46 protein-coding genes and 1 other RNA gene (1 of these 47 running past the window's edge) are annotated in these 57,671 nt (G+C 45.4%); 17 read left to right on the top strand and 30 right to left on the bottom strand.

Translation table 11 applies throughout. The annotated features are described in order from the left end of the window. The 10 genes from gltB (ACED42_RS09010) to ACED42_RS08965 all read left to right on the top strand — a co-directional run. Positions 1-2,396: the 3' portion of a glutamate synthase large subunit gene (gltB, locus tag ACED42_RS09010; RefSeq protein ID WP_017098323.1), read on the top strand. Its footprint begins 2,152 nt before the window's first position; the window shows 2,396 of its 4,548 coding nt (coding positions 2,153-4,548); its start codon lies beyond the left edge, outside the window; its stop codon occupies positions 2,394-2,396. After that, positions 2,396-3,865 carry a glutamate synthase subunit beta gene (locus tag ACED42_RS09005; protein ID WP_017098322.1) on the top strand — a complete coding sequence of 490 codons (1,470 nt, stop codon included), beginning with the start codon at positions 2,396-2,398 and terminating at the stop codon, positions 3,863-3,865. The genes gltB (ACED42_RS09010) and ACED42_RS09005 overlap by 1 nt, the downstream gene beginning before the upstream one ends. Positions 3,866-4,311: 446 nt before the next feature. Further along, positions 4,312-8,775 (top strand): glutamate synthase large subunit, encoded by a 4,464-nt coding sequence (gene gltB, locus ACED42_RS09000; RefSeq protein WP_371702226.1) that lies wholly within the window; start codon positions 4,312-4,314, stop codon positions 8,773-8,775. Positions 8,776-8,791: 16 nt separating this feature from the next. Continuing rightward, on the top strand, positions 8,792-10,204 hold the full coding sequence (locus tag ACED42_RS08995) for an FAD-dependent oxidoreductase (RefSeq protein WP_029225425.1): 1,413 nt from the start codon (positions 8,792-8,794) through the stop codon (positions 10,202-10,204). 170 nt (positions 10,205-10,374) lie between these two features. Next, positions 10,375-10,803, top strand: coding sequence for a DUF1499 domain-containing protein (locus ACED42_RS08990; protein WP_017080251.1), 429 nt, complete (start codon positions 10,375-10,377; stop codon positions 10,801-10,803). Positions 10,804-10,930: 127 nt separating this feature from the next. Beyond that, the gene (gene mtnN / locus ACED42_RS08985; RefSeq protein WP_017090520.1) at positions 10,931-11,626 is read left to right on the top strand and encodes a 5'-methylthioadenosine/S-adenosylhomocysteine nucleosidase; all 696 of its coding nucleotides are present in this window, start codon (positions 10,931-10,933) and stop codon (positions 11,624-11,626) included. 10 nt (positions 11,627-11,636) lie between these two features. Beyond that, entirely contained in the window at positions 11,637-12,590 is a 954-nt protein-coding gene (locus tag ACED42_RS08980) for a cobalamin biosynthesis family protein (RefSeq protein WP_371702224.1), read from the top strand. Position 12,591: 1 nt separating this feature from the next. Next, entirely contained in the window at positions 12,592-13,461 is an 870-nt protein-coding gene (gene btuF, locus ACED42_RS08975; RefSeq protein WP_009848397.1) for a vitamin B12 ABC transporter substrate-binding protein BtuF, read from the top strand. A gap of 74 nt (positions 13,462-13,535) precedes the next feature. Continuing rightward, positions 13,536-14,153: a TRIC cation channel family protein gene (locus ACED42_RS08970; RefSeq protein ID WP_009848396.1), complete on the top strand. Its 618-nt coding sequence runs from the start codon at positions 13,536-13,538 to the stop codon at positions 14,151-14,153. 205 nt (positions 14,154-14,358) lie between these two features. Next, entirely contained in the window at positions 14,359-15,204 is an 846-nt protein-coding gene (locus tag ACED42_RS08965) for a LysR family transcriptional regulator (RefSeq protein WP_102257735.1), read from the top strand. On the opposite strand, the gene ACED42_RS08960 is transcribed toward ACED42_RS08965, so the two are convergent. From ACED42_RS08960 to rsmI, 22 genes are all read right to left on the bottom strand, one after another. Beyond that, on the bottom strand, positions 15,155-15,934 hold the full coding sequence (locus ACED42_RS08960; RefSeq protein ID WP_009848394.1) for a TSUP family transporter: 780 nt from the start codon (positions 15,932-15,934) through the stop codon (positions 15,155-15,157). The two genes, ACED42_RS08965 and ACED42_RS08960, sit on opposite strands and share 50 nt — an antisense overlap. Positions 15,935-16,140: 206 nt before the next feature. After that, entirely contained in the window at positions 16,141-19,371 is a 3,231-nt protein-coding gene (gene carB / locus ACED42_RS08955; protein WP_009848393.1) for a carbamoyl-phosphate synthase large subunit, read from the bottom strand. Between the two features lie 16 nt (positions 19,372-19,387). Further along, a complete protein-coding gene (gene carA / locus ACED42_RS08950; protein WP_371702220.1) occupies positions 19,388-20,560 on the bottom strand; it encodes a glutamine-hydrolyzing carbamoyl-phosphate synthase small subunit in 1,173 nt (390 codons plus the stop codon). A gap of 503 nt (positions 20,561-21,063) precedes the next feature. After that, positions 21,064-21,888 carry a 4-hydroxy-tetrahydrodipicolinate reductase gene (gene dapB, locus ACED42_RS08945; RefSeq protein WP_020477212.1) on the bottom strand — a complete coding sequence of 275 codons (825 nt, stop codon included), beginning with the start codon at positions 21,886-21,888 and terminating at the stop codon, positions 21,064-21,066. Between the two features lie 92 nt (positions 21,889-21,980). Continuing rightward, complete coding sequence (mutT, locus tag ACED42_RS08940; protein ID WP_009848390.1) at positions 21,981-22,379, bottom strand: 8-oxo-dGTP diphosphatase MutT; 399 nt, start codon at positions 22,377-22,379, stop codon at positions 21,981-21,983. Between the two features lie 307 nt (positions 22,380-22,686). Beyond that, positions 22,687-25,413 carry a preprotein translocase subunit SecA gene (gene secA / locus ACED42_RS08935; RefSeq protein WP_009848389.1) on the bottom strand — a complete coding sequence of 909 codons (2,727 nt, stop codon included), beginning with the start codon at positions 25,411-25,413 and terminating at the stop codon, positions 22,687-22,689. A 388-nt stretch (positions 25,414-25,801) separates the two neighbouring features. Continuing rightward, positions 25,802-26,719, bottom strand: coding sequence for a UDP-3-O-acyl-N-acetylglucosamine deacetylase (gene lpxC / locus ACED42_RS08930; RefSeq protein WP_009848388.1), 918 nt, complete (start codon positions 26,717-26,719; stop codon positions 25,802-25,804). A gap of 96 nt (positions 26,720-26,815) precedes the next feature. Next, positions 26,816-28,045 (bottom strand): cell division protein FtsZ, encoded by a 1,230-nt coding sequence (ftsZ, locus tag ACED42_RS08925; RefSeq protein WP_012603216.1) that lies wholly within the window; start codon positions 28,043-28,045, stop codon positions 26,816-26,818. 31 nt (positions 28,046-28,076) lie between these two features. Further along, positions 28,077-29,345, bottom strand: coding sequence for a cell division protein FtsA (ftsA, locus tag ACED42_RS08920; RefSeq protein WP_004729844.1), 1,269 nt, complete (start codon positions 29,343-29,345; stop codon positions 28,077-28,079). Then, a complete protein-coding gene (locus tag ACED42_RS08915) occupies positions 29,338-30,117 on the bottom strand; it encodes a cell division protein FtsQ/DivIB (protein ID WP_065680328.1) in 780 nt (259 codons plus the stop codon). The genes ftsA and ACED42_RS08915 overlap by 8 nt, the downstream gene beginning before the upstream one ends. A 191-nt stretch (positions 30,118-30,308) precedes the next feature. Then, positions 30,309-31,769 carry a UDP-N-acetylmuramate--L-alanine ligase gene (gene murC, locus ACED42_RS08910; RefSeq protein ID WP_012603213.1) on the bottom strand — a complete coding sequence of 487 codons (1,461 nt, stop codon included), beginning with the start codon at positions 31,767-31,769 and terminating at the stop codon, positions 30,309-30,311. 13 nt (positions 31,770-31,782) lie between these two features. Beyond that, the gene (gene murG / locus ACED42_RS08905; RefSeq protein WP_102250321.1) at positions 31,783-32,844 is read right to left on the bottom strand and encodes an undecaprenyldiphospho-muramoylpentapeptide beta-N-acetylglucosaminyltransferase; all 1,062 of its coding nucleotides are present in this window, start codon (positions 32,842-32,844) and stop codon (positions 31,783-31,785) included. A 12-nt stretch (positions 32,845-32,856) separates the two neighbouring features. After that, complete coding sequence (ftsW, locus tag ACED42_RS08900) at positions 32,857-34,053, bottom strand: cell division protein FtsW (RefSeq protein WP_009848956.1); 1,197 nt, start codon at positions 34,051-34,053, stop codon at positions 32,857-32,859. Positions 34,054-34,075: 22 nt separating this feature from the next. Next, positions 34,076-35,392 (bottom strand): UDP-N-acetylmuramoyl-L-alanine--D-glutamate ligase, encoded by a 1,317-nt coding sequence (gene murD, locus ACED42_RS08895; RefSeq protein WP_371702218.1) that lies wholly within the window; start codon positions 35,390-35,392, stop codon positions 34,076-34,078. Between the two features lie 58 nt (positions 35,393-35,450). Then, a complete protein-coding gene (mraY, locus tag ACED42_RS08890; protein ID WP_009848954.1) occupies positions 35,451-36,533 on the bottom strand; it encodes a phospho-N-acetylmuramoyl-pentapeptide-transferase in 1,083 nt (360 codons plus the stop codon). After that, the gene (murF, locus tag ACED42_RS08885) at positions 36,530-37,903 is read right to left on the bottom strand and encodes a UDP-N-acetylmuramoyl-tripeptide--D-alanyl-D-alanine ligase (RefSeq protein WP_371702216.1); all 1,374 of its coding nucleotides are present in this window, start codon (positions 37,901-37,903) and stop codon (positions 36,530-36,532) included. The genes mraY and murF overlap by 4 nt, the downstream gene beginning before the upstream one ends. Continuing rightward, the gene (gene murE, locus ACED42_RS08880) at positions 37,903-39,387 is read right to left on the bottom strand and encodes a UDP-N-acetylmuramoyl-L-alanyl-D-glutamate--2,6-diaminopimelate ligase (protein ID WP_371702214.1); all 1,485 of its coding nucleotides are present in this window, start codon (positions 39,385-39,387) and stop codon (positions 37,903-37,905) included. Before murE ends, murF begins: the two co-directional genes overlap by 1 nt. An 18-nt stretch (positions 39,388-39,405) precedes the next feature. Next, positions 39,406-41,163: a penicillin-binding transpeptidase domain-containing protein gene (locus tag ACED42_RS08875; RefSeq protein WP_009848951.1), complete on the bottom strand. Its 1,758-nt coding sequence runs from the start codon at positions 41,161-41,163 to the stop codon at positions 39,406-39,408. Beyond that, positions 41,160-41,477, bottom strand: a complete 318-nt coding sequence (gene ftsL / locus ACED42_RS08870) for a cell division protein FtsL (RefSeq protein WP_009848950.1) — start codon at positions 41,475-41,477, stop codon at positions 41,160-41,162. The genes ACED42_RS08875 and ftsL overlap by 4 nt, the downstream gene beginning before the upstream one ends. Before the next feature lie 3 nt (positions 41,478-41,480). Continuing rightward, positions 41,481-42,431, bottom strand: a complete 951-nt coding sequence (gene rsmH, locus ACED42_RS08865; RefSeq protein WP_009848949.1) for a 16S rRNA (cytosine(1402)-N(4))-methyltransferase RsmH — start codon at positions 42,429-42,431, stop codon at positions 41,481-41,483. Positions 42,432-42,659: 228 nt separating this feature from the next. Further along, positions 42,660-43,099, bottom strand: an RNA gene (gene rnpB, locus ACED42_RS08860) — RNase P RNA component class A. 195 nt (positions 43,100-43,294) lie between these two features. Next, positions 43,295-44,161 carry a 16S rRNA (cytidine(1402)-2'-O)-methyltransferase gene (rsmI, locus tag ACED42_RS08855; protein WP_009848948.1) on the bottom strand — a complete coding sequence of 289 codons (867 nt, stop codon included), beginning with the start codon at positions 44,159-44,161 and terminating at the stop codon, positions 43,295-43,297. Positions 44,162-44,222: 61 nt separating this feature from the next. Here rsmI and ACED42_RS08850 point away from each other — a divergent pair, with 61 nt between their 5' ends. From ACED42_RS08850 to ACED42_RS08835, 4 genes are read left to right on the top strand one after another with little or no spacing between them, the layout of a single operon-like run. Further along, the gene (locus tag ACED42_RS08850; protein WP_371702212.1) at positions 44,223-46,040 is read left to right on the top strand and encodes a penicillin-binding protein activator; all 1,818 of its coding nucleotides are present in this window, start codon (positions 44,223-44,225) and stop codon (positions 46,038-46,040) included. Next, complete coding sequence (locus tag ACED42_RS08845; protein WP_009848946.1) at positions 46,027-46,425, top strand: YraN family protein; 399 nt, start codon at positions 46,027-46,029, stop codon at positions 46,423-46,425. Before ACED42_RS08850 ends, ACED42_RS08845 begins: the two co-directional genes overlap by 14 nt. A 2-nt stretch (positions 46,426-46,427) precedes the next feature. Continuing rightward, positions 46,428-47,018: a phosphoheptose isomerase gene (locus ACED42_RS08840; protein ID WP_004729817.1), complete on the top strand. Its 591-nt coding sequence runs from the start codon at positions 46,428-46,430 to the stop codon at positions 47,016-47,018. Positions 47,019-47,034: 16 nt separating this feature from the next. Further along, positions 47,035-47,640 carry a BON domain-containing protein gene (locus ACED42_RS08835; RefSeq protein ID WP_009848945.1) on the top strand — a complete coding sequence of 202 codons (606 nt, stop codon included), beginning with the start codon at positions 47,035-47,037 and terminating at the stop codon, positions 47,638-47,640. Between the two features lie 165 nt (positions 47,641-47,805). Here the strand turns inward: ACED42_RS08835 and sspB are convergent, their stop codons facing one another. From sspB to zapE, 8 genes are all read right to left on the bottom strand, one after another. Then, entirely contained in the window at positions 47,806-48,300 is a 495-nt protein-coding gene (gene sspB / locus ACED42_RS08830) for a ClpXP protease specificity-enhancing factor (RefSeq protein WP_012603204.1), read from the bottom strand. A 6-nt stretch (positions 48,301-48,306) separates the two neighbouring features. Then, positions 48,307-48,942: a stringent starvation protein SspA gene (sspA, locus tag ACED42_RS08825; protein WP_009848943.1), complete on the bottom strand. Its 636-nt coding sequence runs from the start codon at positions 48,940-48,942 to the stop codon at positions 48,307-48,309. A 97-nt stretch (positions 48,943-49,039) separates the two neighbouring features. Then, complete coding sequence (locus tag ACED42_RS08820) at positions 49,040-49,777, bottom strand: cytochrome c1 (protein WP_009848942.1); 738 nt, start codon at positions 49,775-49,777, stop codon at positions 49,040-49,042. Next, positions 49,774-51,039 carry a cytochrome bc complex cytochrome b subunit gene (locus ACED42_RS08815; protein WP_009848941.1) on the bottom strand — a complete coding sequence of 422 codons (1,266 nt, stop codon included), beginning with the start codon at positions 51,037-51,039 and terminating at the stop codon, positions 49,774-49,776. The genes ACED42_RS08820 and ACED42_RS08815 overlap by 4 nt, the downstream gene beginning before the upstream one ends. Further along, complete coding sequence (gene petA, locus ACED42_RS08810) at positions 51,039-51,629, bottom strand: ubiquinol-cytochrome c reductase iron-sulfur subunit (RefSeq protein WP_010434692.1); 591 nt, start codon at positions 51,627-51,629, stop codon at positions 51,039-51,041. The genes ACED42_RS08815 and petA overlap by 1 nt, the downstream gene beginning before the upstream one ends. Before the next feature lie 330 nt (positions 51,630-51,959). Beyond that, positions 51,960-52,352: a 30S ribosomal protein S9 gene (gene rpsI / locus ACED42_RS08805; protein WP_004740758.1), complete on the bottom strand. Its 393-nt coding sequence runs from the start codon at positions 52,350-52,352 to the stop codon at positions 51,960-51,962. A gap of 13 nt (positions 52,353-52,365) precedes the next feature. Beyond that, entirely contained in the window at positions 52,366-52,794 is a 429-nt protein-coding gene (rplM, locus tag ACED42_RS08800) for a 50S ribosomal protein L13 (protein ID WP_010434689.1), read from the bottom strand. 247 nt (positions 52,795-53,041) lie between these two features. Continuing rightward, positions 53,042-54,145 (bottom strand): cell division protein ZapE, encoded by a 1,104-nt coding sequence (gene zapE, locus ACED42_RS08795; RefSeq protein WP_102250313.1) that lies wholly within the window; start codon positions 54,143-54,145, stop codon positions 53,042-53,044. A gap of 219 nt (positions 54,146-54,364) precedes the next feature. Here zapE and zapG point away from each other — a divergent pair, with 219 nt between their 5' ends. The 3 genes from zapG to degS all read left to right on the top strand — a co-directional run bounded on the left by zapG (position 54,365) and on the right by degS (position 57,525). After that, positions 54,365-54,820, top strand: coding sequence for a Z-ring associated protein ZapG (zapG, locus tag ACED42_RS08790; protein WP_009848969.1), 456 nt, complete (start codon positions 54,365-54,367; stop codon positions 54,818-54,820). 126 nt (positions 54,821-54,946) lie between these two features. Continuing rightward, positions 54,947-56,302 carry a DegQ family serine endoprotease gene (locus tag ACED42_RS08785; protein ID WP_029225534.1) on the top strand — a complete coding sequence of 452 codons (1,356 nt, stop codon included), beginning with the start codon at positions 54,947-54,949 and terminating at the stop codon, positions 56,300-56,302. A gap of 158 nt (positions 56,303-56,460) precedes the next feature. After that, a complete protein-coding gene (gene degS / locus ACED42_RS08780; RefSeq protein ID WP_029225535.1) occupies positions 56,461-57,525 on the top strand; it encodes an outer membrane-stress sensor serine endopeptidase DegS in 1,065 nt (354 codons plus the stop codon). Positions 57,526-57,671 lie beyond the last annotated feature (146 nt).

The following is a 57,671-nucleotide window of genomic DNA, read 5'->3' as shown; positions in this document are numbered from 1 at the left end:
TCGATAACTACCGTAAAGGTGTCAACGGCGGTCTACTGAAGATCTTCTCTAAGATGGGGATCTCTACGCTACAGTCTTACCACGGTGCACAAATCTTTGAAGCACTTGGTGTAAGCAAGTCAGTAGTTGAAAAATACTTCACTGGTACTGTTTCTCGTATCCAAGGTCTAACGATCGATGATATCGCACGAGAGGTGCTAGTTCGTCACCGTGTTGGTTACCCAGCTCGTGAAATCCCAGCTCAGATCCTTGATGTTGGCGGTGTTTACCAGTGGAAACAACGTGGTGAGAAGCACCTATTCAACCCTGAAACGATTTCTCTACTTCAAGAATCGACGCGTAATAAAGATTACGGTCAGTTCAAGAAGTACGCAAAAGCAGTCGATGACCAAGGCGACAACGCAGCAACGCTACGTAGTCAACTGGACTTCATCAAGAATCCTGCTGGCTCTATTCCTCTTGCAGAAGTAGAACCCATCGAGAACATCCTTAAGCGTTTCGCAACCGGCGCAATGAGCTTTGGTTCAATCTCACATGAGGCTCACTCAACACTGGCTGTTGCAATGAACCGCATTGGCGCGAAATCAAACTCAGGTGAAGGTGGTGAAGATCCAGCACGTTTCGAACGCAAAGAAAACGGTGACTGGGAACGTTCAGCAATCAAACAGGTGGCTTCTGGTCGCTTTGGTGTAACGTCTTACTACCTATCTAACGCTGATGAGCTTCAAATCAAGATGGCTCAAGGAGCGAAACCTGGCGAAGGTGGTCAACTACCTGGTGATAAGGTTGATGATTGGATCGGTGCAACACGTCACTCGACTCCGGGCGTAGGTCTTATCTCTCCACCGCCACACCACGATATCTACTCAATCGAAGATTTGGCTCAGCTGATCTACGATCTGAAAAACGCGAACCGTAACGGCCGTGTCAACGTGAAGCTAGTATCAGAAGCTGGCGTAGGTACGATTGCATCGGGTGTAGCAAAAGCGAAAGCTGACGTAGTACTTATCGCAGGTTTTGATGGTGGTACGGGTGCATCTCCGATGTCTTCTATCCGTCACACTGGTCTGCCTTGGGAACTGGGTCTAGCAGAAACGCACCAAACACTACTGAAAAACGGCCTACGTAACCGTATCGTTGTTCAGTCTGATGGTCAGATGAAAACACCACGTGACCTTGCAGTCGCAACGTTACTTGGCGCTGAAGAATGGGGCGTAGCAACAGCTGCTCTAGTTGTTGAAGGCTGTATCATGATGCGTAAGTGTCACAAGAATACATGTCCTGTTGGTATCGCAACACAAAACAAAACTCTTCGTGAGCGTTTCGACGGCCGCGTAGAAGACGTAGTAACGTTCTTCCAATACATGGCTGAAGGTCTACGTGAAGTAATGGCTGAACTGGGCTTCCGTTCTATCGACGAGATGGTTGGTCAATCGCACAAACTTAAAGTTCGTGATGACATCGGTCACTGGAAGTACAAGAACCTAGATCTAACACCAGTACTGCACATTGAGCAGGCTCGTGCAGAAGATGGTATCTACAACCAGACAACACAGAATCATAATCTTGAAGACGTTCTAGACCGTAAGTTGATTCAGGCTGCAATCCCAGCGCTTGAGAAAGGTGAAGCGGTTACCGCTCAGTTCCCTATCATCAACACGGACCGTTCAGCAGGCACGATGCTGTCGAACGAAATCTCGAAGGTTTACAAAGACCAAGGTTTACCACAGCCAATGAACGTTAAGTTCCACGGTAGTGCAGGTCAATCGTTCGGTGCGTTCCTTGCGAAAGGCGTTAAGTTCGAAGTAGAAGGCGACGCGAACGATTACTGGGGTAAAGGTCTGTCTGGCGGTACTTTGGTACTGTACCCAGATGCGAAATCTACTATCGTTGCTGAAGACAACATCGTTGTGGGTAACGTATGTTTCTACGGTGCAACCTCAGGTGAATCTTTCATTCGCGGTATGGCTGGCGAACGTTTCTGTGTTCGTAACTCTGGTGCGAAGGTTGTTGTTGAGGGTGTTGGTGACCACGGTTGTGAATACATGACAGGTGGCGCGGCAATTATCCTTGGCTCAACGGGTCGTAACTTTGCTGCAGGTATGAGTGGCGGTGTCGCTTATGTTTGGGATAAAGCAGGCGACTTCGAAACCAAGCTCAACGCAGAACTTGTAGACCTAGATCCAATTGAACAAGAAGATAAAGATCTTCTACTAGATATGCTAACGAAGCATGTTGAATTCACAGGAAGTGAAGTTGCTCAGTCTTTCCTAGACAACTTTGAAGTAAGTGTCGCATCACTAGTTAAAGTAATGCCACGCGACTACAAAGCAGTTCTTGAGAAGCGTAAAGCTGAAGCACAACAGGCACAAACGGAAGAAGTGGAGGCAGTATAATGGGTAAGCCTACTGGATTTTTAGAACACGGTCGTGAGCTTCCAAAAAAGCTCGACCCGTCAGTTCGAATTGAAGACAACAAAGAGTTCGTACTTAACGAAGAGTTTGGTGAAAAGATCAGTACTCAAGCATCTCGTTGTATGGACTGTGGCGTACCTTTCTGTCACAACGGCTGTCCGATTGGTAACATCATCCCAGAATTCAATGACGCGGTTTATCGTGACAGCTGGGAAGAGGCTTGGAACATTCTAAGCTCTACCAACAACTTCCCTGAGTTTACAGGTCGTGTTTGTCCTGCTCCTTGTGAAAGTGCCTGTGTTCTTGGCATCAACCAAGACCCAATCACTATCTGTAATATCGAGAAAACGATTGTAGAAACTGCGTACCGTGAAGGGTACGCAAAGCCTAAGACACCACGCTCTCGTACAGGTAAAACTGTCGCGGTTATCGGTTCAGGTCCTGCTGGCTTAGCCGCAGCTGAGCAGCTAAACAGCGCTGGTCACTCGGTAACGGTATTTGAACGTGACGAGAAAGTCGGTGGTCTACTTCGCTTCGGTATCCCAGATTTCAAACTGGGTATGGACGTGATTGATCGTAAGATCAACCTAATGGCTGAAGCTGGCGTTGAGTTTAAAGTGAACCAACACATCGGTGTTGATGTTAATGCTCAACAGCTACGCCAAGAATTTGATGTGGTATTGCTAACGGGTGGTTCTACGGTTCCACGTGACTTGCCAATCCCAGGTCGTGAGCTGAAAGGCGTTCACTTTGCCATGGAATTCCTTGGTCAAAACAACCGCCGTGCCAACGACCTAGATCTTAAGACAGAAGAACTTCACGCTAAAGATAAGCACATTGTGGTTATCGGTGGTGGTGATACGGGGTCTGACTGTGTGGGCACATCAAACCGTCATAAAGCAGCAAGCATTACTCAGGTTGAGATCATGCCGATCCCACCAGAGAAACGCCCTGCAAATATGCCTTGGCCTCAATACCCAATGATCATGAAAACGACCACTTCTCACGAAGAGGGTTGTGAACGTCATTGGAACATCCTGACTAAAGAGTTCATCTCTGACGATAACGGTAATGTAACCGGACTTCGTATCGCTGACATCGTTTGGCAAGACGCAAAACCAGGCGAACGTCCAGGTTTTGATGAAGTAGCGAACTCTGAACGTGTTATCCCTTGTGACATGGCATTCCTTGCAATGGGCTTCTTACACCCAGAGCCAACAGGCGTGCTTGCTCAGCTAGACATTAAACTGGACGAGCGTGGTAACGTTGCTTCTGAAGGCTTTGCGACCAACCAGAAAGGCGTTTTCGCTGCTGGTGATATGCGTACTGGTCAATCTCTGGTTGTACGTTGTATTAATGAAGGTCGTGAATGTGCAATTGCCATTGATGACTTCTTAATGGGTAACTCAAACTTAGAAGCGAAAGCAGATTCACTCATGCTTTCCGCATAATATTTCTCGGGCTAGCGTCGATGACGTTAGCCTAGAGGAAAAGCAACACCCTTCCTAACTTTTATGTTTGGCTAGCACTCGATGCTAGCCTTTTTTCTATCTGGCCTTTAACTCTTTCTCAATCACTCCGGCTGTGCATGTTAAATCCCGTTAACATCTAGCTCTTATATCTCATTGATCTTCATCGACTATTTCAGATTATTACGTGGTTAATCGCGTTTACACATGATAATTAACCATGAACTTGACCTTAAACACAATTAGCTATACGTTGTAAAGCTGATGAAAATAAAACCAATCGGTTTTGTTAACACAACCAATAACGTTTTAGCTAGCTAAAAACAAACTATCAGTTTATATAAGAACAAGTTCATAAAAAATAACAAGTACATGAATAGTTAGTCATTTACTGTCTGGATGACAGCGAAGCAAAAGGGAGAATTGCAATGGCTCTATATGATCCTAGTCTTGAAAAAGACAACTGTGGATTTGGTTTAATAGCGCAAATGGAAGGCCAACCGAGTCATAAGTTGGTGCGAACTGCTATTTCAGCCCTCGATCGCATGACACACCGTGGTGGTATCGCCGCGGATGGTAAAACCGGAGATGGCTGTGGCTTATTGCTACAGAAGCCAGACTCTTATCTCAGAATTATTGCTGAAGAGAATAACTTCAAGCTCGGCAAGCAATACGCTGTCGGCATGATTTTCTTCAGCCAAGATCCAATCAAAGCGCAATCGGCGCAAGACATCGTCAATAAAGAACTCGCTCAAGAGACTTTAACCGTAGCGGGCTGGCGTGTCGTGCCGACCAACACCGACGTATTAGGCCCAATCGCCAAAGATTCTGTTCCCAATATTCAACAAGTGTTTATCTCGGCCCCAGCAGGTTGGCGTGAGCGCGATATTGAACGACGCCTTTATATCGCTCGTCGTCGAATTGAAAAGCAGATCACCGAAGACAAAGATTTTTATATTTGTAGCCTGTCGACTCAAGTCATGGTCTACAAAGGCTTGTGTATGCCCGCCGATCTTCCGCGATTTTACCTCGATCTTGCAGACTTACGTATGGAATCTGCAATATGTCTGTTCCACCAGCGTTTCTCAACTAATACTCAGCCGCGTTGGCCACTGGCTCAACCATTCCGCTATTTGGCACACAATGGTGAGATCAATACCATTGAAGGCAACCGTCAATGGGCTAAAGCTCGCGCCTATAAATTCTCTTCACCGCTGCTGCCCGATTTACAAACTGCCGCACCTTTTGTGAATGAGACAGGATCAGACTCCTCAAGCCTAGACAACATGCTCGATCTATTCCTTGCCGGTGGTATGGATGTATTCCGAGCGATGCGTATGCTTGTACCGCCCGCTTGGCAAAACCACCCAGACATGGATCCAGAACTTCGTGCCTTTTACGATTTCAACTCCAAGCACATGGAACCGTGGGATGGCCCTGCGGGTATCGTACTGTCTGACGGCCGTTATGCTGCATGTAACCTCGACAGAAACGGATTACGCCCTGCTCGCTATGTGATCACAAAAGACAACCTAATCACCTTGGCATCCGAAGTCGGTATCTGGAATTATGCGCCAGACGAAGTGGCAGAGAAAGGACGTGTTGGCCCTGGTGAATTACTCGTTATTGATACGCGTCGCGGTAAGCTATGGCAATCGAACGAGATCGACAATGATCTGAAAGGCCGTCACCCATATAAAGAGTGGATGGATAAGAACGTTCACAAATTAACACCGTTTTCCGCACTAGCAGATGACCAAGTCGGTAAGCGTAATTTTGATGATGACACCCTAAAAACCTATCAAAAACAGTTTGCAATGAGCAACGAAGAGTCAGACCAAGTACTGCGTGTACTTGGTGATATGGGACAAGAAGCGGTCGGTTCTATGGGCGACGATACGCCAATGGCAGTGCTGTCTTCTAAAGAGCGCCTAATCACCGACTATTTCCGTCAGAAGTTTGCTCAAGTCACCAACCCACCAATTGACCCTTTGCGTGAAAAACACGTTATGTCTCTGGCAACCAGTATCGGCCAAGAGATGAATGTGTTCTGTGAAACCGATGGGCATGCTTACCGTGTGACATTTGATTCACCCGTTCTGCTTTATTCTGATATGCAGCAACTTCTGCAATTAAATCAAAAGCATTATGGCCATACGATTCTTAGCATGCACTATGACCCAGCAGAAAAAGATCTCGAACAAGCCATCAACGACTTGTGTGATCGTGCGGTTCAAGATGTACGTGACGGAGCCGTTTTGGTTGTGCTTTCAGACAAAGGTTTAGAGAAAGGTAAGCTACCCGTTCCAGCAGCGATGGCTGTCGGTGCAGTACAAACTCGACTCGCAGACACCAACCTACGTTGTGATGCTAACATCGTGGTTGAAACAGCAACTGCACGCGACCCACATCAATTTGCCGTACTGCTTGGCTTCGGCGCAACCGCGGTTTACCCGTATCTCGCTTATGAAGCTCTGGGCAAAATGTTGGACGAGGGTTCATTAGATAAAGACTATCGCACTGCATTGCAAAATTACCAAAACGGCATCAACAAAGGTCTGTATAAGATCATGTCGAAGATGGGTATATCGACAATTGCTTCGTATCGCTGCTCGCAGTTATTTGAGGCGGTCGGCTTACATACCGATGTCGTTGATTTGTGTTTCCGTGGCGTAACGACTCGTATCCAAGGCGCTAGCTTTAGCGACTTCCAACAAGATATCTATAATCTATCTCGTAAAGCATGGACTAAGCGTAAACCACTGGAACATGGTGGCTTACTCAAATATGTACATGGCGGCGAATACCACGCGTACAACCCAGATGTAGTCAGTACCTTGCAAACCGCCGTAAAGACAGGTGAAACCTCAGATTATCAATCTTTTGCGAAGCAAGTTAATGCTCGTCCTGCTGCTATGCTACGCGACTTAATGAGCCTCAAAAAAGCCGATCAACCTCTGCCACTAGAACAAGTCGAGCCAAGTAGCGATCTCTTTAAACGCTTCGACTCGGCAGCCATGTCGATTGGTGCCTTGAGCCCAGAAGCGCACGAAGCACTGGCCATGGCGATGAACCGCTTGGGTGGTTACTCCAACTCTGGTGAAGGTGGTGAAGATCCACGACGCTTTGGTACTGATCGTAACTCCCGTATCAAGCAGATAGCTTCCGGTCGTTTTGGTGTGACGCCACATTACTTAACCAATGCGGATGTTTTACAAATCAAAGTCGCACAAGGTGCGAAGCCAGGAGAAGGCGGTCAGCTACCGGGCCATAAAGTCACGGCAGAAATCGCTAAGCTGAGATACTCAGTTCAAGGCGTGACTCTGATCTCTCCTCCTCCACATCACGATATTTATTCTATCGAGGATCTGGCGCAGCTGATTTTCGACCTTAAGCAAGTTAACCCTAAAGCCTTGGTTTCAGTAAAGTTAGTATCTGAACCGGGTGTAGGCACCATTGCTACGGGTGTAGCGAAAGCTTATGCCGACTTGATTACGATCTCCGGTTACGACGGTGGTACCGCGGCAAGCCCGCTGACTTCAGTGAAATACGCAGGTTGTCCTTGGGAGCTTGGCTTAGCCGAGACTCAACAAGCACTCGTTGCCAACGGACTTCGTCATAAGATCCGTCTGCAAGTCGATGGTGGTTTAAAAACCGGCCTCGACGTCATTAAAGGCGCGATTTTAGGTGCAGAGAGCTTTGGTTTTGGTACCGCACCAATGGTCGCCATGGGTTGTAAGTTCTTAAGAATTTGTCACCTAAACAACTGTGCGACGGGTGTGGCGACTCAAGATGAAACCCTACGTCGTGAATACTTCAAAGGCCTACCAGACATGGTGGTGAACTACTTTACCGGCCTAGCCGATGAAGTTCGCCAGTACCTTGCAGAACTTGGCGTAGAGAAACTTACTGATCTGATTGGTCGTACTGATTTGCTTGAAGCCGTTCAAGGCCTCACGGCGAAACAAAGCAAGCTCGATCTCTCTTCGATATTGGAAGCTCCGGTATCTGCTGAAGGTCATCCACTGTTTTGGACAGAGCCAAACGCACCCTTTGATAAGGCTCAGCTCAACCAACAGATCCTTGATGACGCAATCGATGCGATTGAGAAACGTCAATCCACCAGTCTTTACTACAACGTGATCAACACCGATCGCTCGATTGGCGCTCGTATCTCTGGCGAAATTGCCAAACGTTACGGTAACCAAGGTATGGCGGGTTCACCAATTAAGTTGTATCTCGATGGTACAGCAGGCCAATCCTTTGCGGTTTGGAACGCCGGCGGCGTTGAGCTGTATCTGACGGGTGATGCCAATGACTATGTCGGCAAAGGCATGGCGGGCGGTAAAGTAGTAATCAAGCCTCACCAAGGCACAGCGTTTACTTGTAACGAAGCGACCATCATCGGCAATACTTGTCTGTATGGTGCGACCGGAGGCAAGCTATTTGCCGCAGGTACTGCGGGCGAACGATTTGGCGTGCGTAACTCAGGTACCGTTGCTGTGATTGAAGGTGCGGGTGACAACGCCTGTGAATACATGACTGGCGGTATTGTTGCCATTCTTGGCGCAACCGGAGTGAACTTCGGCGCGGGTATGACGGGTGGTTTTGCTTATGTCATGGATAAGAATGAAGACTTCCAAGGCCGAGTGAACAACGAGTCGGTCGAGGCACTTTCTCTGTCTAATCTATTTATCCACCAAGAACATCTACGCGGCCTGATTGCAGAGCACTTAGAAGAGACTGGCTCAGTACACGCTGAAGCTATTCTGGCGAACTTTGATGAATGGATTCCGAAGTTCTACCTAGTGAAGCCAAAGACGGCGGATCTTAACACCTTGCTCGGTCACCAAAGCCGTAGCTCTGCTGAACTTCGTGTTCAAGCGCAATAATTGGAAGGAGCCAATAATGAGCCAGAATGTATACCAATTTATTGATGTGAATCGCGTAGATCCAGCGAAAAAGCCAATCAAAATACGTAAGATTGAGTTTGTAGAGATCTACGAACCTTTCACTAAGCAACAAGCCAAAGCGCAAGCTGACCGTTGTTTAGACTGTGGTAACCCTTACTGTGAATGGAAATGTCCAGTTCATAACTACATCCCTCAGTGGCTTAAGCTTGCCAATGAAGGGCGCATTATCGAAGCCGCTGAACTGTCTCACCAAACCAACAGCTTACCTGAGGTGTGTGGACGAGTTTGTCCTCAGGATCGACTGTGCGAGGGATCTTGTACCCTCAACGATGATTTCGGCGCAGTAACCATCGGCAACATTGAAAAATACATCAATGACAAAGCGTTTGAGATGGGCTGGAAGCCAGACATGTCTCACGTTGAATGGACCGACAAAAAGGTCGCGATCATCGGCGCAGGCCCAGCAGGTCTTGCAGCAGCTGATATCTTAGTTCGAAACGGTGTGAAGGCCGTGGTATTTGACCGCTACCCTGAGATCGGTGGCCTGCTGACGTTTGGTATCCCATCGTTCAAGCTTGAGAAAGGCATCATGGAAAACCGTCGCCGTATCTTTAGTGGTATGGGGGTCGAATTTAAAATGAATACCGAAGTCGGCAAAGACGTTCAACTACAACAACTTGTCGATGATTATGATGCCGTTTTCTTAGGTGTCGGCACCTATAAAAATATGCGTGCTGGATTAGACAACGAAGAAGCTCCGGGCGTTTATGATGCCCTACCATTTCTTGTTTCCAATACCTACAAGGTCATGGAACTGGATAACCCAACGCCATTCATCGACATGAAAGGCAAGAAAGTAGTCGTGCTTGGTGGTGGTGATACTGCAATGGACTGTGTCCGAACGTCGATTCGTCAACACGCTGCTAATGTTGTTTGTGCTTATCGCCGAGATGAAGCGAACATGCCGGGCTCTCGCCGAGAGGTGAAAAATGCGAAAGAGGAAGGCGTGAAGTTCATGTTCAACCTTCAACCATTAGCACTGGAAACCGATTCATCCGGTCATGTGACTGGCGTTAAAGTGATGAAAACAGCCTTGGGTGAACCAGATGAGGCAGGCCGCCGTCGCCCTGAACCGGTTGAAGGCAGTGAGCATGTTCTTGAGGCTGATGCCGTGATCATGGCATTTGGTTTCCAACCTCATGCAATGGAATGGCTAGAACCATTTGGTGTAGAGCTCGACCAATGGGGTCGCATCAAGGCTCCCGGCAAACAAGAGTTTCAATACCAAACCACCAACAGCAAGATATTCGCTGGTGGCGATGCCGTTCGAGGCTCTGACTTAGTGGTAACCGCTATCGATGAAGGCCGTAAAGCCGCAGAAGGGATCTTGGATTACCTAGAAGTGTGATTGGGTTTCCTTTATTACTCAGTTCGTTACTATAAAAAAGGATCCAATTATGGATCCTTTTTTGAATTAGATTCGTTTATCACAAGCATCACGAAAATACGTAAAACAATTACAAATAAGCCAATACCGATAACTACAATAAGAATTAAAAACAAGCCATAGGAAACACTATGAAAAAAGCCGCTCTCCTTTCTCTATCTCTTTTGACTTTAACCGCTTGTAGCCAAGGAATCACGGACATGAAAGACAGAACTTCATCACCTTGTGGAGACAAACCAAACTGCGTATCAACTCAAGATGACCGTGAACAACATACATTGGCCACGTTTGAGTTATCAGATTCAGCAAACTTAGATGCGATTGAGCAGGTTGCGCTAACCTTACCGGGATCGAAAACCGCTAGTAAAACAGAAGATTACCTGCGTGTTGAATGTACTTCTCGCATCATGCGCTTTGTCGATGACTTAGAACTTAAGATCACTGATGGCAAACTGATCGTGCGTTCAGAGTCTCGTACTGGTCACTCTGATTTTGGCGTAAACCGAAAGCGTGCTGAACAACTTCGCGCTAGCTTAAAAAGCGAAGGCCTGATCAAATAGATAAAAGATTACGCAGATAAATCGCTGCTATTCGGATGAGAAGTGCCTCTGGGCAGTCGCTCGACACTTCTTATCCATGCTACAATTTCGCTCTACTGTTTAAATATTATTTATTAAGAGACTACACATGAAAATCGGCATCATTGGCGCAATGGAGCAAGAAGTTGCGATCCTAAAGGCAGCAATTTCAGACATTACTGAAGTTAATAAAGGCGGTTGTACCTTTTTCTCTGGTCAGATAAATGGTGTTGACGTTGTTTTGCTTCAATCAGGCATTGGTAAAGTAGCCGCTGCAGTGGGTACTTCAATCCTACTAAGCGAATACCAACCAGACGTAGTACTAAACACGGGCTCTGCTGGCGGTTTTGATTCAACACTGAACCTTGGCGATGTGGTTATCTCAACTGAAGTTCGTCACCACGATGCAGATGTTACAGCTTTCGGTTACGAAATCGGCCAAATGGCAGGTCAACCTGCAGCGTTCAAAGCGGACGACAAATTGATGGCTGTTGCTGAACAAGCACTAGCGCAAATGGAAGATAAGCACGCTGTTCGCGGTCTTATCTGTACTGGCGACGCATTTGTTTGCACAGCAGAACGCCAAGAGTTCATCCGCAAGCACTTCCCATCTGTCGTTGCTGTAGAGATGGAAGCATCTGCTATCGCTCAAGCTTGTCACCAATTCCAAGTACCATTCGTGGTTGTTCGTGCAATCTCTGACGTTGCAGACAAAGAATCACCAATGAGCTTCGAAGAGTTCCTGCCACTAGCAGCACAAAGCTCTTCTGAGATGGTTATCAAAATGGTTGCCCTACTAAAGTAAACGACTAGACATGCAAACACTGTTTGATCAGGTATTTGCAAATGGCGTGCTCCTTGTAATGTGGGGAGCACTGCTTTTTCATTTAATTTTACCTATCCCCCATGCCGCACATCCCACGACCTTATGGCATAAGTTTGCTGAACTTTTAGCAACCAAGGTTAATAACAATCAAAATTATTCCCAAAGCTTAATCTCAGGCACTTTAGCTTGGGGGGTAATGGTCTTGCCGGCTCTGGTTATCCTATTGGCGCTGCAGCCACTGGTTTGGCAATCACAACTGTTTGAATTAGCGCTGTTGTTACTCGCTATTGATTGGCGTAACAATGAAAAGTTGGCAAATCAGTTGATCAAAGCACTTGGCCGAGAAGATAAAGCCGCGGCTCGCCAGTTACTGGCTCCGATTGTTAACCGTCAAACTGAATCACTGTCATCACTTGGACTTGGCAAAGCCGCGGCTGAAACTATCATCATGGGTTACGCTCGTAATGTGGTTTGTGTTTTATTCTGGTACGCCATTGGTGGTGGAATCGCCGCGTTAATGTATCGCCTGATTGTTGAGTTAGCGCGTGCATGGTCACCAAGTCGAAAGCGATTTTCTCCATTTGGATCAACGGCAATCAAGATTGTCGCTATCCTAGAATTCATACCAATGCGCTTGTTTGCCTTGATGATTGTATGTGGCGATAAAGCGTCTCACACATTCAAGATGATGCTCGTTCAGAGTCGCTCTTGGCCATTGCCCGGCCCTGCATGGTTGATTACAGCTGTCGGCAACAAGCTTGAGCTGTCACTGGGCGGTCCTGCGATTTACGACAACACCAAAGCTATTCGAGCAAAATTAGGCGGCAGAGTCGCCCCTTCAGTGCTGCACTTGTCTCAAGTTCAAAAACTGCTGTTTGGTCGCATCGCTATCTGGATATTTTTACAAAGCCTAATCTTACTATTTGTTCACCAAGGGATTTAGAGTGAAACCATCAGCACTTGTTACAAGCCTTACTATTTTGTCTTCCAGCTTATGGCTGCCTTTATCATTTGCAGAAGAAGCACTACTGATTTCAGAAAAAGTTCAACCTGCTCAACGTGTGGTTAGCCTTGCTCCTCATGCCACTGAACTCGCATACAGCGCTGGTTTAGGTGATAAGCTTGTTGCGGTGAGTGAGCGAAGTGATTATCCACTACAAGCTGACAAGCTAGAGAAAGTGGCGAATTACCAAGGTATCAAGGTTGAGAAGATCATCGCCCTGCAACCGGATCTCATTCTCGCATGGCCAGCTGGAAACCCGCCCAGAGAACTCGCGAAACTGGAGCAATTTGGTTTTAATATTTATTACTCAAAAACCAAGAGCCTAGATAACATCGCGACCAATATTGAGCAACTTAGCCAATTCGCAAGCGATCCAAGTATTGGCGAAAATAACGCTCAACAATACAGAGAGCAGCTCAACGCGTTGAGACTAAAATACAAAGATGCCGAGCCAGTAAACTACTTCTACCAACTCAGTGAGAAGCCGATCATCACTGTTGCTCAAGGACACTGGCCAAGTGAGGTGTTTGAGTTTTGTGGTGGCCACAATATTTTCGAAGACAGTGCTTCCCCTTACCCGCAAGTTGGCATTGAACAAGTTGTGTTAAGGAAGCCGCAAGTGATCTTCACTTCTCAGCACGCAATTGAGAATGGAACCATGTGGCAAACTTGGGAAGATGAGATCCCGGCAGTTGCTCAAAATCAGATTTGGTCACTTAATTCTGACTGGATTAATCGCCCGACAACAAGAACTTTGAAAGCAATCCAACAAGTGTGCGATTTCTTCGATAGAGCTAGGCAAAATCACTAACTATTTGCAGCGTTTTTTCGTACAATTCGCCACCGACCTGTCCCTACAATTTTAACTATAAGAGCACCAGTATCATGGACTCCATGCTGCTTTATATTATCGATTTATTTGGCACCGCCATCTTTGCCGTCTCAGGCGTATTTGTCGCTGGCCGTCTTAAGATGGATCCCTTTGGCGTAGCCGTTCTAGGCAGTGTAACCGCGATTGGCGGCGGTACTATTCGTGACATGGCACTAGGAGCAACTCCCGTGTTTTGGATCACCGATACCACCTACCTTTGGGTTATCATCACCACCTGTTTGCTGACCATGATTATAGTAAGACGTCCAAAGCGTCTGGCTTGGTGGATATTGCCGGTATGTGATGCGATCGGCTTAGCGGTGTTTGTTGGTATTGGTGTAGAAAAAGCACTGATTTATCAAGACTCGGCATTAGTGGCCATTATCATGGGTGTTATCACAGGCTGTGGTGGCGGTATTATCCGTGACGTGCTTGCACGCGAAGTGCCAATGATTCTAAGAAGTGAAGTCTATGCGACCGCTTGTATCATTGGTGGTACTTTCCATACCATGGCGCTCAACATGGGACACGACTCAGAAACCGCCTTTTTGGCCGGCGTCTTCACGACACTATTGATTAGGCTTGGCGCTATTCGTTGGCACTTATCACTGCCAACCTTTGCTATCAAATAAGCTATCGTTACAAAGTGAAAGGCTCCGCAAAGGAGTCTTTTTTAATCCAGCTCGTTCTGCAATCCATTCTAATGCTCTCGTGACACTTTGCGTTCACAATTTAAAATACCTAACTGAGTTCAAACCTTTAGTTTCAAATCTAGAGAATGAATGTTGTTTGAGGTAAGTTGAAACAATCATTCCCAACTTTCATGAATATCACTCAATGTTACTCGAAGGAATCGAAACTCTATTGGTGCTGAGTAAAGCAAAAACCATGAGCCGCACAGGCAGTTTGCTTTATATCAGCCAATCAGCGGTCAGCAAACGGATTGCGAATTTAGAAAAGAAGCTAGGTAAAAAGCTCATCGAGCCGAGTGGCCGACAGATAAAACTGACGCCGGATGCGATTGCATTAATCGAGAGCATAGGCCCTACATTCAATGAACTTAGAGGGCTTATTTATGAACAGCAAGAGTTGGAAGATACCACTCTCATTACTTTAGATAGCTCTAAGTCTCTGATAGCGGGTTATTTAGGTGAGATGATGGGCCAATTTATCCAGCAAGATAAATACATCACCATCACCACTAACCATACACCAAGAATTATCGAGCGAGTGCAGTCTGGTAAGGCGACCTTGGGGTTGTGTGCTGGCTTACTGCCGCCGCATCATGGATTGATGACCTTCCATCTATTTGATGAGCCGTTTTACATAGTGAGTAAGTCGCCGCTAACGGAGCTTCCTCCATTGGTGATTACCAACGATATGACCAACCCTGCCAACTCTTATCAGCTCTCAGTGTTAGAAAAGTTTGGTATTAAACCCTTGATGGAGATGGATGCCTATACCGCAGCAGCCCAGCTAGCGCTAGGAGGAACGGGGCCGGCTTTGATCCCGCTTTCTATCGTAAAAACACTCAACATTAAGCCTCAATACCTGTTTAGCTTTCCCGAATTGCAAGGATTGATTAGACCGATTCATATCTGTGTGAGACCAAACAGCTATCAATCTCCGCGAGTTAAAATACTGATAGAATCCATTGTTGATGCTGTTCCCAAAGCAGTTTAGACGCCATTAACATCGACATCACGATCACAAGAGGGCGAATCCATTTCTGCCCTTTTGTTACCACTACTTTAGCGCCAAGTTGAGCGCCCATAAAACCACCAACTGCCATCACTAATCCTAATTCCCAAATTGGCAAGCCAGCTAAAATAAAGAAGATCAATGCGGCTATATTCGATGTGAAGTTAAGTATCTTGGTGCGTGCCGTTGCATCCACTAAAGAGAAGTGACCGATAGCGACAAAACATACCGTGAAAATTGAACCTGTTCCTGGGCCAAAAAAGCCATCGTAGAAGCCAACTCCGCCACCAATACACAAAGCAAACATCGCCTCAGAGATCTTCTGCTTTCCTTCAGACGCTCTAGTTTGGGGTGCTAACAGGAAATAGAGAGAGATAGCGATAAGCAGCAGCGGTATCACGCTAGTCAGTAAACTCGCATCAATGTGCTGGACTAACTCGGCACCAATTGCAGAGCCAATAAAAGTACAAAAGATCGCGAGGCGCATCTCTTTAATACTAACGATGCCGTTGCGCACGAAATACCAACTGGCAGAAAAACTACCAAATGAGCTTTGAAGTTTATTGGTTGCCAGTGCTTGCGTTGGTGGCACTCCGGCCGCTAGCAATGCAGGTAGAGTCAACAATCCACCGCCGCCAGCCATTGCATCAATAAAGCCTGCCGCCGTTGCAACAACAAACAAGATAGCCAATATTTCTAGAGTGATTTCCATATACCCAACGCCTTAAATTCTCGTATAGCGACAAGTTACCACTCACGGCAGATGAGCAATAACGAAACACAAGATTGTAACCTATTCCAAATATTCATCATTTAGCCATCACCAGATTTTCACCAGATAACAGACATAAAAAAGCCCACTCCGAAGAGTGGGCTTTGAGCATTTATATCCGCTTAACAGCGATACGCGTTAGTCTATTAAGCTAGAGAAGCTTTAACTTGTGCGTGTAGCTCTTGAACTGAAGTTACTGACGTTTTTGCGTCTGCAGTGTGCGCCATACAAGTCGCGAATGCTGCGTTTAGCGTAGTCGTGTAGTTCACTTTCTCAGCCAATGCGCCACGACGAAGAACTTTAGAATCTTCAATCGCTTGACGGCCAGCCGCAGTGTTCACGATGTACGTGTACTCGTTGTTCTTGATACGGTCAAGAATGTGAGGACGACCTTCGTGTACCTTGTTTACTAGACGTGGGTTAATGCCCGCTTCGCCAAGGATAACAGCTGTACCGTGAGTTGCGTCTAGCTGGTAACCAAGCTTAGATAGCTTAGATGCTAGGTCAACAACACGCTCTTTGTCGCCTTCGCGAACAGAAAGCAATGCACGACCACCTTCAGGGTAGATGTGACCACAACCCAATTCAGCTTTAGAGTATGCTTCAGCAAACGTTGCGCCAACACCCATAACTTCACCAGTAGAGCGCATTTCTGGGCCTAACAGTGGATCAACACCAGGGAATTTGTTGAACGGAAGAACAACCTCTTTCACTGAGTAGTAAGGTGGGATGATTTCTTTCGTAAAGCCTTGAGACTCTAACGATTGACCTGCCATCACACGAGCTGCAATCTTAGCGACTGCTGCGCCTGTTGCTTTCGATACGAACGGCACTGTACGTGCTGCACGAGGGTTAACCTCGATTAGGTACACTTGGTTGTTCTTAACAGCAAACTGCGTATTCATTAGACCACGAACACCCAACTCGAACGCTAGCTTTTCAACTTGCTCACGCATTACGTCTTGGATTTCTTGGCTTAACGTGTAAGCCGGAAGAGAACATGCTGAGTCACCTGAGTGAACACCCGCTTGCTCGATATGCTCCATGATACCCGCAATAACAACACGCTCACCGTCACAAATCGCATCAACGTCCACTTCAACAGCATCGTCTAGGAAGCTATCAAGTAGTACTGGAGATTCGTTTGAAACGCTAACTGCTTCGTTGAAGTAGCGGCGTAAGTCTTGCTCGTCGTATACGATTTCCATCGCTCGACCACCAAGAACATAAGAAGGACGAACAACCAGTGGGAAGCCGATTTCGCGAGATTTCTCTACCGCTTGCTCCATTGTTGTTACTGTCGCGTTTTCTGGTTGTAGAAGACCAAGACGGTCAACAGCAACTTGGAAACGCTCACGGTCTTCTGCACGGTCGATTGCGTCTGGGCTAGTACCAATGATTGGTACGCCAGCAGCTTCAAGCTCACGAGCCAGTTTCAGTGGTGTTTGACCACCGTACTGAACGATAACGCCTTTTGGCTTCTCAACACGAACGATTGCTAGTACGTCTTCCAGAGTTACTGGTTCAAAGTACAGACGGTCAGACGTATCATAGTCTGTCGAAACTGTCTCAGGGTTACAGTTAACCATGATTGTTTCGTAGCCATCTTCACGTAGTGCTAGAGATGCATGTACACAACAGTAATCGAATTCAATACCTTGGCCGATACGGTTTGGACCGCCGCCTAAGATCATGATTTTCTCTTTGTCTGTTGGGTTCGACTCACATTCATCATCGTAAGATGAGTACATGTAAGCCGTATCAGAAGAGAACTCAGCCGCACAAGTATCTACACGCTTGTAGACTGGGTGAATATCGTATTGGTCACGTAGACGACGGATTTCGCTTTCTGCTACACCTAGAATCTTAGATAGGCGAGCATCAGCAAAACCTTTACGCTTAAGCTTCATTAGCTCGTCTTTATTCAGACCAGCAAAGCCTTTCGCTTTGAGTTCTTGCTCTAGTTTTACGATGTCTTCGATTTGAACTAGGAACCAACGGTCAATTTGCGTTAGGTTGAATACACCATCAACTGACATACCAGCACGGAAAGCATCTGCGATGTACCAAATACGGTCAGAACCAGCTTCTTTAAGCTCATGGCGAATCGTCGTTAGTGCGTCAGGTGCATCTAGGTCGACCATTTCGTCAAAACCAGTTGCGCCAACTTCTAGACCGCGAAGTGCTTTCTGTAGAGATTCTTGTTGGTTACGGCCGATAGCCATAACTTCACCAACCGACTTCATTTGAGTCGTTAGACGGTCGTTAGCACCTGCAAACTTCTCGAAGTTAAAACGAGGAATCTTAGTTACTACGTAATCGATTGTTGGTTCGAATGATGCTGGCGTTGCGCCACCAGTGATGTCATTCATTAGCTCGTCTAGCGTAAAGCCAACAGCCAGTTTCGCTGCAATCTTAGCGATTGGGAAACCTGTTGCTTTAGAAGCAAGTGCAGAAGAACGAGATACACGTGGGTTCATCTCGATAATAACCATACGGCCATCTTTCGGGTTAATACCAAACTGTACGTTTGAGCCACCCGTTTCAACACCAATCTCACGCAGTACCGCTAGAGAAGCGTTACGCATTAGTTGGTATTCTTTGTCTGTTAGCGTTTGAGCAGGAGCCACGGTGATCGAGTCACCAGTGTGAATACCCATTGGGTCAAAGTTTTCAATCGCACATACGATGATGCAGTTGTCGTTCTTGTCGCGAACCACTTCCATCTCATACTCTTTCCAACCGATAAGTGACTCATCGATTAGAAGTTCGTTGGTTGGAGAAAGATCCAGACCACGACGACAAATTTCTTCAAATTCTTCTTTGTTATAAGCGATACCACCGCCTGTACCACCCATCGTAAACGATGGACGAATGATACAAGGGAAACCAACCATTTCTTGAACTTTGTAAGCTTCTTCCATCGTTTTCGCTGTATCAGCCGTTGGACACTCAAGACCAATAGCTTTCATTGCTTTATCAAAACGAGAGCGGTCTTCAGCTTTATCGATAGCGTCAGCAGTTGCGCCAATCATCTCTACGCCGAACTCTTCAAGTACGCCGTATTTTTCTAAATCTAACGCACAGTTAAGTGCAGTTTGGCCGCCCATTGTCGGTAGAACTGCATCAGGCTTCTCTTTAGCGATGATGTTACGAACCACTTCCCATTGGATAGGTTCGATGTAAGTCGCATCAGCCATGTCTGGGTCAGTCATGATTGTCGCTGGGTTCGAGTTTACAAGAATAACTCGGTAACCTTCTTCGCGAAGTGCTTTACAAGCTTGAGCACCAGAGTAATCAAACTCACATGCTTGACCGATAACAATCGGACCAGCACCTAGAATTAGAACACTTTTAATGTCAGTACGTTTTGGCATTATCTACTACTCCGGATTACGCTTTGTCTTGTTTGTTTGCAACAGACTGGTTAATTAATTCAATGAAGTGGTCGAATAGCGGCGCCGCATCTTCTGGACCTGGACTTGCTTCTGGGTGACCTTGGAAGCTAAATGCTGGTTTGTCTGTACGGTGGATACCTTGTAGAGAACCATCAAATAGAGACTTATGAGTCGCTCGTAATGTCTCTGGAAGCGTATCTTCGTCAGCAGCAAAGCCGTGGTTTTGTGAAGTAATCATCACAACATCACGTTCTAAATCTTTAACCGGGTGGTTTGCACCGTGGTGACCAAACTTCATTTTCACTGTCTTAGCGCCTGACGCAAGAGCAAGAATCTGGTGACCTAGACAGATACCAAAGATTGGTAAACCTTTTTCTAGGAACACTTTTGTTGCTTCAATTGCGTAAGTACATGGTTCTGGGTCACCAGGGCCATTTGAAAGGAAAACACCGTCTGGGTTCAGAGCAAGTACTTCTTCAGCAGAAGTTTCAGCAGGAACAACCGTTAGGCGGCAGCCGCGGTCAACAAGCATTCGTAAGATGTTTCGTTTTGCACCGAAGTCATAAGCAACAACGTGGTATGGCAATTCAGAGTCTGCTTTCGCTTCAGGAAGTCCACCCGTAAGCGTCCACGAACCTTGTTTCCATTGATACGCTTCTTTTGTTGTAACTTCTTTCGCAAGGTCCATACCTTTCAGGCCAGGGAATTCTTTTGCTTTAGCTAGAGCCAAAGCTTCGTCTAAATTTCCATCATTTACTGAAGAGCCAGCTACGATACAACCGTTCTGTGCGCCTTTTTCACGAAGAATACGCGTCAGCTTACGAGTATCGATATCAGCGATACCAACAACGTTTTGCGACTTAAGGTAATCAGAAAGAGATTGTTCATTACGGAAGTTAGAAGCGATTAGAGGGAGATCGCGAATCACAAGGCCTTGAGCGTGGATTGAAGAAGATTCTTCGTCTTCGGAATTGGTTCCGGTATTGCCAATGTGAGGGTAAGTAAGGGTAACGATTTGTTGAGAATAGGAAGGATCAGTGAGGATTTCTTGGTACCCCGTCATCGAGGTATTAAAAACGACTTCACCAACTGCAGAACCTACAGCGCCAATGGCTTCACCGTGAAATACTGTCCCATCTTCTAGGACGAGTAGTGCTGACTTCTTCAAGACAACCTCCAGAAATAAAAATGCATTAAAATTGATTTAATTTGCAAATCTACCTTCCTGCAACACCAAAAACTGCGTGTTTATGGAAATTAGACAAATTGGCGGTATTTTAGTGATCTGCGTGATACGTGTCAACATTTAACGCAAAAGAAATTAAACATTTGTAATAACTAATTCAATTTCTCCCATCAAAGCTTCAAAAGTTCAACTTTCATACTCAATTAATAGGAATATTACGATTTTCTAATTTTCGCCCGTCATTTTCACCCACCATTAGGTGGCAAAAATATCACCAACAAAACGCAATCGATAAATACAATGAGTAAACACGTAGATTTAAAGCTTTAAATCAAAAATAAGAGTCAAGCGGTGATAAACAACAACTAAATACAGTTCTAATCAGGAAAATCGGAGAATAAGAAGAAAGTGACCAAGAGGAGTTTAAGTAGAAAAAAGGGGTAAATAAAGAAAGCGCCGGCAATTGCCAGCGCATAAATATCTATTTACAGATCGTTTAAACCAAGGACGTCTGTCATGGTATAAAAGCCTGCTGGCTTATCATTTAGCCAAACAGCTGCCTTGATTGCGCCATTAGCAAAGGTCATTCTATCCGTGGCTTTATGGGTAATTTCAACGCGCTCACCAATATCAGCAAACATTGCGGTATGCTCGCCAATGATGTCACCGGCACGGATTGTCGCAAAACCAATCTCATCTTTTGTACGCTCGCCCGTAATGCCTTCGCGTGACCATACAGCGACATCGTTTAGCTCATTGCCCATCGCACCAGCGATCGCTTCACCCATGCCGATCGCAGTACCTGACGGCGCATCGACTTTATGACGGTGGTGAGCCTCTACGATTTCAACATCACAGTAATCGCCCATCACTTTAGCGGCCTTCTCTAACAGCTTAAAAACCAAGTTCACGCCAACGCTATAGTTCGGTGCCATTACGATAGCCATTTCTTTTGAAGCCGCATCGATAACCTGCTTTTCTTCTTCAGAGAAACCCGTAGTGCCGATGATCAGTTTTTTACCGTGACGTTTACAAAGTTCAATATTCGCTAATGTGCTTACAGGTGCGGTAAAGTCGACGATCACGTCAAACTGTTCAATCGCTTTCGAAAGGTCATCAACTAGAGCCACATCAAAACGACCTTCACCGCATAACTCGCCGACGTCAACACCGACCAAAGATGATTCTGGACGTTCTGAACCAGCACCAACGCTTGCTTCTGAATTATGGTGAGCGGCTTTCACCAAGTTACGACCCATACGGCCAGCTGCTCCTGCAATTGCAATTCTTACCACTGCGAATATCTCCATTGTTTTGGTTACCGTTGCCACTTATCTCTTGCAGCAACGTTCAATCGATTAATCTCTTTAAACTAACAACAATCTCAAACTCAGGCTAGCAATTACGAAAACTCTTTTATTACTCGCTCTAAAATTGGCACGTTTGCTTCGGGGAAGGCGTATTGACTCAATGATTCAAGATCGACCCATTCACCTTGTTGACCTTCTTTACCATAAGGCTGTTGCTCGAATTCGGTCACAAGGATGAAATCAAACTTAAGTGACTTATCCGTATAGTCAAACTCAAGGTGTTCAAACAAAGTCTGTTCTGTCACCTTAATACCAATCTCTTCATCAAGCTCACGAGTCATTGCTTGTTCGATGGTTTCGCCCGCTTCAACCTTGCCACCTGGAAATTCCCAAAAACCGCCTTTGTGTTTATCGTCTGGGCGCTTAGTGATAAATACCTGTGACTTATCTTGATTGAAGATGATGCCCGCTACAATGTGGATTCTTTTCATATGATGGTGTTCCTTCTATGTTCCTAGCGTCATTCCCTACAATGAGGAACGAATTAGATAGGGAATCTGCTCTTTTGTTAGTTCGAAAGATCCCCGATTCGCTCGTCCCTCACTCTCGATGATGACGCTATCGAAACCTTATTATTTTCACATACAAAAAGAGCCGCCTAAGCGACTCTTTTTATCAATAAGTTTGTGTGAAGCTAAGCTGTGACGTGGTGAGTGCAAGGAGGAGGCACGGAGCTTACGTTAGTAAGTGAGTACCTCCGACACTACAATCATCCGTTACAGCAACGATTCACCAGACTTAGTCTATTTTACCGTGACACTGTTTGTACTTCTTACCACTTCCACATGGACATGGTTCGTTACGACCCACTTTACGCTCATCGCGTACTACCGTTTGTGGAGATGCCGCATCCGCTTCATCGTCAGCTAGCTGGTTTTCAGCCGTTGCATGTTGTGCTTGTGCACGACGCGCCGCTTGTTCAGCTTGAGCTTGACGTTGAGCTTCCATCTTTTCAACTTCTTCTTGTTGCTGAACACGAACTTTAGAAAGGATGGTCACAACGTCTGTTTTCAGTACATCTAGTAGGCCTTCAAACAGTTCAAACGACTCGCGCTTATACTCTTGTTTCGGGTTCTTCTGAGCATAACCACGTAAGTGGATACCTTGACGAAGGTGATCCATCGCAGCCAAGTGCTCTTTCCAAAGGCCGTCTAGCGTTTGTAGCATCACAGACTTCTCGAAGTTACGCAGTACTTGAGCACCAACCACTTCTTCTTTCTGTTTGTAAGAATCAACCGCCATACCAAGAATGCGCTCACGCAATGCTTCTTCATAAAGCTTGTCGTCTTCGTCTAACCAACCTTGAATGTCAAAGTCTAGATCGAAGTCATTCTTCAGACGATCTTGCAGACCCGCAATATCCCACATATCTTCAAGAGACTGAGGAGCGATGTATTCATCAATAACTGACGCCAGTACATCTTCACGGTTGTGTTCGATCATTTCACTGATGTCATCTGAACTCATCAGTTCATCACGTAGCTCATAAACAACCTTACGTTGGTCATTGGCTACATCATCGTACTCAAGAAGCTGCTTACGGATGTCGAAGTTACGACCTTCCACTTTACGTTGTGCTTTTTCAATTGAGCGAGACAGCATCTTAGATTCAATCGCTTCGCCTTCGTCCATACCACTTTGGATAAGACCAGCCATACGATCAGACGTAAATATACGTAGTAGAGAATCTTCCATTGATAGGTAGAAACGAGAAGAACCCGCATCACCTTGACGACCAGAACGACCACGTAGCTGGTTATCGATACGGCGAGATTCATGACGCTCAGTACCAATGATGTGCAGACCACCTGACTCAAGTACTTTATCGTGAATGATTCTCCAATCAGCTTTGATCTTCTCGATCTGCTCTTTGGTTGGGTTCTCTATCTTCTCAAGTTGTGCCTGCCAGCTACCACCTAGCACGATATCGGTACCACGACCGGCCATGTTAGTTGCGATAGTTACCGCACCAGGCATACCAGCTTGTGCAACGATCTCAGCTTCCATTTCATGAAACTTAGCATTTAGAACGTTGTGCTTAATTTTTGATTTTTTCAATGCGTTAGACAGCAGTTCAGATTTCTCGATAGAAACTGTACCAACCAGTGATGGCTGACCAGCCGCTACACGGTCTTTGATGTCTTCAATGATCGCATTGAACTTGTCTTCTTCAGTACGATAAACCACATCTGGCATATCGTTACGAACCATAGGCTTGTTGGTTGGGATAACCACCGTTTCTAGGCCGTAGATAGACTGGAATTCGAACGCTTCTGTATCAGCAGTACCTGTCATACCTGACAGTTTTTCATACAGACGGAAGAAATTCTGGAATGTGATCGATGCTAGCGTTTGGTTTTCATTTTGAATCTTCACACCTTCTTTAGCTTCAACAGCTTGGTGTAAACCTTCAGACCAACGACGACCTGGCATAGTACGACCAGTATGTTCATCAACGATAACCACTTCGCCTTCTTCAGTAACGATGTAGTCGACGTTTTTCTCAAACAATACGTGTGCACGAAGCGCAGCATTCACATGGTGCAATAGGCTGATATTGGTTGGAGAGTAAAGTGTGTCACCCTCTTCCATCAAGCCGTTTTTGACCATTAGTTCTTCTACAAATTCTTGACCGTTTTCAGTCAGGTGAACCTGTTTTGATTTTTCGTCCATGGTGTAGTGACCTTCACCACGGTACTCTTCTGAATCTTCTTTATCTTGACGCTCTAGAGAAGGAATTAGAGTGTTAATGCGCGTATAAAGGTCAGAACTATCTTCAGCTGGGCCAGAGATAATTAACGGAGTACGAGCTTCATCAATTAAGATTGAGTCAACCTCATCGACTACAGCGAAGAAGCGCTCACGTTGAACTCGGTCTTCAGCACGAAAAGCCATGTTGTCACGAAGGTAATCAAAACCAAACTCGTTGTTTGTTCCGTATAGGATGTCAGCTTGGTACGCTTCTTTTTTCTCTGGCGGAGCCATGTTTGCCACATTCACGCCAACAGTCATGCCAAGGAATTCAAATAATGGACGGTTTGTTTCCGCATCACGCTTCGCTAGGTAATCGTTCACCGTTATTACGTGCACACCTTTGCTTGGTAGCGCGTTTAGATAAGCTGGTAGGGTTGCGGTAAGTGTCTTACCTTCACCAGTACGCATCTCTGCAATTTGGCCAGCATTTAGAACCATGCCACCAATCATTTGCACGTCAAAATGACGCATGCCGTAAACACGCTTCGACGCTTCACGTACCGTAGCGAATGCTTCAGGTAGAAGTTGATCTAACGATTCACCTTTATCTAAGCGCTCGCGAAACTCAACCGTTTTTGCTTTTAGCTCATCGTCTGAAAGAGCTTCAAACGTTGGTTCGAAGTTATTAATTTCTTTTACAATTTTTCTAAGGCGGCGCAGTGTTCTGTCATTGCGACTGCCAATTACCTTTGTCAGCAGCTTAGTAATCATGTGCTTGGAATCTCTTCGTTCTCAGATCGTCCGCGATCTATTTTAAATGCCGTCAGTCTCTACTAGCTATAAACTAGTCTTTAGTTACTAACCAAGGATACTGAGATAAATCTAGTATCTTTGATATTGTACTTGAGAGTAGAGTTTTCAAGGCTTTCGTTAAAATTAATGCCCTCTAGTGTAAGTAATTTTCACACCAACGACCATTTATAACCCCATTTGTTTGATGTGCTTGGTACTTTTCTTTCTAATTGTTGATGGATTAGCCAGACTGTAGCCAAATACTAGACAACTTTTAAATACTGACGACACTGTATCTGGAAAATAGATACAAAAAAACCAGGTCAATGACCTGGTTTTCAAAATCTTATATTGTCGTAAACAACAATTACGCTAGAACCATTCCTGGTTCGGCAAACGCAACAGGAGAACCAACTTCTTCTTCGAATGTTGCCCATTCCCAAGCTTCTGCATCAGCAAGTACTGCGCGTAGTAGTTGATTATTTAGGCCGTGACCTGATTTGTATGCACGGAACTCACCGATAATAGCGTGTCCACACATGTAAAGGTCACCAATCGCATCTAGCACTTTATGCGTTACGAACTCGTTTTCGAAACGTAGACCTTCTTCATTAAGAATTCGGTATTCGTCTAGTACTATTGCGCAATCAAAGCTACCACCCAAACACAAGTTTTGTGATTGTAGATATTCAATATCACGCATGAAGCCGAAGGTACGAGCACGAGAAATTTCTTTCACAAAGCCTTGTGAAGAAAAATCAAACAACAGGTGCTGTTCATCAGATTCAATTGCTGGATGGTTGAATTCGATTTCGAAGTCCATACGGAAGCCGTTAAATGGCACAAACTCTGCCCACTTATCGCCATCTTCAAAACGGATTGGCTTTTTGATTCGAATAAAACGTTTCGCTGCATTCAGTGTTTCTACACCCGCTTGCTGTAGCAAGTATACGAATGGGCTTGCGCTACCATCCATAATTGGGATCTCTGGTGCATCGACTTCAACAATAATGTTGTCGATACCCATACCCGCTAGAGCTGCGTTAAGGTGTTCCACTGTAGAGATACGTACGCCTTCGTCATTAACAAGAGCAGTACATAACATAGTGTCACGAACTGACGCTGGATCAGCTGGGAAATCTACAGGTGGATTTACATCTGTACGACGATAAACAATACCTGTATTTGCAGCTGCCGGGCGAAGAGTAAGTGTGACTTTACGACCAGAGTGGAGACCCACACCAGTTGTTTTCACAATTTCTTTCAGAGTACGTTGTCTGATCATCTGCTTGCCTCGTTATCAGTGCTACAAATCACGGTCAGTATTTACCGACCGCGAATTTTACCATTAATTCGACGATAGTCAAACTTTGGGTATTTGTTAATCAGCCTGACGTCGTAAGAATGCCGGAATATCTAAGTATCCACTCTCTTTCTCAGCTTTAGGTGCTGCACTTTGGCTAGCGCCTGTACCTGAAGAAACAGGTGACGTTGTTGGCTGCGGCTTAACTTGAGGTTTTACCTCAGTTTTTTCTTGCAATGGTTGTGCCACTTTATCTTCCACTTTTGGTGCAGTTTGAGCCGCGACCTGTGGTTGAGGAGTTGGTGCAACCTTAGCTTTACCACCAGCAACTAATGTAATGTCTGGTTTTTTCTCTGTGCCGATACCTGTTGCTACAACAGTTACACGGATTTCATCCGTCATATCAGGGTCTAGAGAAGTACCAATCACAACTGTTGCGTTATCAGATGCGAATGCCTTAACTGTATTACCTACTGTTTCGAATTCATCTAAGCGCATATCTAGGCCTGCTGTGATGTTCACAAGAACGCCACGAGCACCAGCTAGGTCGATGTCTTCTAGTAGTGGGCTAGAAATTGCCGTTTCAGCAGCTTCTTCAGCACGGTCTTCGCCTTTTGCGATACCGCTACCCATCATTGCATGACCCATCTCTGACATTACGGTGCGAACATCCGCGAAATCGACGTTAATCATACCTGGGCGAGTAATTAGCTCAGCGATACCTTGTACAGCATTTTTAAGTACATCATTTGCACTTGCGAAAGCTTCTAGCAGAGTGACGCCGCGGCCAAGTACCTTAAGTAGCTTTTCATTTGGAATCGTAATTAAAGAATCCACATGCTTAGACAGCTCTTCGATACCTTGCTCAGCAAACGCTAAACGCTTTTTGCCTTCGAAGCTAAATGGCTTAGTTACAACAGCAACCGTTAGCACACCCAGCTCTTTCGCAACTTCAGCAATAACTGGAGCAGCACCTGTACCCGTACCACCGCCCATACCAGCTGCGATAAATACCATATCGGCGCCAGTTAGAACTTCTTTAATTCTTTCTCGATCTTCGAGAGCTGCATCACGGCCTACTTGTGGGTTTGCACCAGCGCCCAAACCTTTAGTGATATCACCACCAATTTGGATCACGCTGCTAACGCTTGTTTTACGAAGTGCTTGTGCATCAGTGTTAACACTGATGAATTCTACACCTTCGATTGATTCACGTACCATGTGCTCAACAGCGTTACCGCCACCGCCACCAACTCCAACGACTTTAATTACTGCATCGTCAGACATTTCCATCATCGGTTCAAACATGTGTTATCTCCGTTTTTTCCTGCAACTCAGGTTAAAACTCTTTTTGTATCCAATTACGCAATTTACCAAATAAACCAGACATAGAAGGTGCTGAACGCTTAGGTTCGCTGTAATCACCTTCATCGCTGATCTGACAATCTCTTGCGTAATGAAGTAAACCAACCGCCGTAGAATGATACGGCTCTTTAACATAGTCGGTTAAACCACTAACTTCTAACGGCTTACCAACTCGAACTTGATTGCGGAAAACACGTTCCGCACACTCTACCAATCCGTCAATTTGTGCCGCTCCACCAGTGAGAACGACGCCAGCTGCAAGGTGGTGTTTAATACCTTCATCTCGTAGCTGTAATTGAACCGTATCAATAGTTTGGTTAACGAGCCCCATAAGTTCAGTGTAACGTGGTTCAATCACTTCCGACAAAGTTTGTCTTTGCAAACTTCTCGATGGACGGCCACCTACACTAGGGACGTTAACAGAATCATCCTTGCTTACGAGTTCACTCAGAGCGCAACCATGGTTTACTTTTATCTCTTCAGCATCGCTCACTGGCGTGCCAAAAGCGAAGGCAATATCACTGGTTACTGCATTTCCTGCGTAGGAAAAGACTTCTGTGTGTCGCAGTGCGCCGCCAGTCCAAATGGAAATATCCATCGTACCAGCACCAATATCAACAACACAGACTCCAAGCTCTCTCTCGTCGTCAGTAATTACCGCATTACTTGAGGCAAGTCCTGAAAACACGATTTGTTCTACAGTGAGACCACATCGTTCAACAGCTTTAATAATGTTTCTCGCCATGTCGCTATGGCAAGAAATTAGGTGAACACTGACTTCCATTCGAACACCAGATAAACCAAGAGGGTTCTTAATCCCTTCTTGATAATCAATGGTAAATTCTTGTGGGATCACGTGCAGAATTCTCTGCTCATCACCTATTTTAATTGATTTCGCGGTATGGATCGCTCGATCCATATCGTCTTGAGACACTTCTTCATCAGAGATAGTGCCCATGCCTTTTTCAATTCGGCTTGCGATATGTTTACCCGATAGCGAGATAAATACATTGCTGATTTGGCATTCCGCCATCAACTCTGCTTGATCAATAGCTCGCTGAACCGACTTAACTACCGACTCTAGGTCGTTTACACCACCTTTATCCATACCTCTGGATGGGCTTTGCCCAGAACCAATGATATTGATTTGACCATCAGGCAATATTTCACCAACTAGAGCTGATATGGTCGCAGTGCCTATATCAAGACCAACGATTATGTTGTCATCTGCGGTCTTAGTCATCTGTACTCTCTTCTAACTCTTGCTCTGGAAACCAGCCTACAGCGGCTCCCGTATCGTACCTGAGGTCGATGTAGCTCACTTGATTCGCCTTACTACCTAATTCGTTGTAAAGCGAAATAAAGCGCTCAACACGCTCATCTAAAAAATCTTTACCTAATTCTAAACGAATACCGTTGTCTAGAATGATTTGCCAGGCGCGACGCTCATTGAGAACGAGCGAGGTAACGGTTAACCCTAGGCTGTTAATTAAAGGCGTTATCTGTCGCCACTTTTCAATCACTTGTTGGCTAGTGCCATCTGGACCGTAAAGTTTAACTCTATCACCCTTCAAAAGGCCAATATCACCATTAAACACCTGACCATCTTCATTCAACAGCATATTGCCATTCCAGATAGCTGCTGCATGATACTCAGTCAAAAATACTTTTATTGTGTCTGGCCACTGCTTACGAATCGAGACAACAGAAACCCAAGGCAACGCTTCTAAACTGTGTTGCAACACGCCAATATCTTGAGACATGAATGTTCCAATATGCTCTAGCTCGCTAAAGGCATGTTGAACATCACCAGCGGTTACATAAGTTAAGTCGCCTTGCAGTACTATTTTAGAGAGAGGCAATCGCTGATCGTCCCACATCCAAGTCAGTGTGGTATAGAAAAGAAATCCAATGAATAGCAATACCATGACAAAAAAAGACCCGCCTAAGGCGTGTTTCTTGAGCGACGGTAAACTGAATAGGTGGCGGTTTTCGCTAAAAGTACTTTCTACCAAAGCCCGCATTCCCTGTCGTTGGTTCGCAATTCTATTCCCTATCTTCGTAATAGAGGTAAAAGCACTTACTTTAACCTATGAATTATACTGAGCAAAACTAAACTATCAAACGTTGATAATAAGATTTTTGGTCAATTTTAGGTCAATCGCAAGAAGTGAGCGATTGACCACAGTCTGTAGACAGTATTCTGTTACGCGTTCTGCATCTTATTAATGTCTAACTGCAATGATTCCAACTGCTTCGCTACACGGCCAACGTCGCCCGCACCCTGCGTTAAAACAAGGTCACCGCCTTGAATTACGTTGGCTAAAGCCGATGGCAGTGCGTTGATATCGGCAACAAAGATTGGATCTATCTTACCACGCCCGCGAATAGTTCGACTTAATGAACGCCCGTCAGCCCCTGCAATAGGTTTCTCACCTGCAGAATAAACATCTAACAGAATTAGGACATCAACTTGTTCAAGAACGTTCGCAAAATCATCATACAGATCGCGAGTACGGCTATAACGGTGCGGTTGGAAGATCATAACAAGACGTTTATCAGTCCAGCCACTTCGTGCAGCTTGAATGGTTACGTCCACTTCGGTTGGGTGATGACCGTAATCATCAACCAGCATTGCAACACCTTTACCTGTTTCGTACTCACCTAGGTGATCGAAACGACGACCCGTGCCTTCGGTTCCCGCCATCGCTTTTAGAATCGCTTCATCGCTGATGTCATCTTCTGTTGCAACAGCAATCGCAGCGGATGCATTCAATGCATTGTGACGACCCGGAATGTTTAGCGTAATATCAAGGTTAGCTTTACCTTCACGTACCACCGTGAATTTGCCTTGCTGACCTTCTTGTACGTAGTTTTCAATACGGATATCAGCATCTTCTGAGAAGCCGTAAGTAATCACTTGGCGGCTAACCTGAGGTATAAGCTCACGCACTACAGGATCATCAACACACATCACAGCCTGGCCGTAGAATGGCAGGTTATGTAAGAAATCAATAAACGTCTGCTTCAGCGTTTCAAAATCGCCGCCGTAAGTGTCCATATGATCCGCTTCAATGTTAGTGACGATACTAACCATTGGTTGCAGATGTAAGAATGACGCATCACTTTCATCAGCTTCAGCGATAAGAATACGGCTCGAACCTAAACGTGCGTTAGTACCTGCACTTTTCACCAAACCACCGTTTACGAAGGTTGGATCTAGGCCTGCTTCAGAGTAAATCTGTGTCACTAGCGCAGTCGTGGTTGTTTTACCGTGTGTACCTGCCACAGCAATGCCGTGACGAAAACGCATCAGCTCAGCCAGCATTTCAGCACGACGTACGATCGGTGTGCGCGCTTCACGAGCAGCAATAATTTCTGGGTTTTCTTCGTTGATAGCGGTTGAAACCACCACAACACTTGCATCGGCAACGTTACTTGCTTGGTGACCAACGTAAACAGTAGCCCCCTTGCTAACTAAGCGTTCTGTCACTGGGTTTTGAGCAATATCAGAACCTGTGATCTGGTAGCCTTCATTAAGCAAGACTTCAGCAATCCCGCTCATTCCGGCACCACCAATACCAATGAAGTGGATAGATTTAACACGGCGCATCTCTGGCACCATTGCACGGATTTGCGCTAAGTCTTGGGTATGTTCAATCGTCATCAATTCAATCTCATTATTTTGCTAAAGCTTTGATCGCTTCAGCGACAGTCACATCAGCATCAAGCTTGGCGGCTTGACGAGCTTTTGTTGCCATCATTTTTAATTCATTTCTATCAAGCTGCGCGATAGTGTTCGCGAGTTTATCAGCCGTTAGTTGAGGCTGTTCAATCATTAACGCCGCGCCACATTCTACTAAATGATCGGCATTCAACGCTTGTTGTCTGTCTTTGTGCATAAACGGAACGAAAATAGAACCTACACCAGCAGCAGACACTTCAGATACGGTTAATGCACCAGAGCGACACACTAATAGATCTGCCCACTCATAAGCTTGCGCCACATCATCAATAAATTCAGTCACTTGAACATTATCTACAGAATGTGATTTGTATTGTTCAATCACTTGCTGTTGATTGTTCTTACCTGCTTGATGCACCACAGTGAAGCCTTCACCAAGCTGCGCCATCGTTACTGGCAAGGTATCGTTCAGGATTTTTGCGCCCTGACTACCGCCCATAACCAAGATGCGGATGTCACCATCACGCTCAGCCATGCGTTGCTCGGGTTCCGCTAAGGCAACAACATCTTCGCGTACTGGGTTACCCACCACTTCTGCGGTAGAAAACGCACCAGGAAAAGCTTGGAAAACCTTTTTAGCAATCTTAGACAGCCATTGGTTGGTTAAACCTGCCACTGCATTTTGTTCATGTAGAACCACTGGAATACCAGATAACCAAGCCGCGATACCCCCCGGGCCACTGACGTAACCACCCATGCCAAGCACCACATCAGGTTGCCATGCTTTAATATGTCGTCTGGCTTGAAGTATGGCATTAATAATCTGGAACGGCGCTTTAATTAGCTTGCTAATGCCTTGACCACGCAGGCCTTTCACCTTAATGAAGTCGATCTCAATACCATGCTTTGGCACCAGTTCCGCTTCCATTCGGTCCGCCGTTCCTAACCAGCGAATTTCCCAACCTTGTTGCTGAAGCTTTTTCGCCACCGCTAATCCAGGGAAAACGTGACCGCCAGTACCACCAGCCATCACTAAAAGTTTTTTGTTTTGTTTCATAACGTTAGATTCTTATTCTACTAATTCGTTTTGATTGTCGGCTTGTTCTTTTTGTTGAACTCGGCATTCATGATCGATACGCAGCAGCATAGAAACCGCTACTGACATCACGATAAGGCTTGAACCTCCGTAACTGATCAGCGGTAAGGTTAGACCTTTGGTCGGAACAATACCTGAAGCGGCACCTACATTAACAAGCGTCTGAAAAGCAAACCAAATACCAATGCCAAACGCCAGATAACCGCTGAACACTTGGTCGTTTTCGAAAGCTTTTTTGCCAATAAAAATAGCTTTAAAAACCAAACTAAAGATCAGCATCAACACTAAGGTTACGCCAACAAAACCCAACTCTTCAGCCAGTACAGCAAAAACAAAATCGGTGTGTGCTTCAGGTAGGTACTCGAGTTTTTGAATTGAATTACCAAGCCCTTGCCCCATCCAATCACCACGACCGAACGCCATCAATGATTGAGTTAGCTGATAACCACTACCAAACGGGTCACTCCAAGGTTCCCAGAATGACGTAACACGTCGAACACGATAAGGCTCAATAACAATCAATCCCACAACGGCAGCAATACCTGCCACCATTAAGGCTATAAATTGTGACAGCTTAGCACCTGCGATAAACAACATGCCAAACAAGGTAACCAACATTACGACAACGGTACCCAAATCGGGCTGGCCAAGTAGCAACACCGCAAAGGCACCGAACACCATGATCGGTTTACCAAAACCACCGAAGAAGGTTTTTCTCACTTCATCCTGTTTACGTACCAAATAGCCCGCCATAAAGATAAACAGAGATAACTTAGCGACTTCAGCAGGTTGTAAGTTAAACAGCCCGAGAGGAATCCAACGTGAGGCACCGTTAACCGACTTACCGACGGCTAACACCACCACTAGCAAAAAGAAGGATAAGCCCAATAGGTACATACTGTATTGAAACCAGCGTTTCATCGGGATTTGTAATATTACGCTGGATACACCTAACGCTAACACCAGGAAAATGGCGTGGCGGAACATGAAGTGAAACGGCTGATCGGTTAAACGAGCACTGATTGGGAACGAAGCCGACGTTACCATTACCAAGCCCGTCAGCATCAGTCCAAGAGCAATCCATACCAACTGACGATCGTAGAGCGCCTCTGGTGTGGCACGGTTAAGCCATTGCCAAATAGATTGATTAATCTCTTTCACTCTTTGCACTGAATGTTAGTCCTTCAACACGTTAGGCATACTCATGAGCAAGTTCAGTGAACGCATCACCTCTCGCCATGAAGTTATTAAATTGATCGAAGCTTGCACATGCAGGAGACAACATCACCATGTCACCCGACACCAATTGTGCAGAGATACTCTCGATGATGTCACGCATGGTATCAAACGTCTTAGCCGATGGATGTAATGGCATAAATTGCGCAGCATCTTCACCGAAGCAACACAGTTGTACGCGGTCTAGTTGCGCCAACACGGGGTTAAGCTCGCTAAAGTCAGCACCTTTGCCCACACCTCCGACTAAGAGATACAAAGTACCTTGGTATTCTAATCCCGACAGAGCCGCTAATGTACTGGCTACGTTGGTCGCTTTCGAGTCGTTAACCCATTTAATTTCGCGTTTGTCAGCCACTACTTGGCAACGATGCGTCAAACCATTGTAGGCTTTCAAAGCTTCAAGACTTTTGCTGTAATCGATACCGACTTGCTTAAGCAGTGCTAAAGAGACTAAAGCATTCGCCACATTATGACGTCCAACCAATGTTAAATCTTGGCTAGGAAGTACAGGCTTACCGTTGTCCATTAGCCATTCGGTGCCATCAATCGTCGCTACACCAAACTCTTGGTCATCGAGTCCGAATGTCACTAATGGCATACTGTGGTCAGGATAAGTCTCTTTGTCTTCGCGGTTTACGATCGCGTACTGAGCATTATTAAAAATTCTTAATTTAGCGTCACGGTAATCGGCCATGCCTTGATAGCGATCCATATGATCTTCTGACAAGTTCAAAAAGGCCGCCGCTACAAGATTTAGACTGGATGTTGTCTCTAGCTGAAAGCTTGAAAGCTCAAGGACATACAAGTCGGCATCAAGCTCAAGAAGATCCAAGGCAGGAATACCTATGTTGCCACCAATGCCAACGTTAAGACCAGCAGCTTTGGCAAGCACACCCGTTAGATCGGTCACCGTACTCTTGCCATTGGAGCCTGTTATTGCCACGACGGGTTTGTCTACCGCCCAACCAAACAGTTCAATATCGCCAACAACCGGAATACCCGCTTGAATAACATCTTGTATTTCAGGGGTCGCTAAGGCGATACCTGGGTTAGCAACCACTAAATCAGCTTCCGCTAACCATTGGCTATTCCAACTTCCAGAATGCAGCTCTACCGATTCAGGCAAAGATTCTTTTCCTGGTGGTAGCTCTCGCGTATCAATTACCTTCACATGCGTATGAGGTTGATATTTTACGAGATGTTTAACGACAGAGAGCCCGGTAATACCGAGCCCCACAACAACTACATTTTGAATATTTTGCCAATGTTCCATTTAAACAAGATGCTCTTAATAGTTTTAAAGAGCCTCTAATTAAGAGGCTCACATAGGATTAACGAACTTTCAGCGTTGCTAGGCCAACCAGTACTAATACCATTGAGATGATCCAAAAACGCACGATGACACGTGGCTCCGGCCAACCTTTCAGTTCATAGTGGTGGTGAATTGGTGCCATGCGGAAAATACGCTGACCGCGCAATTTGTAAGAGCCAACTTGCAGTATCACTGACAAGGTCTCCATTACAAACACACCGCCCATGATAACCAATACCAACTCTTGGCGAACTAACACAGCGATCACACCCAGAGCACCACCAAGCGCTAGTGAGCCAACATCGCCCATGAATACTTGTGCAGGATAAGTGTTGAACCATAGAAAACCAAGTCCAGCACCGACGATAGCAGTACATACCACAACCAGCTCGGAGGTGTATGGGATGTATGGAATGTGTAAGTATGACGCAAAGTTAACGTTACCGGTCGCCCAAGCAATTACAGCAAAACCAGCCGCAACCATAACCGTTGGCATAATGGCCAAGCCGTCTAGACCGTCTGTTAGGTTTACCGCGTTACTGGTTCCCACAATAACAAAGTAAGTTAGTACGATATACAGTAAACCAAGTTGTGGCATCACATCTTTAAAGAAAGGAACAACCAATTGAGTTGCTGCAGTATCGTGTCCGTGAGCATACAGAGCAAACGCCACGACTAACGCAATTGCTGATTGCCAGAAGTACTTCCAGCGAGCGATCAAACCATCGGTGTTCTTACGAACGACTTTACGGTAGTCATCAACAAAGCCAACCGCGCCATAACCAGCAAGTACAACTAATACAGCCCAAACATAAGGATTCGAGAGATCAGCCCACATCAATACCGTAATAATGATCGCAGCAAGGATCATCACACCGCCCATGGTTGGCGTGCCACGTTTGCTGAAATGAGATTCAGGGCCGTCATTACGAACAACTTGGCCAATTTGTAGCATTTGCAGACGCTCAATTAAACGAGGTCCCATCCACAGTGACAGACATAACGCCGTCAAAATACTCGCGATTGCACGAAACGATAAGTATTCGAACAAACGGAAAAAAGAAAAGTGTGGCTGTAGTAGCTCTGCAAGCCAAATTATCATGAAAAGTTCTCCTTTAAAGCAGCGGCTATTTTACTCATTCCTGCACTATTCGCGCCTTTTACCAATAAGGTATGTGACACGCTTTCTGGCAAGCTTAGGTGCTGCTCTATGTGCGCGATCATCGCTTGATGCGTTGTAAAGTGGGTACCATTACAGACCTCACTAATCACCTTGGTATCATCACCGTAAGTAAGTACATGCTCAAAAGCGAATGGGGCAGCATATTCACCGACTTGACGGTGAAGTGCAAGGCTTTCATCGCCTAATTCAGCCATATTACCTAAAATTAACCAACGCTGACCTTTGAAGCTCGAGAGTAGCTTCGCTGCCGCCTTCATTGCTGGCACGCTGGCGTTGTAACTGTCATCTATGAGTTTGATATTCTGACTTAATTGTTGAACCTCAACTCGCCCTTTGACAGAGATCAGATTCGCTAAACCATTTTTCACCTCATCAAGCGAGGCTCCAAATTGGATGCTCAACGCTGCAGCTGCTAATGCATTCGCTACGTTATGTTGACCGATGATACCAAGCTCAACAAATATGGACCCTTGAGGTGTCTGCATATCAAAGCACGCTTCACCTTGCTCATTGATGCGAATATTCTTGGCAAAATAATCCGCCTTGCTGTCGCTTTCTGAAAATGTCAGCACGCTTTTATCTGCAAGCACGTCATTCCAAAAGTCACCACCGTTGCTCTCTAGATTAACAATAGCAGTATCATCAGCAGCAAGCCCCTGAAAGATTTCACCTTTCGCTTGTTTCACACCATTGATAGACCCAAAGCCTTCTAAGTGCGCTGCAGCTACGTTATTAACTAACGCCACCTGTGGTTTCACAAGCTGCGTGGTATAGGCAATTTCACCAATGTGGTTCGCGCCCAGTTCTATCACGGCATAGTCGTCATTTGCTTCACTGCGCAGCAAGGTTAATGGCACTCCAATATCATTATTGAAGTTACCTGCGGTAAACAACACCTTGCCACGTTGCTGCAGAATGCTTGCCACCATCTCTTTAACCGTCGTTTTACCACAACTGCCTGTAATCGCCATGGTTGGCACGTTACACTGTTTATGGATCCAAGCACTTAGCTGACCTAAAGCAAGTTTAGTGTCTTCAACAACCACCTGAGTAATATTTAGGTCAAGTTTTCGTTCGACTAACAACGCGCTCGCATTAGCCTCTACCGCTTGATGACAAAAGTCATGCGCATCAAAGCGCTCGCCAACAAGAGCAACAAACAGTGCGCCCTCTTCAACGGTTCGAGTGTCAGTAGAAACCGCATTAATAACACTATTGCTCGACTTGCCAGCCTCAATCAGCTGACCGCTCACCGCTGAACAAATCTGCTCGAGTGATACATCAATCATTATGAAATACCTAAAAGTTGTAGCGCAGACTCTCGATCTGAGTAATGGATCGTTTCGTCTTTCAATACTTGGTAATCCTCATGGCCTTTACCAGCCAAAAGAATAATGTCATTACTGCCAGCCTGTTCTAGGGCAAACTTAACCGCTTGATAGCGGTCGTGCTCGACGAATGCAGATTCAGGTTCGCTTAAACCAGCTAGCATGTCTTTAACAATCAGTGCAGGCTCTTCGCTGCGAGGGTTGTCATCTGAAATAATAATTTTGTCGGCAAACTGCTCTGCTGTAACTGCCATCATTGGGCGCTTACCTGTGTCGCGATCGCCACCACAACCGAAGATAGCCCACAGCTTTCCAGAGCAGTGTACACGCAGTGCAGCCAATGCTTTTTCTAGCGCATCGGGCGTATGCGCGTAATCGACAACGACTTTTGCTTTGCTCGGAACTTGAAACAGTTCCATACGACCAATAACAGGTTGAAGCTGAGACGCGGTGTCGACCAAGGTTTGCTTGTCGATGCCTAATGAAAGCAAAGTCGCGAAAGCAACCAGTACGTTTGATGCGTTGAACTGACCAATCAATGGAACCGAAAGATCACCTTGCCCCCAGCTACCATCGAAAGAGAGCTTAATCCCAGTTTCTGCATAGGCGACATCAGATGCCCACACCGACTGTTGGTAACCAGACAACGGAAGCAATGAAACAGCTATTGCATTGGACAAATCTGACATCCACGCTTTGCCGACTTCATCATCCACATTGATCACTGCATGTTTGCATTTGTGTTGAGTAAACAGGCTTTTCTTAGCCAATGCGTACTCTTCCATCGTGCCGTGGTAATCAAGGTGATCACGACTCAGGTTAGTGAACACACCAACCTCAAAATCCAATGCTTTTACTCGGCCTTGAACCAAACCATGAGAAGAGATTTCCATCGCGGTATAAACTGCACTTTCCTCAGCCAACTCGCTCAGTGTACGTTGTATTTCAATCGCGCTGCCTGTGGTATTAGCCGCTGTTTTTAGGTTATCTAAGAAGCCATTACCCGTGGTGCCCATTACCGCCGAACGCTGGCCGACCAAATCAAGCCACTGAGCAATCAATTGGGTGATGGTGGTTTTGCCATTGGTGCCGGTAACACCAATCAACTTAGTCGCTTGAGAAGAATAAACTCGGCCAGCCAGTTCGGAGAGAATTGAATTTAGCTCAGAGACATAAACAACAGGAACTGCATTTAACCACTCAACCAAGCCATGAGCTTTGTCATCACTCGCTTGTGCAATGACAGCTTTCGCACCTTGAGCGACGGCTTTGTCGATAAAGCGACGACCATCAATGGCATGTCCAACAATGGCAACAAAAATATCGCCTTCCTTGATGGTACGGCTATCCAACTCCAATTGCTCAACAGCAATCGCATCTAGCTCAAGTGAACTAAAGTCCCCCCAAGGAGAAAGTAAAGATGACAGCGTGAGGCTATTACTCATATTGAATCCTGATTGGCTCTATTCTTGAAACTTGTTTTCATCAGCAGGGACATTGAGTATTTGCAGTGCACCCTTCATGATTTCAGAAAAAACGGGGGCAGCAACTGAACCACCATAGTAAAGGTCACCTTGCGGCTCATTGACTACGACAACCAGAGCTACTCTTGGATCGCTGACTGGAGCAAAACCCGACGTTATAGCAATATACTCATCACTATAGCCACCCGCAGCAGCTTTACGAGATGTACCCGTTTTTGCCGCAACTCGATAACCCGGAACAGCGGCTCTGGTTGCAGTTCCGCCCTTTTGAGTCACGCCTTCTAACATTTGCAATACCATCTCTGCATTTTCACGTTTGATGATCTGCTTTGAGAAATCTTGGTCGTTGCTTTTAATGATATGAATCGGTTCATACATGCCTTTGTTGGCTAACGTTGCGTAAGCATGAGCCAACTGAAGCGGGGTCACAGATAAGCCATAACCAAAGGATAGCGTCGCGATTTCGAACTTGGACCAACGGCGACGGTTAGGAAAAATACCACTCGTTTCACCCACGAGATTTAGCCCAGACATTTCGCCTAAACCAACCGAACTGTACATACCAAGTAACGCTTCAAGCGGCATATCAAGCGCTAATTTCGCAACGCCGATGTTACTTGATTTTTTAAGGATCAAGGCTAAATCAGCCTTGCCCACTTTAGAGGTATCACGTACTCGGCTACCTCCAATTTGCATGATGCCATTACCCGTATCAATAATAGATTTCGCATCAGCTGTACCATTTTCTAATGCGGCGAGCACCACAAAAGGTTTCACTGTTGAGCCGGGCTCCATAGCATCGGTCAGCACGCGGTTTCGCATTTTAAAGCTTTGTAAATCAGAGCGGTTGTTCGGGTTGTAAGATGGTGCATTGACCATGGCTAACACAGCGCCCGTTTTCACATCGAGTAATACTGCAGAGCCTGAGGTCGCTTTATGATCGGCCACCGCTTGCTTAATCGCTCGATAGGCTATCGCCTGCAATCGTTGATCGATGGTGAGTTCTAGTGGTTTGCCTTCTTCGCGTTCTTCTAACGCAATGTTTTCGACAACGCGTCCGTAGCGGTCTTTACGAATCGTTCGCTTGCCTGCTTCGCCCGTAAGCCATTTATCGTAACTGCGTTCAACCCCTTCCAGGCCGTGCCCATCAATTCCGGTCACACCGATAAGGTGTGCACTGACTTCACCAGCAGGGTAGTAACGTCGAGATTCCGCTTTTAGGCCCACACCCACCAGCTTAAGTTCACGGATATACTTAGCCATCGCAGGGCTAACTTGTCTTTGTAGATAAATAAATCGACGGGATTTATTGCTAGAGATCTTATCGATCATCGATTGTCGCTGTAGGCCAAGTACATCGGCTAACGCATACCAACGATCAATCTGGGCCATGCCATTTTTATCGAAAATCGTTTTTGGGTCGGCCCATACTGCTTCAACGGGAACACTCACAGCAAGCGGCTCGCCATTGCGGTCAGAGATAATACCGCGAGCAGAAGGAATAGCCTTAACACGCACTGAGCGAAGATCGCCCTGGCGAATTAAGTTATCGGGTTCAATGATTTGGATGTAAGCCACACGGCCAACGAGTGCAGCAAAGGCTAGAAACACGAAAGCAATAACAACGTTGAAACGCCATTTAATAAGAATTGGATCCGAATCCTTTTCGCTCTTCACTCGCTCTTTCGTTGATTCATTAACGGTTTTTGCGGGTGTTTTTTCCTTTTTACCGGTCATTTCAGTGTGATCACAACTTCTTTGTCGGAGTCTGGACGTTTCATGTCTAGCTCTCTTTTTGCCGATGCTTGAACGCGGCTGTGTTCTGCTAGCGCCGTCTCTTCAAGCATTAAATTTCGCCACTCATCATCAAGTTGTTCCCGCTCCACCAATGCCATGTCTTTTTGCGTAATCGCCTGACGTGATACATGTGTCGTAAGAACGACCCCCATCGCACTCGCAAAGATGCAGATAAGAAGCCCCAATGGGACTTTGCCCACGGAGATCAAATCAAAAAAGATTATCTTGGCTAAGTTGGGTTTGGAGGTCTTCATTGACTATAGCTTTTCTGCGATTCGTAGTACTGAACTACGCGAACGAGTATTCTCATCCACTTCATCTTTAGAAGGCTTAATTGCTTTACCAATTGGTTTCAGATCGGCACTGCCTAGCGCTTTGATCTGCTCTTCAGTTAGTGGCAGGCCATGTGGTACTTGCGGTCCTTGGCTCTCTTTACGGATAAAGCGCTTCACCATACGGTCTTCAAGCGAGTGGAAACTGATAACAGAGATACGACCTTGAGGAGCTAGAATGCTTGCCGCGCCTTTCAGTGCTGTATCGATCTCTTCTAGTTCACTGTTAATGTAGATACGGAATGCTTGGAAAGCACGTGTTGCTGGGTGTTTTTTCTCTTTGAAGCTTTTTGGAGCGACATCAGAGATAAGCTTAGCCAGTTGACCAGTGCGCGTTAGCGGTTCGTTCTCTTCATTCTCTTGATAAGCAATGATGCCTTTCGCGATACGACGAGCGTGTTTGTCTTCACCGAACTCACGAATAACCCATGTGATGTCATCAAGATCAGCTTCAACCAACCACTGAGAAACAGGAATGCCGGTTGTTGGGTCCATACGCATATCAAGCGGGCCATCTTTCATAAAGCTAAAGCCACGCTCAGCGTCATCTAGCTGTGGTGAAGAGACACCTAAATCCAGCAATACGCCATCCACTTGACCGACTAAGTCATAACGCTCTGCATATTCAGCCATACCTGAGAACGGGCCGTGAATAATCGTAAAACGAGGGTCATCAATCTTTTGTGCTTCGGCAATCGCTTGTGGATCGCGGTCGATACTAAAGAGTCTTCCATTCTCGCCCAGTTTAGACAGGATTGTACGGCTGTGACCACCACGGCCAAAAGTACCATCAATATAGGTACCGTCAGGTTTGATCGCAAGTCCGTCAATAGATTCGTTAAGCAATACTGAAATATGTTTGAATGCTTCTGTCATAGTCTTCTCAGTGAATGGATTGAGCCATTAGTTCGGCAATAATATGTTCTATTAACGTTTTAGTTTACTGATTTCACGCCGTATCTCCACCATATTGTGTATAGGCTTTGGGAATTTTTGACCCAAGCTCATATCAAGATGATGGATTCTAAGGAAATCTAAATAATTAACGTCAATATAAAGCAAAAAACCCATCACTACCGTTAAGTAATGATGGGTTCTTTATATAGGTGGAGTTGACACATACGCCGGGTTCTGTTCCGCTTGCGCGGCGGTAACCATTCGTCTAGGCCTGCAATCGCTCACAGGCTCAAGCAATCTACCCGCCCCCATACGCGAGCAGCGCAATGCGAGGGCCTATTTGATCTTGCTCCGGGTGGAGTTTACCTTGCTACGAACTGTTGCCAGTCGCACGGTGCGCTCTTACCGCACCCTTTCAGCCTTACCTGTGCCTCTTCCGAAGAAATGAGGCCATCGGCGGTCTTCTCTCTGCTGCACTTGTCGTGGGCTCGCGCCCCCCAGACGTTATCTGGCACCCTGCTCTATGGAGCCCGGACGTTCCTCCCCTCTACCAGTCTCCCGAAGGACTTCAACGTCAGTTTCCCGAAGGACCTCAACGTCAGTCTCCCGAAGGACATCAGCAAAGCAGCGATTACCCGTTCAACTCCGAGGGCGGATTGTATAGAGATTAGTGTGCAGTGTCTAGCGAGATCACAAATATGCTGCAAACCATTAAGCAAGTGCACGAATTTCACACAATCCAAGCACAAAAAAAGGAGCGACGGTATTACCATCACTCCTCACAAGCTTTTCAATACAGGTTAGCTACTCTATAAATAGGTATCTAGTCTATAAAGAGCTATCTAGTTGTCTAGATGCTCTAAGCCCCATTTGTATAAAGCGTTCTTTTTCAGATTGTAGATTTCTGCCGTCATCGCCGCTGCTTTTTTAAGTGGCAGTTCTTTGGTTAGAATACCCAGCGTGCGAGTCGCTTCGTCTGGCAACTCTGTGCTCGCTTCTTCACGGTGACCGTGAATTAGCAATACCATCTCACCGCGTTTACGGTTTGCGTCTTCTTCAATCCACTCAATAAGTTCACCAAGTGGCAGACCTTGGATGGTTTCGAAGGTTTTGGTTAGCTCACGCGCCAATACAACCTCACGGTCAGGGCCTAAGATCTCTAGCATGTCTTGTAGAGAATCAGTAATACGGTGCGGAGATTCGTAGAAGATACACGTGCGTTCTGCTTTTGCGATCTCTAAGAACTTGTCTTTACGACCTTTGCTCTTTGGCGGTAAGAAACCTTCAAAGCTGAAACGATCAGACGGCAAACCAGACGCACTTAGTGCGGTAATCACAGCACAAGCACCAGGAAGTGGCACAACTCTCACACCCGCTTGACGACATTGTGAGACAAGATGGTAACCTGGATCACTGATTAAAGGAGTACCCGCATCAGAGACTAATGCGATAGACTGACCTTCTAATAACCTTTCGACTAGAACTTGTGCTTTAGTTTGTTCATTATGATCATGTAAAGCGAACGTTCTGGTTGATATATTGAAGTGAGCAAGCAGCTTACCCGTGTGGCGTGTGTCTTCGGCTGCAATAACATCGACACTTGATAAAATTTCAATTGCTCTTTGAGTGATATCTCCCAAATTTCCGATTGGGGTTGGCACAATATAGAGAGTTGGGCTCTCTGTGAGCAAGGTTTTGTTATCTGTCATTTGTTTACCATCACTTCAACGATTAATATAGATACAAATTTATACGGAATTTAAAGAACTCATGGCAACGATGAACCATAAGAGACTCAGTGTACCACGCTTACTCACTCCAATTGCATTAGCAATTACATTGGCGGCTTGTTCTTCAGGTCCTCAAGCACCAACGCGTGTTGATATTACACTAGATCCAGCGCAATCAACTGAAAGTTACATGATGCAGGCGGATAGTAGCAAAGGAAGTCTACAAAACGACTGGTTAATCATGGCGCTTAAGGCTTCTGTGCAAGCTGGAAAAACCGATCAAGCGACTCTGCTGATCAAACGCTTAGCCAAACAAGAGCTGAGTGAAGTTCAACAAGCAGAATGGCAATTAGCTCGCGCTCAACTGCTGGTGAATAACTCACAACCACAGCAAGCGTACAGCCAACTGAACTTTCAGCCTTGGTGGAAGCTTCCGAACGAGCAATGGAAAGATTATCACGAGCTACGCGCTAACATTTCTGAAATACAGAATGAGTATTTCGAAGCGAGCCGTGAGTTAGTCCTTTATTCTGAATATCTGGACGCTAGCGACGAAAGCCAACAGCAAACGGCCAACCGTATTTGGCAGAACCTGAATAGCTACTCTCAATACGAGATTCTAGAACTGAAAACATCGCCGACAGAAGATGTGCTTTCAGGTTGGTTGCAACTGGCTATCTACATGAAGACGCTGAATTCGAACCTTCCAAACCTACAGGAAACCCTGGCTGATTGGTTAGCTGAGAACCCTCGTCACCCAGCAGCACTTTATACACCTCAAGCGATCACCGACATCTTGGCACTAGAGATCAGCAAACCAACCAGCACTGCGCTGCTGCTGCCGCTAACAGGTAAGTACGGTAAGCAAGCGCAACTTGTGCGTGATGGTTTCATCTTTGCGATGATGAATGACAAAGAGCGTGAAGAAAATGCAACGTTGACCGTAATGGATACCAACGTACAAAGTGCCGCTGAAATTAAAGCGAAACTGGAAGAGAATAACGTTGATTTCATCGTTGGCCCTCTGATTAAGAGCAATATCACCAAGCTTCAACAAGCGCAGAAAAACCACGAAAACTCGATTCCAGCATTAGCTCTTAATATTCCAACTCAGCTAGAACCAGATACTAATATTTGTTATCTCGCTTTATCGCCAGAACAAGAAGTCGCTCAGGCTGCGAAACACCTTTTTGCACAAGGCTATAAGTACCCACTTATTCTTGCACCCAAAGGACGCTTAGGTGACCGCGTTGAGCAAGCATTTAACGAAGAGTGGCAGAAATACAGCAACAACGACGTTGCAATCAGCTTCTTCTCTGACAAACGCCAACTGCAGCGTAATGTGAATCAGATTTTCGGTTTACAAGAGAGCCAACAACGTATCGCTCAAATGGATGGGCTACTTAACTTAGACCTAGAAACAGAGCCACGCAGTCGTCGTGATATCGATTCTGTCTACATTGTCGCTAAGAACTCAGAGCTAACACTCATCAAACCCTTCATTGAAGTTGCAATTAACCCTGATGCTAGCCAACCTGCACTGTTTTCAAATTCACGCAGCAACAGCGGTGACAAGCAATATGAAGACCTAACGGGTGTCTTCTACAGCGATATCCCGCTATTGGTCGAGAACAAAAACGAGCTTAACAAAGCGCTTAATGACCTATGGCCTTCACACTCGAACAGCCAAAAGCGTCTACAAGCTCTAGGAATGGATGCATACTATCTAATGGATGCACTACCACAGATGAAAGCCGTACAAGATTACAGCATTACAGGTGAAACCGGCGTATTAACCATCGACAACAACTGTGTTGTTCAACGTGAAATCAGCTGGGCAGAGCATGGGGCTTTTTAGCCGTAAGTTCCTATCCAAGCCAACAATCACCCACAAACAAGTGGGTGATAAATACGAGACCGTGGCAAAGAATTATTTAGTTCGCCACGGTTTATCGTTAATTGAAGAAAACTTCATAGCAAAGTGTGGCGAAATTGATCTTATAATGCGCCATAACAATACGGTTGTGTTTACTGAGGTAAAATACCGCAAGCAAACACGCTACGGACATGCCGCTGAAATGGTGACTGCCAAAAAGTCACAAAAGCTACTCAAAACAGCCAATGTTTGGCTTATGCAGCAAGGCTTGTCGGTACACTCTACAGATTACAGGTTTGATATCATTGCCATCGAAGGGCCGAATGACACTATCGACTGGATTCAAAACGCGATTACCCAAGGATAAACATGCTAGACAGCATCAAAGAAAGTTTTACAGAAAGTATTCAAATCCAAATTGCGGCGGCAGAAGCTCTGCCAGACGCAATCACGCATGCCGCTCAAGCAATGGTTGCAACCCTGCTTAACGGAAACAAGATTCTTTGTTGTGGTAACGGTGGTTCGGCATCGAATGCTCAGCAATTTGTCTCTTGCCTACTTAATCGCTTTGAAACCGAGCGCCCTAGTCTTCCAGCAATGGCTCTCACTGCTGACAACACTACGCTAACGGCTGTGGCTAACGACTACCACTATGAAGAGATCTTCTCTAAGCAGGTACGTGCGTTTGGTCAAACTGGTGATATTTTACTGGCTATATCTACTAGTGGTAACAGTAAAAATATCATCAAAGCAATGGAAGCTGCGGTAACACGTGATATGACAATCATCGCCTTTACTGGTAAAGATGGTGGTGAAATGGCTGGCCTGCTTGGTGAGCACGATGTAGAAATTCGTATTCCCTCACACCGTACAGCACGTATCCACGAAGTACACATGGTGACACTACACTGCTTATGTGACCTAATCGATCAAGTACTCTTCCCAGCTCACGAAGAGTGATATACGGAGCATCACGATGAAATCATTAACTTCTATGAAGCTGCTTAAGCTGATTAGTGTTTCGCTACTTACACTGTCGTTATCTGGTTGTGCTGGTCTTTTCATTGCTGGTGCAGCAACTACTGCAAATCTAGTCACAGATACACGAACCACCAAAGAGATTTGGAGCGACAACAATATCGAATTTGAAGTTGCAGCTATGACTAATAAACCGCCATTTCGCGGCAATGTCAGTATCACAGCAAGCTCTTACCGTGGTTCAGTAGTTCTGATGGGGCAAGCAACGACAGATGCTGAACGTCGTGCTTTTGAAAGCCAAGCTAAAGCAGTAACGGGGGTTGAAAGTATACACAACCAGATCCGAGTGAAAGAGCCACTGTCTGTTAGTGCTATCAGCAAAGACAGTTGGATTACCACTAAAGTGAAGTCTGCCCTACTTGCCAAGTCTGAGCTTAACGGTATCAAAGTCAAAGTCATTACTGAAGATTCAGAAGTATTTCTGCTTGGATTAGTTTCTCGAGAACACGCTGATATCGCGACAGAAGTTGCGCGTAATATCTCTGGTGTGAAGCAGGTGATTCGAGCGTTTGAATATGGTGAAGATGACAATTTGGTAAACTAACACCCTCTGAATTTACTTAGCCAACTTAGCTGCTTATTAGCTGGTTGGTTGGCTGGTAAAGCCTAACGAAATGAATCAGATTAATAAAAGTCAGTTAGCACAAAAAGAAAAAGCAGCGATAAATCGCTGCTTTTTTTTGTATTTGGAGTTATTTAAAAAATAACGCTATTTGATAACACGAAGGCTTGGGCGACCTTTCGCTGGACGAGATGGCTCAGGTTCTGAGTCAGACTCTTCAGCATCTACGTCTGCTGTTGCAACACTCAAAGATGGGCCTTTTTCTGGTTCTTCAAAAGGACTTTCTTCAATTCCTTCTTCAAACGCTTCCATGTAAGCCTCTTCAGGTTCAAACATGGTACCAGCACCATTCTCACGAGCATAAATTGCTTGTACTGCGTATAGCGGAACGATCACAGAGTGTGGACGACCACTAAAGCGAGCACTAAACGTCACAGCTTCGTTACCCAGTTCAAGTTGTCCAACCGCACGAGGCGCGATGTTCAGAATGATCTGACCATCTTGAACAAACTCGTCTGGAACTCTCACACCCGGCAATGTTGCTTCAACAACCAAGTGTGGAGTCAGTTCGTTATCAACCAGCCATTCATAAAATGCACGAAGCATGTATGGTCGGCGTGGAGTCATATTTGAAATATCCATAAACGCTTAGCGAACGAGTCGCATCTCGCGCTCAGCTTCCGTTAGAGAAGCTAGGAATGAATCACGTTCGAATACGCGGTTCATGTAAATCTTAAGTTCTTTAGAACCAGGACCAATCAGTTCGATACCAAGCTCAGGTAAACGCCATAGTAGCGGAGCTAGGTAACAATCAATTAGGCTAAACTCTTCGCTCATGAAGTATTCATACTCAGCGAAGATAGGAGCAAGAGTTAATAGGTCGTTGCGTAATTTCACGCGAGCTGCTTCAGATTCTTCAGCGTTGCCTTTAACGATCTTCTCTGCAACTGAATACCAGTTACGCTCAATTCGGTACATCATTAGACGACTGTTACCACGAGCAACCGGGTATACAGGCATCAATGGTGGATGAGGGAAACGCTCATCTAGGTATTCCATGATGATCTTAGAGTCATATAGAGCAAGCTCACGATCAACAAGAGTAGGTACTGATTTGTACGGGTTCAGTTCAACAAGCTCTGCTGGTAGATTTTTTTCATCAACCAACTCAACTTCAACACTTACGCCTTTTTCAGCAAGAACAATGCGCACCTGATGGCTATACATATCAGAAGCACTTGAGAAAAGAGTCATTACAGAACGTTTATTGGCAGCTACAGCCATGGAGCCCTCCAGTACACTTTAAATAAAAACAATGGAGGCCTAAAGCCTCCATTGAACATTAACATAATTTGGGAATTAGCACGGTATTATAGCACAATTAGTGCACATCACGCCAATACTCTTTCTTCAGCAAAATCACGATGATAGTGAAGATTACTAAGAAGGCCATTACCCACCAACCCATAGCATGACGCTCAAGTTGAACAGGGTCGCCCGAGTAAACCAAAAAGTTAACAAGGTCACGAACTGCTTCGTCATACTCACCAGCACTTAATTCGCCAGAACCATCCGTTTCAGTGCCAACAACAACCTTAACTTCCTCACCATCGACCATGTGAGTATCGTAGATTGGCGTTGGGATACCTTGTAGCTCTTCAAGAACATGCGGCATACCAACACTTGGGAAAACCAGGTTGTTCACACCAAATGGACGAGACGGATCTTCATAGAAAGTACGAAGGTACGTGTATAGCCAATCTGCGCCACGAACACGAGCAACCAATGTTAGATCTGGTGGTGGAGCACCAAACCAACTAGCAGCTTGCTCAGAAGGCATAGCGTTAACCATCAAGCTACCAATTTTCACTTCAGGATCGAAGATCAGGTTTTCCTTCATTAGGTCTAAAGGAATCTCCAAATCATTCGCAACACGTTCATAACGTTGGTACTGCGTTGAGTGACAAGCGAAACAGTAGTTCATGAACATCTTAGCGCCATTTTGCAATGAAGCTTTGTCTGTTAAATCATTGTTTGCTTTGTCTAATGGTACGCCTGCACCCGCTGCCATCGCTAGTGACGGCAACATAGCAAATAAAATTACAATCCACTTTTTCATTTGAATGTCACCCTTTCTGGTAATGGTTTCGTCGCTTCATTTTTACTGTAGAACCACAGCAGAACGAAGAACATGAAGTAACCTAAGCTAAAGATTTGAGCTAATAGCGTGTATGTAGGCGTTGCTGGAAGCGCACCAAGTACACCAAGCGCAATAAAGCTTATTGTGAATTGGATGATGTTAATCAAATGCAGTTTGCTACGGTAACGGTAAGAACGCACTTTACAACGGTCGAACCATGGCAGTAGGAATAGCACAACAATTGAAGCGCCCATTGCAACTACACCTAACAGCTTATCTGGAACAGCACGAAGTACAGCGTAGAACGGCGTGAAGTACCAAACTGGAGCAATATGCTCAGGTGTTTTCAGCGGGTTTGCAGCTTCAAAGTTAGGCGGCTCAAGGAAGTACCCACCCATTTCTGGGTTAAAGAACAGCACGTAACAGAACAAGAATAGGAAACCAGCAACACCAACCATATCTTTTACCGTCCCGTATGGGTGGAAAGGAATAGAGTCAATGATGTCGTATTTCTTAGTGTAATCCTTGTGGAATGGGAACTGAGTTTTGTAGTCGTCGCCCATTGTGCCTTTAGGAAGCTTAGTTTCGATACCGTCTGGGTTGTTCGAACCCACTTCGTGCAGCGCCAGTACGTGAAGTACGATAAGCAGCAGAAGTACAATTGGCAGAGCAATAACGTGCAGTGCGAAGAAACGGTTCAGCGTTGCACCAGAGATGATGTAGTCACCACGGATCCAAAGCGTTAGGTCATCACCTATAACAGGGATCGCACCAAACAGAGAAATGATTACCTGAGCACCCCAGTAAGACATTTGACCCCATGGTAGTAGGTAGCCCATGAAAGCCTCAGCCATAAGCACTAAGAAGATCAACATACCGAAGATCCAAAGTAACTCACGAGGCTTTTGGTAAGAACCGTAGATTAGACCACGGAACATATGCAGGTAGATCACAACGAAGAATGCCGATGCACCTGTTGAGTGCATGTAACGCAGTAGCCAACCGTATTCCACATCACGCATGATGTATTCAACAGAAGCAAATGCACCCTCACCAGACGGTACATAGTTCATTGTCAGCCAAATACCCGTAAGGATTTGGTTAACCAGTACTAACATTGCTAAAGAACCAAAAAGGTACCAAAAGTTAAAGTTCTTAGGCATTGGGTATTCAGATAAATGCTTCTTGTAAGCATTCATCGCGGGTAGACGTTTCTCTACCCAATCAAGCAATCCTTGCATTACGCGTCTCCCTCGTCCACACCGATCATGATCTTAGTGTCACTCAAATACATATGCTTTGGTACAACAAGATTCAATGGAGCAGGTACGCCTTGGAATACTCGACCTGCCATATCAAACTTTGAACCATGGCAAGGACAGAAGAAACCAGACTTAACACCCTGAACTTGTTCTGCAAAAGAATCTGGCAGGTAAGTTGGAGAACAACCTAAGTGCGTACAGAAACCAACAGCAACGAAGAATTCCGGCTTAATTGAACGAAACTCGTTCTGCGCGTATTCTGGTTGTTGTTCAGCTTCAGATTGAGGGTCACGAAGTTGACCACCGATCGCTTTTAGATTCTCTAGCACCGATTCAGCACGGCGTACAACCCATACAGGCTTACCTTGCCACTCGACACGAACCATTTGTCCCGGCTCTAACTTACTGACTTCCACTTCAACCGGTGCGCCTGCAGCTTTCGCCTTGGCACTCGGGTTCCATGATTTAATAAAAGGCACGGCTACAGCAGCTGCTCCTAAACCACCAACAACGGCTGTTGTTGCGGTTAAGAAACGCCTGCGACCGTTATTTAAAGGCGCGTTGCTCATCCAAACATTCTCCCATTTGCTCCTTATGGATTGAAATAATTCCGAATAAAGAGCATGGCTAACAAAATATGTATTTAGTTCTATTTATTGACGGCAAATGATAAATAAAACCCTACTTTTTGACAAGATAAAGCTACCTTTTTGTAACAATCATGAGGCAAAGCGCACATTGGGTTACAAAAGCTTTCAAAATATAAGAATTTGGAAATAAAACGAGGGAGGGAAAGCGTTTAGAGGGGGCATAAAAACAAAAAGCCCGGCATATAGCCGAGCTTTGAACCACAATTCCAGTCGAAAAACTGGGAGCGTGTACTTTTTCGTAAAGAAAAATTAACGCTTAGAGAATTGAGGTTTACGACGTGCTTTACGTAGACCAACTTTCTTACGTTCAACGCAACGAGCGTCACGCGTAACATAGCCAGCTGCACGTAGAGCAGGACGTAGAGTTTCATCGTATTCCATAAGAGCACGAGTGATACCGTGGCGGATTGCGCCAGCTTGACCTGAAATACCACCACCAGAAACAGTGATGTAAAGGTCAAGTTTCTCAGTTAGTTCAACTAGCTCAAGAGGTTGTTTAACAACCATACGAGAAGTTGGACGACCGAAGTAAACATCAAGGCTGCGCTTGTTGATTACGATCTCACCAGAGCCTGGTTTGATGAAAACACGAGCTGCTGAGCTTTTGCGACGACCAGTGCCGTAGTATTGATTCTCTGCCATTGTCTTAATCCCCTTAGATGTCTAGTACTTGTGGCTGTTGAGCAACATGGTTGTGCTCAGTACCAGCGTACACTTTAAGCTTACGGTACATCGCGCGGCCTAGTGGACCACGTGGAAGCATACCTTTAACTGCTAGTTCAAGAACCATTTCTGGTTTCTTAGCAATTAGCTTTTCAAAAGTGATAGTTTTAAGACCACCTGGGAACTCAGAGTGACGGTAGTAAACCTTACCCTTAGCTTTGTTACCAGTTACAGCAACTTTCTCAGCGTTAACAACGATGATGTAATCACCAGTGTCTACGTGAGGAGTGTATTCTGCTTTGTGCTTGCCGCGTAGGCGAGAAGCGATTTCACTTGCTAGACGGCCAAGAGTTTTGCCTTCAGCGTCTACAACATACCAGTCGCGTTTTACAGTTTCTGGTTTAGCAACGAAAGTTTTCATGCTAATAATTACCTATTTAAAAAATTTACACTTAAGGAATACTCGCGTATTCCCACTGTCTAAGAGTTACCATTCATCACCCCTTCGAGTGTTGGAAAACTCTTGGCATAACGTGATTTTACTCATCGCTAGAGGCCCGCAGTAACGGTAGGTCGCAGGATTATAGAGAAGAGCGAAGAAAAAATCACCTCTTTTTGAACAAAATCACGATTTTTTTAATTCTCTTTCTTATTCGAGATAATCAAAGCTAACTTAAGTGTTCTTTTGCCAAATACTCATGGCTCTGCATTTCAATTAAACGCGACTGACAACGTTTAAACTCAAACTCTAGTTGACCATGGGTGTATAGTTTTTCTAGCTCCACTTCCGCTGAAATAATCAGTTTCACATTGCGCTCATAGAACTCATCAACTAACGCAATAAAGCGTCTAGCAGCGTCATCGGAAGTCACGCCCATTTGCAACACATCAGCCAATAGAACCGTGTGATAAACCCGAGACAACTCAATATAATCGTTCTGGCTACGAGCCGACTGACAAAGCTGAGCAAAAGTACCATGCAGCACACCATCACTCGCTTCGACCACATCTAATTGACGGTGATTAACCTCTATCTGCTTAAGCTTCTCTTTATCTTCACCAACAAGCTGCGCGTAATATGTTTCGAGGTTAATGTTAGCTTGGCTATCCAGTGGGTAATGGTAGATCTCAGCCTGCTCTAAGGTTCTCAGACGATAATCAATTCCGCTATCAACATTAAGAATATGACAGTTGTCTTGAATGAGCTTAATAGCGGGTAAGAAACGCGCTCGCTGTAACCCGTTGCGATACAGATCCGCAGGTGGAATATTAGAGGTCGCAACCAAGATAACGTTTCGAGCGAATAACTCTTGGAACAAGGTTCCTAAGATCATCGCATCCGTGATGTCTGAAACAAAGAATTCATCAAAACAGATAATATCCGCTTCTTCTTTCAACTTATCTGCGACTAGAGGCAACGGGTCGCTAACATTACCTAGTGCCCTTAGCTCATCATGGACTCGATACATAAAGCGGTGAAAGTGAACGCGCATTTTTTTTGTGGTCGGTAAGGCATCGTAGAACGTATCCATTAAATAGGTTTTACCGCGCCCGACGCCGCCCCAAAAATAGAGGCCTTTTGGTGGCAGTGGCAGTTCTGGCTTTTTGCCCATTAACTTCTGGAATCGAGTCAGTTGAGGAATAGGGGCATTCATGTAATCTTGGAATTGATGAAAGAGTTCATCTAAAGATTTAACGGCTTGCTCTTGTGCTGGATCTCTTTGAAATCCATGTTCTTTTATATCTTGTTCGTATTTTTTAATGGGATTCATGACGACATTTCCACAATGAAAGCGATATCAGACAGCAAATAAAAATGAGCCCAAACAGTATGAGACATGTCGCTATGCGGTGAATAATGCAGCATCAAACTGCTAACTAGCGCACACGCATTTCTCTTTATACTGCGGCTTTCTCATAGTACCATGGAGCTGTATCACGTGTAACTAAGCAGTAACAAACATGTTAAAAAACAATAATAAGGAGCTGTTATGCCTTGGATGTATGCCGTTGCCGGTTTACTAGTCGGAGTTATTTTAGGGGTCGCTATTTCTCGTCTCATGACACCTGAATACAAAAAACAAAAGAACGTACAGAAAGAATTAGATAGCGCAAAGTTTGCCCTGGAACAGCAGCGACAAGAGCTAGCTGACCACTTTGCGAAATCAGCAGAAATGTTGGACACCTTAGGTAAGGACTATACAAAGCTTTACCAACACATGGAAAAAACAAGCTCAGAGCTACTCCCTAACCTGCCAGAGCAAGACAACCCATTTGTGAAAACAGCCGCTGCTCATTCGGATAAGCCACAAGATAAGTCTTCAGTTAAAGAGTCGACGCTTGAAGAACAACCGAAAGATTACGCTAATGGCGCAACGGGTTTATTTACCGAGCAGAAGAAAGAAATCATGGATGCTCCCGATGTCGTTACAGCAAAAGCATCGTAAACATTTAACACTTCTGTGAACTTTACAAAGGTTTTTGAGTCATAACTTTCACTCAGGTCATTTGAAACTTCTCATACTTATTAAACGTATAAGAGGGTTAAGACCTTAACTAGAGAGGAGTTTATGATGAAAAAACCTTTGCTTGCTTTATCAGTACTGACTTTAAGCTTAAGTTCAATCATCACCCCCATTCAAGCTACAGCCGCACTTCCATTAAGTGTGGGTAATGAACAATTACCAAGCCTTGCTCCTATGCTTGAACAAGTAACCCCCGCTGTGGTTAGTATTGCCGTAGAAGGCAAACAGGTACAACGTCAGCAAATCCCTGAACAATTTCAATTCTTTTTTGGTCCAGAACAAACACGAGAGCGTCCATTCCGCGGGCTAGGCTCTGGTGTCATCATTGATGCCAAGAAAGGCCATATTGTCACCAATTACCATGTCATCAATGGTGCCGACGATATCAAAGTAAAACTGCATGATGGTCGAGAGTACGATGCAGAACTCATCGGCGGCGACCAGATGTCTGATATCGCGCTATTAAAACTCGAAACAGCCAAAAACCTTACCCAGATAAAAGTCGCAGATTCCGACAAATTGAGAGTCGGCGATTTCAGTGTGGCTATCGGCAACCCATTTGGGCTTGGTCAAACCGTAACATCCGGTATCGTTTCAGCGTTAGGACGTAGCGGTCTCAATCTAGAGAACTTCGAAAACTTCATTCAAACCGATGCCGCGATTAACAGTGGTAACTCTGGAGGTGCGTTAGTGAATCTTAACGGTGAACTGATTGGTATCAATACTGCCATCCTAGGACCTAACGGAGGCAATGTCGGTATCGGCTTTGCCATTCCATCCAATATGATGACAAACCTGACTGAACAGATTCTCGATTTCGGTGAAGTAAAACGCGGCATGCTTGGTGTCCAAGGTGGAGAGGTCACCTCGGAATTGGCTGAAGCGCTTGGTTATGAGTCCAGCAAAGGTGCTTTTGTTAGCCAAATTGTACCCGACAGTGCTGCAGACAAAGCCGGATTGAAAGCGGGCGATGTCATTGTCTCCATTAACGGTAAGCGTATTGACACTTTTAGTGAGTTAAGAGCCAAAGTAGCCACCTTAGGTGCAGGTAAACAGATCGAGTTAGGCGTGGTTCGTGACGGTAAGAATAAGACCTTTGACGTCACGCTTGGTGAATCCACAAATAGTAAGACACAAGCTGAAAAGCTCCATGAAGGACTTGCCGGTGCAGAGCTCACCAACACAACCGACAGCGATTCAGCGACAGGCGTCAAGGTATCAAGTGTCGCTCAAGGTTCGCCAGCAGAAGCTTATCAGCTTCTTAAAGATGACATCATCATCGGGGTAAACCGCCAACCAGTTAAGAACCTTGCTGAATTTAGAAAGATTCTTGAAAAACAACCTGGCGTATTGGCACTTAATATACAGCGAGACGATAGGACTATCTATCTAGTTATTCGATAGCCATACGTCAGCGTAATTACAGGGAGGCTCAGTAAGTTTGCTTTAAACTTACTCAGTCTCCCTTTTCTTTAGATCAATCAAAATGCTATGCTTCACTGATAATCAAGTCAGTCATCCATTGACGGATGCTTCATACCTTACTTGTTGAAGAGGGAAACATGCTGTCCTTTCTATTTCGTTCTATTTCCCTTGGACTCGTTTCAGCGGCGCTTATTCTTCTCGCATTCCCGAGTTTAAGGCCGGCGATTGTTGCAGACGTCACGAACCCTCAAGTCGATAATATTGGCTCTCTTCAGATCTCATTTAACCAAGCGGTGCGACGAGCTGCACCCGCTGTGGTCAATATTTATAGTCGTAAATACGCAGAAAGCGATCGCAACAAGCTACTAACTCAAGGATTAGGTTCAGGGGTGATTGTTAGCGAAAAAGGCTACATCATTACCAACTTCCATGTTGTTGCTCAAGCTGACCAAATAGTCGTGGCACTTCAAGACGGACGAGTAGCGGCCGCACAACTTGTCGGCTCAGACAAACGCACCGATATTGCGATACTCCGAGTCAGCGGTGACAACTTACCTGTTATTCCACTGAACCCGAATTACAAAGCAAATGTCGGCGACGTGGTGCTGGCTATCGGTAACCCATACAACCTAGGGCAAACGACAACCTTTGGTATTATCTCTGCAACAGGTCGTTCTTCGATCAGTGCAGATGGTCACCAAGCCTTTATCCAGACTGATGCTGCAATCAATGAAGGTAACTCAGGTGGCGCACTGGTTAACTCACAAGGTGAGCTCGTCGGTATCAACACGGCTTCTTTCCAACAAGCTACCGACATGGAAACCTACGGGATCTCATTTGCAATCCCCTACTCACTTGCTAATAAAATCATGGAGAAGATCATCGCCGATGGTCGTGTCATTCGTGGTTATATTGGTATCGACGGACAAGACATCAATTCGGTGACATCACGCTTGCTCGGTACTAAGAACATCGGTGGTATTGTTGTCTTAGGCATTGACCCGAATGGTCCTGCAGCCGATGCCGGCTTTGAAGCACAAGATATCATTATCAGCATCAACAACACCCAAATTAGCGGACGACAGAGCGTAATGGACATTGTTACTGACCTTCGCCCAGGTACTATCATTGATGTTGGTGTATTGCGCAAAGGTGAAAACAAGACACTCAAGGTCACCATTACCGAAGACACACGCCTGTAGTCTTTATTTAGTTTGATTGCTAATAGCTAGTAACTCAAACCGCCAATTACAGAGACAAAAAGTATAGATACAAAAAACCCAGCTCTTAAGCTCAACACCTATCATTTAAGGTGTTTAGATCGCACAGTGTAGCGAGTCTTACTAAA

The sequence above is a fragment of the Vibrio sp. FF145 genome (assembly GCF_041439075.1).
Taxonomy (GTDB): Bacteria; Pseudomonadota; Gammaproteobacteria; order Enterobacterales; family Vibrionaceae; genus Vibrio; species Vibrio tasmaniensis_A.
The sequence above is the reverse complement of the archived record's forward strand: the minus strand, read 5'-3'. Positions and strand labels throughout refer to the sequence as shown.

Coding starts and splice junctions, on each gene's coding strand:
- mtnN (WP_017090520.1), top strand. CDS start 10,931: ATGAAAATCGGCATCATTGGCGCAATGGAGCAAGAAGTTGCGATCCTA.
- mraY (WP_009848954.1), bottom strand. CDS start 36,533: ATGATAATTTGGCTTGCAGAGCTACTACAGCCACACTTTTCTTTTTTC.
- ACED42_RS08840 (WP_004729817.1), top strand. CDS start 46,428: ATGCTAGACAGCATCAAAGAAAGTTTTACAGAAAGTATTCAAATCCAA.
- ACED42_RS08980 (WP_371702224.1), top strand. CDS start 11,637: ATGCAAACACTGTTTGATCAGGTATTTGCAAATGGCGTGCTCCTTGTA.
- ACED42_RS08970 (WP_009848396.1), top strand. CDS start 13,536: ATGGACTCCATGCTGCTTTATATTATCGATTTATTTGGCACCGCCATC.
- ACED42_RS08990 (WP_017080251.1), top strand. CDS start 10,375: ATGAAAAAAGCCGCTCTCCTTTCTCTATCTCTTTTGACTTTAACCGCT.
- ACED42_RS08785 (WP_029225534.1), top strand. CDS start 54,947: ATGAAAAAACCTTTGCTTGCTTTATCAGTACTGACTTTAAGCTTAAGT.
- rplM (WP_010434689.1), bottom strand. CDS start 52,794: ATGAAAACTTTCGTTGCTAAACCAGAAACTGTAAAACGCGACTGGTAT.
- ACED42_RS08815 (WP_009848941.1), bottom strand. CDS start 51,039: ATGCAAGGATTGCTTGATTGGGTAGAGAAACGTCTACCCGCGATGAAT.
- sspB (WP_012603204.1), bottom strand. CDS start 48,300: ATGGATATTTCAAATATGACTCCACGCCGACCATACATGCTTCGTGCA.
- rsmH (WP_009848949.1), bottom strand. CDS start 42,431: ATGACAGAAGCATTCAAACATATTTCAGTATTGCTTAACGAATCTATT.
- murG (WP_102250321.1), bottom strand. CDS start 32,844: ATGAAACAAAACAAAAAACTTTTAGTGATGGCTGGTGGTACTGGCGGT.
- lpxC (WP_009848388.1), bottom strand. CDS start 26,719: ATGATCAGACAACGTACTCTGAAAGAAATTGTGAAAACAACTGGTGTG.
- ACED42_RS08820 (WP_009848942.1), bottom strand. CDS start 49,777: ATGAAAAAGTGGATTGTAATTTTATTTGCTATGTTGCCGTCACTAGCG.
- sspA (WP_009848943.1), bottom strand. CDS start 48,942: ATGGCTGTAGCTGCCAATAAACGTTCTGTAATGACTCTTTTCTCAAGT.
- dapB (WP_020477212.1), bottom strand. CDS start 21,888: ATGGAGATATTCGCAGTGGTAAGAATTGCAATTGCAGGAGCAGCTGGC.
- ACED42_RS09005 (WP_017098322.1), top strand. CDS start 2,396: ATGGGTAAGCCTACTGGATTTTTAGAACACGGTCGTGAGCTTCCAAAA.
- petA (WP_010434692.1), bottom strand. CDS start 51,629: ATGAGCAACGCGCCTTTAAATAACGGTCGCAGGCGTTTCTTAACCGCA.
- murC (WP_012603213.1), bottom strand. CDS start 31,769: ATGACGATTGAACATACCCAAGACTTAGCGCAAATCCGTGCAATGGTG.
- murD (WP_371702218.1), bottom strand. CDS start 35,392: ATGGAACATTGGCAAAATATTCAAAATGTAGTTGTTGTGGGGCTCGGT.
- murE (WP_371702214.1), bottom strand. CDS start 39,387: ATGAGTAATAGCCTCACGCTGTCATCTTTACTTTCTCCTTGGGGGGAC.
- ACED42_RS08995 (WP_029225425.1), top strand. CDS start 8,792: ATGAGCCAGAATGTATACCAATTTATTGATGTGAATCGCGTAGATCCA.
- ACED42_RS08845 (WP_009848946.1), top strand. CDS start 46,027: ATGGGGCTTTTTAGCCGTAAGTTCCTATCCAAGCCAACAATCACCCAC.
- ACED42_RS08965 (WP_102257735.1), top strand. CDS start 14,359: ATGTTACTCGAAGGAATCGAAACTCTATTGGTGCTGAGTAAAGCAAAA.
- murF (WP_371702216.1), bottom strand. CDS start 37,903: ATGATTGATGTATCACTCGAGCAGATTTGTTCAGCGGTGAGCGGTCAG.
- zapE (WP_102250313.1), bottom strand. CDS start 54,145: ATGAATCCCATTAAAAAATACGAACAAGATATAAAAGAACATGGATTT.
- rsmI (WP_009848948.1), bottom strand. CDS start 44,161: ATGACAGATAACAAAACCTTGCTCACAGAGAGCCCAACTCTCTATATT.
- secA (WP_009848389.1), bottom strand. CDS start 25,413: ATGATTACTAAGCTGCTGACAAAGGTAATTGGCAGTCGCAATGACAGA.
- ACED42_RS08835 (WP_009848945.1), top strand. CDS start 47,035: ATGAAATCATTAACTTCTATGAAGCTGCTTAAGCTGATTAGTGTTTCG.
- mutT (WP_009848390.1), bottom strand. CDS start 22,379: ATGAAAAGAATCCACATTGTAGCGGGCATCATCTTCAATCAAGATAAG.
- ACED42_RS08960 (WP_009848394.1), bottom strand. CDS start 15,934: ATGGAAATCACTCTAGAAATATTGGCTATCTTGTTTGTTGTTGCAACG.
- ftsL (WP_009848950.1), bottom strand. CDS start 41,477: ATGAAGACCTCCAAACCCAACTTAGCCAAGATAATCTTTTTTGATTTG.
- ACED42_RS08850 (WP_371702212.1), top strand. CDS start 44,223: ATGGCAACGATGAACCATAAGAGACTCAGTGTACCACGCTTACTCACT.
- ftsA (WP_004729844.1), bottom strand. CDS start 29,345: ATGACTAAGACCGCAGATGACAACATAATCGTTGGTCTTGATATAGGC.
- degS (WP_029225535.1), top strand. CDS start 56,461: ATGCTGTCCTTTCTATTTCGTTCTATTTCCCTTGGACTCGTTTCAGCG.
- zapG (WP_009848969.1), top strand. CDS start 54,365: ATGCCTTGGATGTATGCCGTTGCCGGTTTACTAGTCGGAGTTATTTTA.
- carB (WP_009848393.1), bottom strand. CDS start 19,371: ATGCCAAAACGTACTGACATTAAAAGTGTTCTAATTCTAGGTGCTGGT.
- rpsI (WP_004740758.1), bottom strand. CDS start 52,352: ATGGCAGAGAATCAATACTACGGCACTGGTCGTCGCAAAAGCTCAGCA.
- ftsZ (WP_012603216.1), bottom strand. CDS start 28,045: ATGTTTGAACCGATGATGGAAATGTCTGACGATGCAGTAATTAAAGTC.
- ACED42_RS08875 (WP_009848951.1), bottom strand. CDS start 41,163: ATGACCGGTAAAAAGGAAAAAACACCCGCAAAAACCGTTAATGAATCA.
- gltB (WP_371702226.1), top strand. CDS start 4,312: ATGGCTCTATATGATCCTAGTCTTGAAAAAGACAACTGTGGATTTGGT.